At 40.7% G+C, this 57,671-nt stretch carries 15 protein-coding genes and 1 rRNA gene (1 of these 16 running past the window's edge); 14 read left to right on the top strand and 2 right to left on the bottom strand.

What is annotated here, in order from left to right; all coding sequences use genetic code 11:
* The 3 genes from HMPREF0874_RS04215 to HMPREF0874_RS04205 all read left to right on the top strand — a co-directional run.
* Window positions 1–306 carry the final stretch of an acyltransferase gene (locus HMPREF0874_RS04215; protein WP_008601793.1) on the top strand. The gene continues 771 nt to the left of window position 1, outside the view, so the window shows 306 of its 1,077 coding nt (coding positions 772–1,077); its start codon lies beyond the left edge, outside the window; its stop codon occupies window positions 304–306.
* 66 nt (window positions 307–372) lie between these two features.
* Complete coding sequence (locus tag HMPREF0874_RS04210) at window positions 373–699, top strand: hypothetical protein (RefSeq protein WP_008601791.1); 327 nt, start codon at window positions 373–375, stop codon at window positions 697–699.
* Between the two features lie 431 nt (window positions 700–1,130).
* Entirely contained in the window at window positions 1,131–3,500 is a 2,370-nt protein-coding gene (locus HMPREF0874_RS04205) for an autotransporter outer membrane beta-barrel domain-containing protein (protein WP_008601788.1), read from the top strand.
* A gap of 621 nt (window positions 3,501–4,121) precedes the next feature.
* Here the strand turns inward: HMPREF0874_RS04205 and HMPREF0874_RS04200 are convergent.
* A complete protein-coding gene (locus HMPREF0874_RS04200; protein ID WP_008601786.1) occupies window positions 4,122–5,531 on the bottom strand; it encodes a YadA-like family protein in 1,410 nt (469 codons plus the stop codon).
* Between the two features lie 391 nt (window positions 5,532–5,922).
* On the opposite strand from HMPREF0874_RS04200, the gene HMPREF0874_RS04195 reads away from it, so the two are divergent.
* From HMPREF0874_RS04195 to HMPREF0874_RS04170, 6 genes are all read left to right on the top strand, one after another.
* The gene (locus tag HMPREF0874_RS04195; protein ID WP_039965154.1) at window positions 5,923–6,966 is read left to right on the top strand and encodes an inverse autotransporter beta-barrel domain-containing protein; all 1,044 of its coding nucleotides are present in this window, start codon (window positions 5,923–5,925) and stop codon (window positions 6,964–6,966) included.
* A gap of 266 nt (window positions 6,967–7,232) precedes the next feature.
* Window positions 7,233–9,638, top strand: a complete 2,406-nt coding sequence (locus HMPREF0874_RS04190) for an S-layer homology domain-containing protein (protein ID WP_008601782.1) — start codon at window positions 7,233–7,235, stop codon at window positions 9,636–9,638.
* A 514-nt stretch (window positions 9,639–10,152) separates the two neighbouring features.
* Window positions 10,153–18,615: a YadA-like family protein gene (locus HMPREF0874_RS04185; RefSeq protein ID WP_008601780.1), complete on the top strand. Its 8,463-nt coding sequence runs from the start codon at window positions 10,153–10,155 to the stop codon at window positions 18,613–18,615.
* An 87-nt stretch (window positions 18,616–18,702) separates the two neighbouring features.
* Window positions 18,703–19,347, top strand: coding sequence for a hypothetical protein (locus HMPREF0874_RS04180; protein ID WP_008601777.1), 645 nt, complete (start codon window positions 18,703–18,705; stop codon window positions 19,345–19,347).
* Window positions 19,348–19,864: 517 nt separating this feature from the next.
* The gene (locus HMPREF0874_RS04175) at window positions 19,865–25,246 is read left to right on the top strand and encodes an ESPR-type extended signal peptide-containing protein (RefSeq protein WP_071985082.1); all 5,382 of its coding nucleotides are present in this window, start codon (window positions 19,865–19,867) and stop codon (window positions 25,244–25,246) included.
* 106 nt (window positions 25,247–25,352) lie between these two features.
* On the top strand, window positions 25,353–25,997 hold the full coding sequence (locus tag HMPREF0874_RS04170; RefSeq protein ID WP_039965153.1) for a hypothetical protein: 645 nt from the start codon (window positions 25,353–25,355) through the stop codon (window positions 25,995–25,997).
* Window positions 25,998–26,109: 112 nt separating this feature from the next.
* On the opposite strand, the gene HMPREF0874_RS04165 is transcribed toward HMPREF0874_RS04170, so the two are convergent.
* Window positions 26,110–26,376 (bottom strand): hypothetical protein, encoded by a 267-nt coding sequence (locus tag HMPREF0874_RS04165; protein ID WP_004692901.1) that lies wholly within the window; start codon window positions 26,374–26,376, stop codon window positions 26,110–26,112.
* 703 nt (window positions 26,377–27,079) lie between these two features.
* On the opposite strand from HMPREF0874_RS04165, the gene HMPREF0874_RS04160 reads away from it, so the two are divergent.
* The 5 genes from HMPREF0874_RS04160 to HMPREF0874_RS04140 all read left to right on the top strand — a co-directional run.
* Window positions 27,080–34,441 carry an ESPR-type extended signal peptide-containing protein gene (locus tag HMPREF0874_RS04160; protein WP_008601770.1) on the top strand — a complete coding sequence of 2,454 codons (7,362 nt, stop codon included), beginning with the start codon at window positions 27,080–27,082 and terminating at the stop codon, window positions 34,439–34,441.
* Between the two features lie 475 nt (window positions 34,442–34,916).
* A complete protein-coding gene (locus tag HMPREF0874_RS04155; RefSeq protein ID WP_008601768.1) occupies window positions 34,917–45,248 on the top strand; it encodes an ESPR-type extended signal peptide-containing protein in 10,332 nt (3,443 codons plus the stop codon).
* 520 nt (window positions 45,249–45,768) lie between these two features.
* Window positions 45,769–56,088 carry an ESPR-type extended signal peptide-containing protein gene (locus tag HMPREF0874_RS04150; RefSeq protein ID WP_008601764.1) on the top strand — a complete coding sequence of 3,440 codons (10,320 nt, stop codon included), beginning with the start codon at window positions 45,769–45,771 and terminating at the stop codon, window positions 56,086–56,088.
* A 90-nt stretch (window positions 56,089–56,178) separates the two neighbouring features.
* Window positions 56,179–56,928, top strand: coding sequence for a hypothetical protein (locus HMPREF0874_RS04145; RefSeq protein WP_004692888.1), 750 nt, complete (start codon window positions 56,179–56,181; stop codon window positions 56,926–56,928).
* A gap of 542 nt (window positions 56,929–57,470) precedes the next feature.
* Window positions 57,471–57,671, top strand: a 16S ribosomal RNA gene (locus HMPREF0874_RS04140); the annotation flags it as partial.

Here is a 57,671-nt window from a genome sequence, read left to right as displayed (position 1 = left end):
TTGAAAGTAAAGATCACTTATCGTCCTTGGATCAATGCGGTAGCATCTACTACCTTTGGTATATACCTATTGCATGATAATAAGCTATTCCTTCATTACATGTGGGACAATGTATTAGCAACGTATCAGTACTATGATTCAATACTATTACCTCTGTATGCAGTTCTTGTAGTGGTGCTTATTTTTGTCATCGGTATGATTGTAGACTATGTGCGGTTAGATTTCATAGAAAAACCTGTGATGAAAGCAATCACGCCGAGCCTCGAGCGAATTCAGTCAAGGGTTGAGAAAGTAGTGCCATTATAATGCGATTATCAGTGTTTTTTGGTATAATATATAAGTATTCTTACCATAAAACGGGAGGTAATTATAATGCGTAAATTTTTATATATATTAGCGGCGTTGCTTGTATTAATTGGCATTAGCACAAATGATGTAGAAGCTCGTCAAGATGTGTATGCTACGACGTATCTTGGTAATAACTGGTATGTAGATCAAGACTCTGTAAAACGGGTGGGGGATATACTCAACTTTACGGTGTACACAACAGCAGGTCTTAGCTACAAAGTGACATCTAGTGATGACAACTATTACAATGCAGACGTATTTTACGATAATAATAAACTCGTATCGGATAATGGCCAATCTGTATGGAAGTCGCCAGGCATGATGGCAGCCATGCGCGTGGCCCGTAGATAAACAAAAAAGGCAGGAATTATTGATATGTCCTCCATTACTGAACATCTAGTAATGGAGGACATGTTACATAATCTCTGCCTTTTCTTTTGCTTTGGAAAAAGAAAATAGCCCTTCGTTACCAGTGACTGGAGAACTGAAAGGCCATTCCATCATATTCTTTATTCTTTTGGGATGAGCCCGACAGAACTACTCGTCTGGCTATCTACCTATATTAAAGGGATAAAGATATATATCGTCAAATTCGAATAAATGATAATATAGCTTTCAATAGATTTTTTTATAATTATGAGCAGCACTTAGGTGCCGCCTTTTTTTGTTATTTATTATTTTTTGATGATGAAACAGTTTTCTTATGTTTACAATAATAGCCTTATAAATTATAATTAAAAATGTTTAATTATAATTTATAGTGTGAATAAGAGAGGGTTATTATGAAACGCATGTGTAAAGCGAATTTATCCTTAGCGATTGCCCTGACGATTGCTAGCTCTGTAGTGCCGTATGTAATGGCAGAATATCCTGTTGTTAGTGCTGTTAAAGGTGAAACTTTAAACTTGGGAAAGGTACAAGGGACACTGTTTGGAATTGATGCAGATAATAAGAGTACTATTAATGCAGATTATGTATCTGGTAGACTAATGGATGGACGAAAGACTATCATTACTAGTCAAAATGGAAGTACTGTGAATATTAAAAATGGCGATCTTCAAGTTGGTCGTGACAGTAATCCACTTGTTATTACTAAAGGCGGTACTGTAAATCTCGGCGTAGATGGTAATAAGGGTAATTTTACTGGCCATGATATGTCCATTGAAGGCGATGTACGTATCGATGGTAGCAATACACATCCATCTGAAATTAATATCGGTGTAGATAGTGATGAAGTACTATGGACTGGCTTTGCTCTCAACTTAGCAGATAAGAATGCAAAACAGCCAAACCATATCAATGTATTTCTTGGTGATCGTGGTTATTGGGACCATATGTATCAAGGCGGTTTGAATGGTACTAGTTATAGCACAATGACAACTCCAAGCCGTGTACATCGTTTGGTCGGTTCAAAAAATCGTAATTTTGAATCCATAGTAACTCAAAGTGAGCATAATGAAATTCACATTGATAAATTAGAAGGCCATGTAAATTTTGTGTATGATCCAAATGGTGAGTATGATGATAAAGAGGATCCAAGTTATAAAGAGCGTGAAAATATTGTAAATGGATTGACTCCAGAATCATTCTGGGGTGGTGATGTTCATATTACAAGTGCGGCACCTAATTCCGGTGCTCATATGTACACGAGTCGTAAGGGCTTAGACTTGTCTACTGAGGATAATGTAAATAAAGTTTTGGATAATTTGGCGCATAAGGTGTACTACCATAATTATGTAAATGGTGAAAGAAATCTTCAAGGCACGGTTGCTATTGCTTCTGAAGGTGCTGAATCTGCGCGTTTTAAAGTATTAACCGAAGGTTATGCTAAGGAAGGTGCTGTTACGTGGCAGGCCGATAAAAATGGTCAGGGTAAATATGAGTATGGTAAGGTGCAACCGACTCCGAAGCCTGAGGTGAAACCGGCTCCGGTACCAACGCCTAAGCCTGAGGTAAAGCCAGCACCGCAACCGACTCCGAAGCCTGAGGTAAAACCGGCTCCAGTTCCAACGCCTAAGCCGGAAGTGAAACCAACACCGCAACCAACTCCGAAGCCTGAGGTAAAACCGGCTCCGGTTCCAACACCTAAGCCGGAAGTGAAACCAGCACCGCAACCGACTCCGAAGCCTGAGGTAAAACCGGCTCCGGTTCCAACACCTAAGCCGGAAGTGAAACCAACACCGCAACCGACTCCAAAAACTGAGGAAAAACAAGTACCAGCTCTTGAGCAGAATCCTCAGATGAATGTCAATATGGGTGCCTTTGATACGCCACATATGCGTGGTACTCGTTCCGCCATCATGAGTAATATTAATGGTTGGAGAACGTTGACAGATAATATGTATCGTTCACGCGTATTACAACAAGGTGAACCAACAGGTATTTGGGCTCGCGTTGGTGGAGGTAAATACAACTTTAATGGAAGCGGAATCGATACAGATACAACATACACGCGTATCCAAGGTGGTTACGATGCTAAAACTGGTAGCGGTTGGACCGTAGGTGGTCAAGTTTCTTATCTTCGTGGTAACGATGATTACGTTTTCAACGGCTCTGGTAAGGAAAAAGCCTTTGCTGTTGGTGCGTATGGTTTGAAAAATCTTGGTAACAACCAATATATCCATATTGAGTCCCAAGTAGGTCGTGCATCTAACGATTTCACTGTTCGTAATGAGATTGGTGAAAAATTTTCTGGTGAGACTAAAGCTAATGCGTATACAATTGGTGCACGCTATGGTAAAACCGTGAAACTTTCTAATGGTACATATATCGAGCCACAAGCACAATTGAGCTATACTCACTTTGGTGGTGATAGCTTCAATGCTGGCAGTATGAAAGTAGATCAGTCTGGTGTGAGCAGTACAGTAGGCGGTCTTGGCCTTGAAATCGGTAAACATTTCGGCGCAGGTAATCTATATACTCGTCTTGGTGTTAACCATGCATTCTCTGGTACAGTAAAAACTACATATACTAGTGGTGCTACTACTAAATACACTTCCGAGGACATTAAAGGCACTTGGACAGATTTAGCCTTTGGAGGTCGCTACGGTTTTAATGCAAATAACAGCATCTTTGCTGATATTAGTACAGGTCTATCTGGTGATTATAAGGCCGGTTGGTCTGTAAATGCAGGATTTACACATAAATTTTAAGCGAATTATTAATAGATAGGAGCGATTTTAGTACATCGATAATTGCATGACAGGTAAAGTCGTCTATTGATTCATTCATATATTTCTTTAAAACGTTTCTTATTGTATCGAGCATTAGTTCGACTTATAATAGGATTAGGATAGCCAACGAGGTTGGGCCTCTCTTCGTTAATGAAGGGAGGGGTGTCTATGAGTGATTATGAGTTAATCATGCTAATTCTAGAGGTAATAACTGTAGTTATTGCCTTTGGAGCACTTGTGGCTCTTATTTGTCTTGGAAAAGACAAATAGCCCTTCGTTACCAGTAACTGGATAACTGAAAGGCCATTTCATCAATTATTTATAGTTCTGAGATGAGCCTAACGGAACCACTCGTCTGGCTATCTACTTATATTATAGGGATAAAAATATATATCGTCAAATTGAGATGAAATACATTATTATAATAACTACATATAAATAATGATAAAAGCTGTACATACATAGATTAGACTGAACGGCTTTGATGTCAAAACGAATGTAACATCAAAGGCGGTTCAAAAATCGATTATGTGTGTACAGCTTTTTGGTTTTAGTGTGTTTTTGTGAAAGTAGTCATAGGACTACCATAAAGGGATCTTATTATTTTTCAAGTTTGTCTACTAAGCGTTTTACTGTTTCTTGTAGATCTTTATTTTGAGCTTCTAATGCTTGTACGCGTTGTTCTAGTGCGTTATAAGAGGCAGGGGACATAGCAGTAGATAAAGATTTTCCTGGTCTATAGGTGATGCCTACATTGGCCATAACGTGATTGTTCATCGTAAACCCTGTGGTGAGTAAAAGATTATCTTTGTGATAATAGCCTACACCTAGAGCTACTGCATTTGCATTTTTATAATGACCGTAGCCCGCCATGTATTGAACGCGATTATCCGGATCATATGGTAATGGATGTAATGCAGCTAATGCAGCGGCACGAGCATCACCTTTATTGGATTCCGATTCAACACGTTGTACCTCTTGAGATACATGTTGTACAGATTTTTCAATAGTGCTAATAGAATTATTAAGCTGTTGACTTGTACTTTTACCAAGGGTATCAATCATTTGATGAACGCCGTAGAGTTGGGATCCGTTGACCGCATCTGTAGAGGTAGCACTCACGCGACCTGCTGCGAGATTGGTGATCGTCCGTTCCTTGCCCTTAGCCCCTACGGATACTGTTGATACAGGGGCAGTGCCGGCATAGTTGACGGTAGTACCATTTTCAAAGGTATGACTTGCTGTACCGACTACATCGCCGTCAGCGGAATCATTGCCAAGGACAACTCCGTTTTTTAGAGAGGTAGTCACATTATTGCCGAGAACAAAGGTGTTTTCTCCAGAAATATGGTTGTAATTACCTATACTGTAAGAATTGGCCGCATCAATAGCTGTTTTACCGTATTGGCCTTGACCGAATACGCCAGATGCAGTCGCTTTTTCAGATAGTGTGTTATAAGAGCCTACGGCCAAACCTTTCGCGGCATTTACATTCACATAATGCCCTACGGCAAGGTTGAACTGACCATTTACTGTCGAATTTGACCCGATGGCTACAGAATTGCTGGCTTTACTGTTAGCACCCTGGAAGTTCCCAATCCACACGTTTTTATCACCTGCGGATTTTTCCCCTGATTGAGTCCCCATGACAATGGAGTTCGTCAACTGGCTTGCATTACCTGCGGCGAAACCGACGGTTATGTTAAAATCGCCAGTACTGTCTCGAAATGACTTCGCCCCAAGGTTGATATTGCCACCGCCTGATGAGCCGGCCCCAGCAGCTGAACCTAAGGCTATGTTATTGCCTTGGGCATTGGGCCCCTTTCCTTTTCCGTTCGCCGCACCGGCATTCTCACCGAGGGTGATGTTGCCGCCTGTTCCTGCGGTGAAAGTTTGACCTTCCTTGCCGATGTTACCATTGTTATCAACGATATTAACCGGCGCCGCATAAACTGAGGCGGATAAAGCTACCATTACAACACTTGCTAATACAAAACGTTTCTTACTCATCGTATACACTCCTTTGTGTACAAACAAACTTTCACAAAACTTTCATAAAAAGACTTACATGGCTACTATAATACCAAAAAGGTATATTGTAAATAGAATATTCACATAATTTCAATAAATATACAATATATTCTATAGGTATTTATAGTTGATAAGAAATCTTTGACACATAATTATAAAGTTTAAATATTTATTTATTCTATCAATTGCAATCTATATGCATTGACAATTCTCTATATATTTATATAAAATAGAAATAATTTCATGTTTTGTTCATGATAAAATCATGAGTCATCGGCGTGTGTAATCGTGTGTAATGATGTATTAAGTACATAATTAAGTAAATAATTATGTGCGTAATGAAAAGTGTGTTTGTACGTAAGAGTGTGTAATGAAATATATAGTTGTGTTAGTAGTGGCCCTGTGTATGTCCGTTATGCCCGTGTTGGGAAAACAGGTGGACAGAACAGCGCAGCCTATGCAGGGGACTACGGTAAAACAAGTTCATAGTGAAAGTAAGACTGTATTATCTGACGACTCAGATACCTTCCATGTTAATTCGTCTCATACTCCGGATCATGTCATCGGTCAGGGCGGATTGGAGATGCCGGACTCCACAGATAAAAAGACGACTCGTTATTCCGATACGGATGCAGTCAACTCTGCGTTGCAGGCAGTGGTTATGACTGGTGTTCATTCCGCAATGCACGGATCGAAGGCGAAGCCCTGGATGCAGAGAACCGTCGTGTCATTGCGCTTTCAGAAAAATTGGAAGCCCTTGTATGGTGTGGAAACATTGCAGCCACTAGGTCATTATGATGAGACATCTCGCTATGTGTGGTTTACACAGGAGCGTTTGGCGAATGCACCGGATACAGGGACGACGGCGAATGTGGGTATCGGCTATCGCCGAATTGCTGCGAACGATGACCATTATTACGGTGGTAATCTGTTTTATGACCATCGGTTCAGAGGCAATCACGGTCGCATGAGTGTCGGGCTGGAGTATGTGTCGGGGATCGGTGCGTTTCGCATGAACTGGTATCGCGGTATGTCCAGCGAGCGTTCCCTTGATGGTGCGACACGCTTGGAAAATGTGTCTAACGGATATACTGCGGAATATGGGACTAGCTTTAAGAATGCTCGTTGGGCGCGCGTGTACATGGAAGCCTATCGTTGGCAGTTGCGGCGTAGTGAGGATAAGCATGGCTTGCGCATCGGTACGGAGTTGCAGCTCACACCAAGGATTTCCGTGGACATGGGCTATAATAAGCCGGAGCATAAGCACGGTAGCCCTTACGGTAAGGTTATGTTCCGTCTAGCCGGTGTCGATACGGCTTGGTTTGGTGGTAACCATCGATCGGATGCAAAAGCATCGGTTCGTGCAAATATGCTGGAAAATGTGCGTCGCCAACATACGGTGCACGTTGATTGATAGATTGATATATATATATATATTTATTATTTTGATAAAAGTAGCATAAGAATCTATATTTATTTTTTAGATAAAAGCAATATAGAGAACTGTTTTATCGTATCAGATGGTTGTCATCTGATATGAAAAGACAGTTCCTTTTTTTATACATTAATTCATAAAAATTTATTTTGTTTACAAAATAGAAAAAGAGTGGCACAATATTCATGAAAATATAATGAAGAATAAGTTACACGTGGGATTCATTAGGGAATGGAGAGGATAAAATGAGCAAGCGTAAACTTATATTATCTGTGTTGATTAATGGTGTGTTGTTATCGAGCCTATATGTGGCCGGAGCGGTGGATGTGGCACCGGGCAGCGGTAATGGTGTAGCTATCGGTACGGGCAGTAGTGCACCGAAGGCGGAAAACGTAGCCATTGGTAAAGGTGCCGGCATTTCTTACTCGAACGGTGCTAGTACGGCTACAGGTGATGTAGCTATCGGCAATGGAGCAGGTATTAATAACTATGCTAGCCAGGGCGGTAGTATAGCTATCGGTAAAAATGCAAAGGTTGAAAATATGGCCGGTGGTGGAGAGGCTAGTTTTGCGTTAGGGCAAACGACCTATAGCGGGGGGCTGCTTTCTCCTGCCAGAATTCCTGCGGATCCTACAAAGGTGGTAGGTAGTGTCGCTATCGGTGATAATACATTTGCTCGTACCGGTAGTACCATGATTGGGTCTCATAATTATAAAGGGGACCTTGGGGATACTACTGTGGATAGTGCATCCACAAGAAAAGATGCATTAAATGTATATGCTACAACAATTGGTGCTAATAGCTTTAGTAATGGGGCTTTCACTACAAGTACAGGTGTATATAATATTATCTCCAGTGATTATAATGGTGGACGATTTGCAAATTATACAAAGAATTTTGGTGCCACCATTAATGGTACATTGAATAGCATTGAATCGAAAACGGGTAGCTATTATTCGGGTGTTGCGAACAGTATTGTAGGTACTGCCAATCGAACCTTTAACTCCAATGGGTCTCTCGTATTTGGTGCTGGGAATGAAATAACGAATTCTGTAACCAGTATTTCAGCGCCAAGTTCGGGCGGTAATTCCGCTAAGGAATTATCTGAGAAATTACGTTCCGCTGTCAAAAATTCTAATGGTGGCGGTTCTACTATGGCATTTGGTAGCGGTAATAAGGCGGATTATACACTTCGCTCTGCACTTATGGGTGTAAATAACACATTGACTGGCTCTCAAGGCAAAGAAAGTAAGAATACCATGTTAACGGGCTTTCACAATACGGCGGATAAGGTGTCCAATACGACCGTAATAGGGTCTGAAAATACGGTGACTAATTCTAAGAACAGTCTTGTGATGGGGGATAATCGTGAGGTAAAAGACGCCAATCATGCGGTTCTTATCGGTTCTACAGACAGCAAGACTACGACATCTGTTAATAATGCGGTCGCTGTCGGACATAATACGAATGTAACCGTAGAGGGCGGCGTTGCATTGGGCAGTGAATCGAAGGCTACTGTGGCGGCTGGATCCGTTGGGTATGATCCGAGTACAAAGGCACAGTCCACGAATACGGATTCTACGTGGAAGGCGACTAAATCGGCCGTATCTGTCGGTGATGCAAATAACAATATTACGCGTCAGATTACATCCGTAGCAGCCGGCACAAAGGATACGGATGCGGTGAATGTGGCACAGCTCAAAAAGTTGCAAAATCAAGTGAATGCGAACGGCTCCACTACCGTCAGTGCAGGTAAGCATATTAATGTGACAACTACGACGAACGGAACGACTAAAGATTATAAGGTAAGCCTATCTGACGATATAACAAATCAGATTACAAATAACACGACAAACATTAACAATATACAAGGTGATGTGACCAATATTAAAAAGAATGTAACCAATATTCAGGGCGACATTACTAATATCAAGCAGGATGTAACGAATATGGGGCGGAATGTAGCTCGTCTCGATAAAAAGGTCAACAAATCTGTGGCTGGAGCGGCTGCACTTGCCGCCTTGCATCCGTTGGATTTCGATCCTGATGCAAAATGGGACTTTGCTGCTGGTTATGGCCACTATCATGATGGCAACGCCGCTGCATTGGGGGCTTTCTACAGACCGAATGAGGACTTGCAATTTAGTGTAGGATCTACTGTCGGTAATGGCGAAACCGTTGTGAATGCCGGTATGTCTGTGAAAGTTGGTGCTCACAGTAATGTATCTCGTTCTCGTGTGGCCATCGGTAAGGAAGTTTTGGAACTTAAGAAAACTGTAGCGGTACAAAATGCACAGATTCAAAAGTTGACGGCTCTTTTGAATGGATTAGCCGGAACGAATATGAAAGCAGACCGCAGCACATTATTCCCTGATGTGCCGAATAATCACTGGGCATATGCGGCGGTTAGCGATCTATCTCGACGTGGTCTTGTAGAAGGCTATCCTGATGGTACATTCGGAGGAGATCGTATGTTGACCCGCTATGAATTTGCTCAAATTGTGTACCGAGCTATTCAAAACGGTGTTGCTGTCGATGATCGACTCGTATCTGAATTTGGTCCTGAAATGGCGTTATTCCGTGTGGATACTATTGCCAAGAATCATGAAGGACAACCAACTATTGAACGTGTAAGGGTCAATAAAAAATAGAATACTTATATATATGATTTATATTGTGAAAGCCGAGGCTTTAGGGCCTCGGCTTTTTCGTGTACCTGTAGGGGATTTTTTTCTGTATATAAAATTATCTTATCTATGAAAGTACTAAACTGAAAAGTCTAAAAATATGAAATTGATTACGTAATTACAATAATCGTTATATTCCGATATGTGGATTTATCGTAAATTTTGATAGGAAAGATGATGATTTTATTTCTTAAAATTAAAAAGTATTAAAATAGAAATAAATAAATGACAAAAATGAAGAAAAGATGAAAAAGTTGTTTACAAGATAGAAATTTTTTGATATTGTATTGCCGTGGATGAGTATATGATGAAGAATCATGAATAATTATAGTATTCAGATCGTAATTTGGAATACTAATATTTGGTGTAAGAAGTGTAGATGATAATTAATCTTTATACTTCTTCTTTTTATTATCTTTGCAATATTATGCAACACAAGTGGTGTGTTTTACTGAGTTTTCGGTAAGAAAGGATAATCATGAATCGAATTTATAATGTTATTTGGAGTAAGACAAAAAAATGCTACGTTGTAGTATCTGAAATTGTAAAAACAGGTGGCGGTAAGGTAAAATCCGTACAAAGCGGTACAACCTGGGCGCGCATGAGTGCAGTTATGGCGGTGGCTGCATTATTAATGGGTGGTAATATTACTACAGTTAATGCTGCTACATATACTGCTATGACGATTAATGATGTAAATGGCGCTGGTTATGCTACTGGTAATGTAGTTTATAGTGAAGGTAGTTATTTATATAATTATCAAAACCCTGGGAACCTGACACCATTTGATAATAGTCATTTGTATAATGGTACAGATAGAGGTAACTATACAGAAAATAGTTTTGCTGGCATTGCTATCGGTAAAAATACAAATATTCAGGAAACTGGTAATCCAACTTATTATTCCGGTTTAGCTATCGGTAACTATGCTCAGGCCACAGGTGGTATTTCTTTTGCTTTAGGTCATTATGCTCAGGCTTTATCACCATCTGCTATGGCTCTTGGTACAGCTACAAAGGCGAGCGGATTTAACTCCTTGGCTATGATGCGTCAATCCGCTGCAGAAGGTGAGTTCTCCGCAGCATTAGGTACTGCATCTTGGGCAAAGGGTAATGGTAGTTTCGCCATGGGTTATTCTGCTACAGCAAAAGCGGATCAATCCATTGCAATTGGTGCAGCAGAAACTATAAAATTGCCTGGTCAACAACATGGTACTCCTAGTGCACAATATAATGCCAATGGTAATACCGTAACAGAAGGTGTTCGTTCTCTTGCATTTGGTACAAAGGCGAGAACATCTACTGCTGCAGCTGACTCTATGGCATTCGGTTCCTCATCCAGTACTGGTGGCGCTAATGCGGTAGCTATGGGTTATAGTGCTAATGCTAGTGCAGAGAATGCCTTTGCTATCGGTAATACGGCGCAATCATCCGCACAAAATGCGGTAGCGATGGGTAAAAGTGCCAATGCAAGTGGTGTAAGCAGCTTTGCCATGGGTAGTAGCTCTAATGCTGCTGGTGCTGATGCTATCGCTATGGGTAGTTCTTCCCAAGCCAAATTATCGAACTCTATCGCATTAGGTGGTAATGCAAAATCCTTGGGTGCTGATGCGCTTGCACTTGGCGGTGCGGCTAATGCATCTAAAGATGGTGCCATTGCAATCGGTAAAGAAGCGAAAGCAAACAATACTAATACGACAGCTATCGGTCTTGGTGCTACTGTTACAGGTACTAACTCCATGGCTATCGGTACAAATGCCGTTGCAGAATCCAATAATTCCTTGGCATTGGGTACTGGTACGGAAGTAAGAGGTGCCTTGGTTAATGGTTACTCTGCTTTCACTAATCAACAAAACAACAATGTTGCAAACGGTGTAGTTGCGGTAGGTAACGTAGGTTCTGAACGCCGTATCATCAATGTAGCAGGTGGTGAAAACGATACTGACGCAACAAATGTAAAACAATTAAAATTTGTAAACAGTAACTTGGCAAAATCCATCGCAGGTCCTACATATACGGGCTATGAAGCGAATGGTTCTACATATAAAGCGCCTGATTTCAATATCAAGAACAGCACGTATCATACGGTAAAAGAAGCTGTTGAAGCGGCGCAAACGAATTTCTTCAGTGCTAAAGGCACATCTGCCGATGCGAACTACGATAACACAGGTGCTACAGGCAATAATGCGACAGCAGCCGGCGTACGTACTTCCGCAGCAGGTAACTTTGCGACAGCTGTCGGTGCTGATGCAACTGCAGCGAATGCGAATAGCACTGCAATCGGTTATAAAGCTAAATCCAGTGTAGATGACGGCGTTGCATTGGGTGCAAACTCCATTGCTTCCGTTGCGGCGGGCAAAGCAGGCTATAATGTGAAAACTGCAGACAGCCGTACAAATGGATATAGCGGATTGACAGGCGCTGCGTTGACATCCACTATGGGTGCAGTGTCCGTAGGTGACGGCGGTACAAAAACTCGTCAGATCACAAATGTGGCTGCAGGTACAGCTGATACTGACGCTGTTAACGTGGCACAATTGCGCAATGTTAATTTGAAAGTAGCTGGTAACACTGGTAAAAACGACGTTTTATTAGATAACCAAACATTGACTGTAAAAGGCGATGGTTCTTATGTTACGACATCTGTTAACAACCAAACAATCGATGTGACGTTGACTGATGCAACTAAGAATAAAATCGATAATGCGGCAAATAAAGACTTGTCCAACATTACAGACGGCGGTAAATCCGTTATTCGTGATGAAGCGCAAAAAGCAGTAAAGGTTGTAGCTGGTAAAAACACAACGATTACAGAAGGTACTGACGGTACATATAAAACATATAAAGTTGACGTAGATGCTCCTGACTATCAATTAGTTGAAAATAGCAGTGCTGCTGATAAAGCTTACACTGTATCTGGCAATAAAGTTGACTTAACAGTACAAGATGCTAAAAATCCTGCGAATAAGAAAACTGTAACTATCAAGGATATTGCGTCTAAAACAGAACTTGATACTACAAAAACAGAGCTTATTAATAAAGGCTTGAAATTCGATGCTGATAATGGCGGCGAAAAAACAAATAAATTGGGCTCCAAGGTAACTGTAGCTGGTGATGGTACTAACATCGACACTACAATTACGCAAACTGGCGACGATACAACGATTAAGGTTGCATTGGGTCAAGATATCAATGTTAATACGGTAACAGCTACAAAAACTGTAAAAGCTGGTACTGCTACAATGGGTACCCAATCTGTAACAGATAACAAAAGTGCTGCTCAGAACGGTAACTTTGTATCCGGTTTGGACAATAAAAATTGGACATTAACTGATCCTGCCTATGTATCTGGCCGTGCGGCAACAGAAGATCAACTTAAGATTGTGAGCGATGCTGTGAAAGCAGCTAACGCGGCTAACGCAAGTTCTACGGACTATCGTTTAATCGCTAATCCAAACAATGCGGCAGACGGCTCTTATAAGGTTGAAAACAATCAAGTAGACTTGAAAGTAAAAGACGAAAAATCCAGTGACGTTAAAACTGTAACAATTAAGGATATTGCGTCCAAAACTGAACTTGATAAGGTAAAAGATCGTTCTGTGAAATACGATGGTGAAACTAACAAAGATACAGTAACTTTGGAAGGCCCTAACGGTACAAAAATCACTAACTTGAAGGACGGTAACGTAGCAGCTGGTTCTAAAGATGCTGTAAACGGCGGTCAATTACATCAAGTTAAACAGGATCTTGGCGATCAAATCACAAATACTAAGAATGATTTAAACAATAAGATTGATACAACTAAACAAGATCTTATCGACAAAGGCTTGAAATTCGACGCTAATACAGGCGGCGAAAAAACAAATAAGTTGGGCTCCAAAGTAGCAGTTAAAGGGGATAACTCCAATATCATTACGGAAATCTCTCAAGACGCTAACGGCGACAGCACAATTGATGTGAAACTTGGTAAAAACCTTAATGTAGAGACAATTACTGCAACCGGTGCAAACGGCAAAGACGGTAAAATCGGCATCAACGGTAAAGATGGTGTAACAACTAACATTTCCGTTACTCGTGACGGTCAACCTGGTGTAGACGGCGCTCCTGGCACGACTACAACACGTATTACGTACCAAAAACCTGATGGCTCCAACGAAGAAGTGGCAACCTTGAACGACGGCCTTAAATTCAAAGGTGACATGGGTGCTACATCCAATGTTAAGCTTAACAAACAAGTGGACATCAACGGTGGTGTAACAAGCGCTTCTGATCTTGCTACAGGCAATAATATCGGTGTTACTTCTGCGGCTGTTGGCGCTGATGGCAATGCAAAATTACAATTGCAATTGGCGAAAAACTTGACTGGCTTGCAATCCGTAACGGCATCCGACACTGTGAAAGCAGGCACTGCCACTGTAGGTAATCATACGGTAGCGGATAAAAAAGGTGGCAACCAAACTGGTAATTTTGTAACAGGCTTAGATAATAGAGCTTGGGACATTTCAGATCCTACGTATGTAGAAGGACGCGCAGCGACAGAAGACCAACTTAAGAAGGTTAGCGATGCATTGAAAGCGTCTAATGCAAGTGCTACAGATTACCGCTTAATTGCTAATCCGAACAACGCGGCAGATGGTTCCTATAAGGTTGAAAACAATCAAGTAGACTTGAAGGTAAAAGACGAAAAATCCAGTGACGTTAAAACTGTAACGATTAAGGATATTGCGTCTAAAACTGAACTAGATAATGTAAAAGATCGTTCCGTAAAATATGACGGTAACACAGGCCATGACACAGTAACATTGGAAGGCCCGGACGGCACAAAGATTACCAACTTGAAAGACGGTAATGTAGCGGCTGGTTCTAAAGATGCTGTAAACGGCGGTCAATTACATGATGCTAAAAATGAACTTATCAATACAGGTCTTAAATTTGATGCCAATGTAGGTGGCGTAAAAACTAACAAATTAGGCTCCACGGTTACAATTCAAGGTGAAGGTACTGCAGCTGACGCTGATTATAGCGGTGAAAACCTCAAAACTTTCATCAATCAAGATGCGGCAACAGGTAACACGACGATTGACGTGAAGATGAACAAAAACCTTAAAGCTGAATCTGTAAAGGTTGGCAAAAATGGTAAGGACGGCGTATCTATTACAGGTCCTGACACAGCGAACGGTACAGATGGCAAGGTAGCTGTGACTGATAAAAACGGTAAAGAAGCAGTTTCTATTTCCGGTAAGGACGGCGTAGGCCACATTGGCTTGACAGGCCCTGCTGGAACGAACGGCGTGAACGGTACTAATGGTATCGACTTGTCCGTGAAACCTGGTTACGACGATCCTGCGACAGGCGTTAAAGGTGAAAAAGGCGTTGATGGTACAAATGGTCTTACACGTATCGTTTACAAAGACGGCAATGGCGAACACCAAGTTGCGACTATGGAGGACGGTTTACAATTCACTGGTAACAATTCTGGTACCGTGAATAAACAAAAATTGAACTCCTTGGTGAAAGTACAAGGTGAAGGCGTAACTGAAGCTGAATCCGCTGCATTCAAGAGCGCATCTGGCAACATCAATGTAAAAGCTGATGGCACTGACAAATTGGAACTTCAATTGGCGAAAGACCTTAAAAATCTTGATTCCGTAACAGCCGCTAAGACTGTGAAAGCAGGCGGTGCTACTATGGGTGGTCAAACTGTTAACAACACAGCTGGCGACAGCGAAACAGGCAATTATGTAACAGGCCTTGATAATAAAGATTGGGATGCAAATAAGATTGTATCTGGTCGTGCGGCAACAGAAGATCAATTGAAAAAAGCGTTGGATGCTCAAAGTGCTAACTCCACTGATTATCGTTTGATCAGAAATCAAGCAGCAGGCTCCAATGGAGACTACACTGTGGATGCGAACGGCGATGTAGCGTTGACTGTACAAGATAAGAATCATCCAGATAAAACAGAAACCGTTACCATCAAAGACGTTGCTTCTAAATCCAAACTTGATAAATTGAATGACCGCGCTGTTAAGTATGATTTGGATCCTACTGGTAATCCTGATAAATCCAAGGTAACTTACGAAGGTCCTGCATATAACAATAAGCAAGGCGGTACTCACGTAACGAATGTGGCATATGCTACAGGCAACGATGGTAGCGAAGCGGTTAATGTAGACTACTTAAATGACAAAATCAAAGATAGTGCAGACGCATTGACTAATAAAGGTTTGAAATTCGATGCTAATCAAGGCGGAGAAAAAACTAATAAGCTTGGCTCTAAAGTGACTATTAAAGGTGAAGGCACGGCAGCTGACGAAGATTACAGCGGCGAAAACCTTAAAACTTTCATCACACAAGACCAAACATCTGGTGATACAACTATCAACGTAAAGATGAATAAAAACCTTAAAGCTGAATCCGTGAAGGTTGGCAAAGACGGTAAGAACGGCGTGTCCATTACAGGTCCTGATAACGGTACAGACGGCAAGGTAGCTGTGACTGGTAAGGACGGTAAAGAAGCTGTATCTATTTCTGGTAAAGACGGCGTAGGTCACATCGGTCTTAACGGTAAAGACGGCCATAGCGCTGACATTTCTGTTGAAAAAGGTGATCCAGACCTCAACGGTAACGAAATCACTCGTATCAAATACACTGATGAAAAGGGTAAGACACATCAAGTGGCAACCAAAGATGACGGTATGGCATATGGTGGTGACAACGGCGACGTTATCAAGAAAAAACTTAATGAACAATTGGACATTAAGGGCGGCGTAACAAACGAAGCTGATTTGACTGAAAACAATATTGGCGTTATCAGCAAAAATAATATTCTCAATGTTCGTTTGGCAAAAGACCTTAAAGACTTGAACTCCATTACTTTCAACAACGGAGCTAATGGTGCAAATGGTAAAACCGTTGTAAACGGCGAAGGCATGACTATTAATGATGCAGCAGGTAATCCATTGACAGCTGTTACAAAAGACGGCGTGAAGATTACTGATGGTCCATCCATGACGAAAGATGGCATCGATGCAGCTGGTAATAAAATTACAAACGTTCAAGACGGTAATGTTGCAAAAGATAGCAAAGACGCTGTAAACGGTGGCCAATTGCATGATGCTGTTGAAAGCCTTAAATCCAAAGGCTTCGGTCTAGAAGCAGAAGACGGCCAATCTGTGAAAAAAGCTCTTGGTGAAACTGTTAAAGTTAAAGGTGATGACACGAATATCAAAACATCCGTAGACGACGGCGCTGTTAAGGTAGAATTGAAAAAAGACATCACTGTAGACACTGTAACAGCTACCACTGTAACAACAGGCGACACTAAGATGGATACAAACGGCGTTACTATCAAGGACGGCGCTAATGAAGCAACTAAGTTGACTAAAGACGGCTTGCAAATCAATGATGGTGGTAATAAAGCTGTTACTATCAACAAAGATGGCTTAACAATCGAAAACGGTCCTAAGGTAACAAAAGAGGGTATCGATGCGGCTGATAAGAAGATCACTAATGTAGCTGATGGTACTATTGGCGCTGGTAGCAAGGACGCTGTAAACGGCGGTCAATTGCATACAGCTATTGAAGACATCAAATCCACAGGCTTCGGTCTTAAAGCAGAAGACGGTAACTCCGTGAAGAAACCTCTTGGCGAAACAATTGACCTAAAAGGTGACGGTAATATCAAAACTTCTGTTGATAACGGTGCTATCAAGATGGCCTTGAACGATAAGATCACTCTTGGTCAAGACCCAGCAAAACAAGTTAAGATTGACGGTTCCGAAGGTACTGTTACAGCCGGCAATGGCGATAAAGAAGTTAAGTTGGATGGCTCTGCAGGAACGATTACAGCCGGTAAAGGTGATAATCAAGTTAAAATCGACGGCAACAACGGTTCTGTAACGGCAAATACTGTGAAAGCCGGTGACGTAGTTGTAGGTAAGCAAACTTCCGACGGTAAAGAAGGCAACTTCGTAACAGGTTTGGATAACAAAACTTGGGATCCTGAAAACCCTGTAGCTGTTCCTGGTCGTGCGGCGACAGAAGATCAATTGAAAGCTGTTAATGATGACTTCAACAACAAGGCTAGAACAGGCCGTGTATTCCAAGGTGACCAACTTGGCGATAGCGGTAAAGTGGTTCGTGGATTGGGAGATACTATGAACCTTACTGGTGGTGCTGATGTGAACCGTTTGGCAGATAATAATATCGGTGTTGTGAAAAACGCTGCTGGTGATGGCTATAACATCAAGTTGGCTAAAGACTTGAAAGGTCTTGAGTCCGTAACGACTACGGATGCTGCTGGTAATACAACTGTTATAAACGGTGGCGGTATGACAATTACACCTGCTCAAGGTAATGCTGTAAGTCTTACTAAAGACGGCCTCAATAACGGTGGTAATAGAATTACTAATGTAGGCCCTGGTGTAGATGGTACTGATGCGGTTAACGTAAATCAATTGAGCAGTGCTATGCGTAGCGTGGATGGTAAAATCGCTGATGTAGGTGCTACTAGTGCAGCTATTTCTGGCCTCAAACCATTACAATATGATCCATTGGAACCAACTCAAGTATTGGCTGCTGTAGGTCATTATAAAGGCAGCACCGCTGCAGCTGTAGGCGTGGCGCACTATACTAATGAATCTACAATGTTCCATATGGGCGTATCTCTTGGCGGTCATGACAACATGATTAATGCGGGCGTATCCTACAAATTCGGTACTTCCGATGCGAAGAAAGCGGTTCCTGCACGTTATAAGGCCGGCCCTATCAGCTCCGCGTATGTATTGCAGGATGAAGTGACTGCATTGAAAGCTGAAAATGAACGTATGAAACAACATGATCTAGAGTTAACTGCTAAATACGATCAAGTACAACGCGATAATGAAGAAATGAAAGCTCAAATCGCATTGTTGATGCAACAAGCAGGTCTTACAAAATAATCGAATCTGAATATTCGAGTTCTTAACCACTCATGTAAGGATTGTGAAAGCCGCCCTTTCCGGGGCGGCTCATCATAAGGAGGAAGTATGAAATTCAAAACATTTATGCCTGTATTGGCACTGGCTTATGTATGCGCGGTAGGTCAAGCGGATGCGGCTCAAGATCGATTGATGATGCCGGAACAACCAGCTGAACCATTAAACGTAATTGAAGCAGAAGTGGCCATTCCTGTACCTAGCGAAGAAGTTCGTGACGTAGTGAATGCTTTTACACAATTCCAATTGGATCAAAAAGGCAAATATATCATGGACGACTCTCGCGTTATGAAGGGGCAAGAGCGGTACCACAATAATGTATTGTATTATATGAACGTTCGTCGTAGCTGGTACATCGTGAGCCATCGTTATAAAAATGACAGCTATGCGCGCATGGCGTTAGATCGTTTGTACAACGATTACAAACAGTTCTTTACAGAACATGTGACTGTATCTGAAGATGCTAAATTGGACTATGCGCAACAAATCATCGATATCTTGGATCGCAATACAGCCAATGTACATGATGATGAATTGCGTTTCTACATGAACGAAATGGTTATCTTCAGCTTGAACGAAGCTATGAAAGACGGCAATAATCGCGTGAAAACTGTGGATGAAAAAGCAGCTCCTGCAATGGACGAACTTCATACAGTGGATCTTCGTAAAGCGATTAATGCACCAACAATTCAGTAAGATCTGGTGTAAGTAATAAACCGCTAATTTAATTAAATATTGTAATTGAATCAGGGACAGTTTCATTAGATTCTGTGATAATACACTGATAACTAAATAATATTTAGAATGTATGGTGTTTATAAAAGCCGGGGCATAGATTGCCTCGGCTTTTGTTATGTATAAATTGAAATTGTTACATGCAAATATGTAAATTTAATGGCATAAATGTATCGAAAAGATGAAGATTTTATTTCCTAATTATTAATTTTGTTAAATAAACCATAAAAATGAATGAAACATGAAAAATTTGTTTACAATATAGATTTTTTTTGATATGGTATACGAGTAGATGAGTATATGATAACAATCTGTAATAAGTGTAATATTTGACTTGTTATGCTGAATATTGTTGGTTTGTATTAGAAGTATAGATAATTTTTATATCTATTACTTCTTATTTTTATTATAGTTTTATATAAGGTTAGATAGGTATTACGCAACGAAAATGTAGTACGAAAGGAACATTATGAATTGAATTTATAAAGTCATTTGGAATCGGGTGAAAAACTGTTATGTAGTTGTGTCCGAAATTGCTAATAATCGCGGGAAAATTAATGGAAGAAGCACAACATGCGTTGGTACACTTTTATGTATTTTGGCACTAGTAGGTGGTACATTATTGCCACTGAATACTGCTAATGCAGTAAATCCTGCGGGGACTGGTGCAGGGGTATCATGGGGAAATGGCACGAATAGTGGCACAGATCAAAATAATGTAGCTATTGGCGGTTATGCGCAGGCCCTTGGACCGGTTTCCTTGGCATTAGGTGCGCATAGTAATTCTTCTGCTTCATATTCAACCGCTATCGGTGGAGGAACACAATCTACTGCGGAAAATGCGACAGCTATTGGTGGTGTAGCCAAGGCACAAGGGAAAAATGCTACCTCTATTGGGGCAAAAGCCGAAGCTAATGGAGAGTATGCTACCACTATCGGTGCAGGTGCAAAAGCGGATAAAACCTATGCTATAGCCATCGGCAGCCTTTCTCACGCTACTGAGGTATCCTCGTTAGCAATGGGAAATAATTCAAAAGCTACTAATACTTATGCTTATGCAATCGGTGGGAGTGCGGAGGCTAAGGGCAGATGGAGTATCGCCATGGGGACAAATGCAGTGGCCGAAGATGATGCCAGCGTGTCTATCGGTACCTGGTCAAAAGCTACTACTGGACAGTCCGTGGCTGTCGGTTATCTAGCTAACGCGAAACAATTAGGGGCAACGGCACTTGGCAGACAGACGAATGCTAGTGCAGTAGATGCAACTGCTATAGGATCTGGATCTTCTTCTACTGCTGAAAACGGTACAGCTATAGGTAAAAGTGCTTCGGTCAGTGCGAAAGACAGCGTCGCTATCGGTACTGGGGCGAAAGCAACCAATGAAAATGCAGTGGCTCTCGGCACCGGTTCTGAAACTGCTGCAGCGGTAGCAACAGCCTCTGAGTCAGTTAATGGAGTAGTACATAACTTTGCAGGTATAAATCCTGGTTCCACAGTTAGCGTAGGTAAGACAGGTATGGAACGGACGGTTACCAATGTAGCAGCCGGCCGTATTTCCGCTACATCTACAGATGCTATTAACGGCAGTCAACTGTATGCAGTGACTACGGAAGTGAATAAGGGCACAGTTTATGCAGGAGATGTAAAAGGTACGGGGGCTACAGATAATAAGTTTATCCAAAGACTGGGGGCACAAACTAATATCGTTGGTGGCGTAGCCGATACATCCAAATTGAGTGATAACAATATTGGAGTGGTATCTAATGGCACAGATACATTGAACGTGAAATTGGCTAAAGAACTGAAAGACCTAACTAGTGTGACTGCTGGTGATACAGTGATGAACACGGATGGTGTGACGATCACTGGAGGCCCTAAAATTGTAAAAACCGGCATTGATGCAGGAAACAAACAAATCGTTAATGTGGCTAGTGGCGGAGACGTAACGACGAATGGTGCCAATATTGGCGATATTAACCGTATCATTACGGCGAAGGATAAGTATGTGACTGGCGGTGCAGCGACTTATCAAGCAAATGGTGAGGGTGCCGCAAATTTAATCGGCACAAACGGATTGACTGCGAACGTGAGTGGATTGAAAAATAACTATGTTACGAGTGGCAGTATTTCTAATGACGGCAAAGTGTTGACACTGGAACGTAACGATACGGGCAAAGTTAATGTTGATTTGAGTAATATATTTACTGAGGTAGCAAAGGGAGATTACCGTTTGGTAGAAAATCCTGAAGCGGGTAGCCAGGGTAAATATAAGGTTGATAGCAATGGAAATATGGTATTGACTGTAGCAAATGATAAAGGCGACAAAAAACAAGTTACATTGACAGATATTGCATCGAAGGCGCAACAAGATAATAATACATCAAGTATTACTACAATCAATACAACTCTTGATAAAGGCTTGAACTTTGCCGGTGATACCGGTGCTGTGAGCAACAGAAAATTAGGCGATACCGTCACCGTTAAAGGCGGTGCCACAGGCGCATTGTCCGATGGAAATATCGGTGTTGAATCCGACGGCAATGGCACATTGAACGTAAAATTGGCGAAAACATTGACCGGCTTGGACAGCGTGACAGCCGGCAATACGAGCATTAATAACGGCGGTTTGACTGTAGGTGGTAAGACCTATGTATCTTCAACAGGTCTCAATGCAAATGATCAAAAAATTACCAATGTTTCTGATGGTACTGTAGGTGCAGGTAGTAAAGACGCTGTAAACGGCGGTCAATTACACGATGCTAAAAACGAATTAAATACTAATATCAGTAATGCTAAAACTGATCTTATCAACAAGGGCCTTCGTTTTAACGCTGATAATAACGCTGAAAAAACGAATAAACTTGGTTCTAAAGTAACAGTCAATGGTGATAACAATATCACTACTGAAATTACGCAAACCGGCGATGATACTACAATCGGCGTTAAATTGAACAAAAATCTTAATGTTCAAACATTGACAGCTACAGATACCGTGAAAGCCGGTGGTGTAACAATGGGTAAACACGCTGATACTAAGAACTATGTGACTGGTCTTGATAATAAAGATTGGGATGTAAATACATCTAATCCTGTAAGCGGTCGCGCAGCTACAGAAGATCAATTGAAAAAAATCAGTGATGTTGTTAAGAGTCAAGGTGCTGCTGCTACAGATTATCGTTTGGTGAAAAATGCAGCTGCTGCAGACGGTGCTTATACAGTTGATTCTAACGGCGATGTTGACTTAACTGTAGAGGATAAAAACCATGCAGGTAGTAAAGAAACAGTTAAGATTAAGGATGTTGCCTCTAAATCTAAATTAGATAAAGTTATCAATGACGGCTTGAAATTCGATGCCAATACAGGCGGCGAAAAAACGAATAAATTGGGGTCCAAGGTATCCGTGAAAGGGGATAATTCCAACATCATTACAAGTATCTCCCAAGATGCGAACGGTGACAGCACCATTGATGTGAAACTCGGCAAAGACCTTAAGACCGAAACGATTACCGCTACCGGTAAAGACGGCAAGGACGGCAAGATCGGCATCAACGGTAAAGACGGTGTTACGACGAATATTTCCGTAACCCGTGACGGCAAGCCGGGCGTCGACGGTGCCGCCGGCACGACCACTACGCGCATTGTGTATCAAAAACCGGACGGCACGAACGAAGAAGTGGCGAACCTAAATGACGGTATGCTGTACGGTGGCGATACAGGTAATGTGATTAAAAAGAAACTTAACAATCAAGTGAATGTTAAGGGCGGTATCTCCGATGAAAGCAAATTAGCGACTGAAGACAACATCGGTGTTGTTTCCGACGGTTCCGATACATTGAAATTGCGCTTGGCGAAAGAATTGAAAGGCTTAACGTCTGCTACTTTCACAAACGGCGGCAATAATACTGTTATCAATGGTGATGGTATGACAATCAATCGTGCTGGTGGTAATGCAGTGAGTCTTACAAAAGACGGCTTAAACAACGGCGGTAACAAGATTACGAATGTAGCTGACGGCACAGATCCTAACGATGCAGTTAATAAATCTCAATTGGATAAAGCTACAGCAGCTGCATCCACAACGGTATCGGCAGGTAATAATATTACTGTAACACCTAGCACCAATGCGAATGGTTCCAAGAACTATGAAGTAAGTCTCAAAGACCAAGTGACATTGGGCTCTGATGCTACAAAACAAATCGCGATGGACGGTACTACAGGTACTATCAAAGCTGGCGATAAAGTTACAATCGACGGCAACAAAGGTACTATTAAAGCTGGTAATGTAACAATTGACGGTGAAAACGGTACCATTAAAGCTGGCGATAAGGTAACTATCGACGGTAAAGATGGTAAGATTGCGGCAGGCAAGGTATCTGTTGATGGCAAAGACGGTTATGTGACAGGTTTGGAAAACAAAGATTGGGATCCTAACAACATCACAAGCGGTCGCGCTGCTACAGAAGATCAATTGCAAAAATCTCACAAATCCTTGGATAATAAGATTACTAACCTAGGTGATGAAATCACGAAAAAAGGTATGAATTTTGCTGGTAATACAGGTGAATTCCACCGTGATTTAGGCCAAAAGGTTACTATCAAAGGTGAAGGTACAGAGTCTGACGATAAATATTCCGGCGAAAATATTAAAACAGTAGCCGACCAAGATGGTAATGTTACTATCAAGATGGCGAAAAACCTTAAGACTGACAGCTTAACTACTGATAAGGTAAAAGTTGGCAAAAACGGTCAAGACGGCGTATCCATTACTGGTCCTAACGGTGTTGATGGTACAGATGGCAAAGTAGGTATTACTGGCAAAGACGGTAAAGATGCTGTATCCATGTCCGGTAAAGACGGTGTTGGTCATATCGGTTTAACTGGTAAAGACGGTCGTAATGCGGATATTGCCGTTGATAAAGGTGATCCAGACTTAGACGGTAACAACATCACTCGTATTAAGTACCAAGACGAAAACGGTAAGACCCACCAAGTAGCAACTAAAGATGATGGTATGAAATACGGTGGCGATAGCGGTTCCGTAATCAAGAAAAAGCTTAACGAACAAGTTAATGTAGTGGGTGGCATTACTGATGCTAGCAAGTTGACTACAGAAGACAATTTAGGTGTCGTATCCGATGGTACTGGCAACCTTAAGGTTCGTATGGCGAAAGACTTGAAAGGTCTTGAAACAGTAACCACTAAGGATGCTGCAGGTAATACTACAGTTATGAACGGTGGCGGTGTAACGATTACACCTGCTAGCGGTAATGCTGTGAGCCTTACTAAAGATGGTTTGGACAACGGCGGTAACAAGATTACCAATGTTGCTGCTGGTGTAAACGGTACAGATGCAGTTAATGTAAATCAGTTAAAAGGTGCAACGGATAAGATGGCGAATGCTATCAATGCTGTAGCGGGCGAAACACAACGTGTAGGCGCACATGCAGCGGCTATGTCTGCATTGAAACCTATTCAATATGATCCATTGGAACCAACTCAAGTGATGGCCGGTATCGGTAATTACAGAGGTGAAACTGCGGCGGCGTTAGGCGTTGCACATTACACAGCAGAAGACACTATGTTCCATGTAGGCGTATCTGTTGGTAGTCACCATAACATGGTGAATGCCGGTGTAACTCACAAATTCGGTAACTCCGATGCGAAGAAAGCGATTCCAGATCGTTATAAAGGTGGCCCTATTAGCTCCGTTTATGTGTTGCAAGATGAAGTGACAGCGTTGAAAGCTGAAAATGCACGCATGCAAGAAAGCCTCAATGAATTGTCTTCCGTTAAGGCTGATAATGAACAAATGAAGGCTCAAATTGCATTACTTATGCAACAAGCAGGGCTTACAAAATAACTTGAACTTGATTAAATGGATTATTTAGTATACTCTAGTCATGTAAGAATCATGTAAGGAATATGAAAGCCGCCCTTTGGGAGGCGGCTCATCATTAGGAGGATTTATGAAATTCAAAAAATTTATGCCTGTATTGGCACTTGCTTGTGTATGCGCGGTAGGTCAAGCGGATGCGGCTCAAGATCGATTGATGATGCCGGAACAACCAGCTGAACCATTAAACGTGATTGAAGCAGAAGTGGCTGTTCCTGTACCTAGCGAAGAAGTTCGCGACGTAGTGAATGCTTTCACACAATTCCAATTGGACCAAAAGGGCAAGCGCATCATGGATGATTCCCGCGTTATGACTGGTCAAGAGCGTTACCGCAACAATGTGTTGTACTACATGAACGTTCGTCGCAGCTGGTACATCGTAAGCCACCGTTATAAAAACGACAGCTATGCGCGCATGGCGTTAGATCGTTTGTACAACGATTACAAACAGTTCTTTACAGAACATGCGACTGTATCTGAAGAGGCTAAATTGGACTATGCGCAACAAATCATCGACATCTTGGATCGCAATACGGCCAATGTACATGATGACGAATTGCGTTTCTACATGAACGAAATGGTCATCTTCAGCTTGAACGAAGCTATGAAAGACGGCAATAATCGCGTGAAACCTGTAGATGAAAAAACAGCTCCTGCGATGGACGAACTTCACACAGTGGACCTTCGCAAAGCGATTAATGCACCGACAATTCAATAATGTTAGATGATTCAATTATAAGAATTAAGTGTTGTTGTGTTGTATTTCTTATAATTGTATGACCGATAAAAAATATCGGGGTGTTGTTTGTATTAACAATACCCCGATATTTTTATGCATATAATTTTGCAATCAATGTGATTCGCTGACCTTGAATCACCTTATATGTAATTTTTTTTACGATGGCCGTAAAATTGTGATGCAGAAATTGTAACTGATCGTTAGGTTGAACGTCCGCATCATATGTGAATACGCCTTCTTCCCCATTAAAGCGACCTTTGATTGTGAAAGTTTGATTATCTCGTGTAACTACGATATCTTCTTCTGTAACCGTATTTGGTTTATCTATATTTTGTTGTAAGATATTGAGTTCTGACATAGATTTCTTCCTCCTTTCTGCTTTCAGTATAACAATAAAAATTAAAAAACACATGGAGTAATCGTATAAATTGTTTTTATACACATATGCTCTATTTCTATAAAGCCTATAAATCCCGCCGATACGCCTTTAGAGTGCCTTAGAATAAAAAAGGAATGACAGCGATTTGAATTTCACCTGTCATTCCCTTTACTATATAATAAAATGCTACCTTTATTGATTGTGCAATAGTTAATTTGCTTAAGTAGGTATGTAGTAATTGTGTACGTACATTGAGTCAAAATGGCAGAAACACTGTACGATATCTGTTTATGAAAAGATATCATTCTATTATATGATCTATCATAAATCAGAATGATGAAGAGAAAATAAATTGATTATATATGGTGTAATATTGGTACATAATTATGGAGCATATTAGTATTATTTATGAAAGTTGGTGAATAATAGTAAAAAAATACAGCATTTATGCAGAATATTCAGTATATTTAATTTTATCGAAATTATTAATAACTTAAACACAAAAGTTTTATGAAAATAAAATGAAAAAAAGTTTACTTTTCCCGTAATATGTGGTATTTTAGATATACACATTCAAGAATGTCGATGAATTCTCAATACATCATCGATACATCATTGTTATTTCATTAAATATGTAGATAGTTAGTTAGTAAGTTTTATAAGTTTTATAGGAGAAAGATTAATGAATCGAGTATTTAAAGTGATTTGGAATCGCACAAAGGGCTGCTATGTCGTTGTGGCAGAAACAGCAAAGAACATGACGAAACGTTCTTCTTTGTCGGTTGTATTCTCTAAAATGGTAGGTGCTACAGCAGTTGCCGTTATGCTGACAGGCGTTATGATGCCTACCGATGCCTTAGGGGCACCTATTACAAGAGGTAACGGTGCACAAGCTGAAAATGACGGTGGTATTGCTATCGGTGATAATACGGCATCTAAGGGTGACTATAGTATTTCAATCGGTACTAATGCATCTGTAGGTAGAGGTGATACTGATGAAGGTAAAACACAGAGCGGTATTGCTATCGGACAAGGTGCAACTGTAACTGTTGATGTTGCCAAAGGGGCAGATGTTCCAGCAGATCAAAGAACAGGTGGTATCGCCATCGGTCAAGGTGCAACGACCAAGGTTGTTAATGCAATTGCTGTTGGTTCCGGTACTAGTGCTGATGGTGCACAAGCTGTAACTATCGGTCATAACTCTCGTTCGATTACCAATAACAGTGTAGCATTAGGTAATGAAACACGCGTGGCATCTCTTAATGGTTTTGCTCTTGGTAATAATGCGCGTGCCGGCTATGATGAAACCAATAAATTGATAGGTCTTCCTAATGACCAAGCCTTCGGTTCCAATGCACGTGCTTATGGTGGTTCTTCCATGGCGTTCGGTAATGATGCGAAATCCAGTGGTGGTGGTGCGGTTTCTATAGGTAACGGTTCTCAATCTAGAGGTGATTGGGCGGTAGCTATCGGTAATGGCTCTAAAGCTTTGAAACAGGGCTCTTCTGCATTGGGGACGAATGCTACAACTAATAGCTCTCACTCTACTGCACTCGGTTGGGGTAGTACTACAAATGGCTACGCTGATATCGCGGCTGGTGATGGTTCTGTTGCATCTGGTGGTAATTCCCTAGCAATAGGTGTGCAATCTTCTACATCTACTGGTGCGGTAGGTGCTGTAGCATTAGGTTTAAGCAGTAAAGCTGAGCAAACAAACTCTATGGCATTAGGTGTATCTGCTAATGCTGCACATGAACGTTCCGTTGCACTAGGTGCTAACTCCAAGACTGATGCTACAGTAAGCACACCAAATCAATTGGTAAATGGTTTATGGTATAAAAACTATGCCGGCGGTTCTGCTGATTCCACAATCAGTGTAGGTAGTGATACGGTAAAACGTACCATTACAAATGTAGCTGCCGGTCGTGTGAATGCACAATCTACAGATGCAATCAACGGTAGCCAATTATATGGTGTTGCTAATACTTTAGGTAATTTGGCAAGTACTACAAAAGGCATTTTAGGTGGCAATGCAGCGCTTGACCCTGATACGGGTAACTTGTCGATGAGCAATATCGGTAACACAGGTAAAGGCACGATTCACGATGCTATTAAATTCAATAAAGACACAATAGATAAAGGCCTTAACTTTGATGCTAATACAGGTGGCACGAAAAATAATCTATTAGGTTCTAAAGTTACCATCAAAGGTGACGGCAACAATATTAATGCCGCAATTACACAAGCTAATGGTGATACAACTATTAATATGACTTTGGGTAACACCGTTACAATAGGTGCAGCGAACCCTGTAACGATTAATGGTACTACAGGCCATGTAACAGGCCTTCAAAATAAAGACTGGAATGTAGATAATCCTGTAGCTGTATCCGGCCGTGCTGCGACAGAAGATCAGTTGAAAAAGGTAAACGATAAAGTTAATACCAATAAAGCTGCCATCGATAAAAATGCTGGAGATATCAATACTAACAAGCAAAATATCACAAAAAATGCTGGCGACATTGCGAATAACAAAACTGATATCGCTAAAAATAAGCAAGATATTTCCACTATTAACACAAAGATTAATAAAGGCTTGAACTTTGCTGGCGACACAGGCACTGTAAGTAATCGACAATTAGGTGATACTGTAACTGTTAAAGGCGGTGCTACAGGCACATTGTCTGACGGTAATATCGGTGTTGTATCCGATGGTAATGGCACATTGAATGTGAAATTAGCTAAAACATTGACAGGCTTAGATAGCGTTACAGCTGGTAATACTAAGATTGATAATGGTGGCTTGACCGTAGGTGGTAAGAACTATGTATCTACAACAGGTCTCAATGCGAATAATCAAAAGATTACTAATGTTGCAGATGGTAGTAGCACTAATGATGCAGTTAACTATGGACAATTACAAGCTGCTATCGGCGGTACAGCCAAAGCATCCACTGTAAAAGCAAAGGATGTGAATGTAACTGTAACAGAAAGTACAAACGCAGCAGGCGGTAAGGAATATACTGTTGGTTTAGGTAATAAAATTACTGTAGGTACAGCACATCCTGTAACTGTAGACGGTGATGCTGGTCATGTAACAGGCCTTACAAATACAGATTGGAATGTAGATAATCCTGTGGCTGTATCCGGTCGCGGTGCTACTGAAGATCAGTTAAAAGCGGTAAACGAAAAAGTTAATACTAATAAGACTCAAATCGACAAGAATAAACAAGATATCGCTGATAATAAGCAAAATATCACAAATAATGCTGGCAATATTGCTCAAAACAAGCAAGACATCTCCAATATTAATACAAAAATTAATAAAGGATTGAACTTTGCTGGCGATACTGGTAATGTAAGCAACAGACAATTAGGCGACACTGTAACTGTTAAAGGCGGTGCTACAGGCACACTGTCCGATGGTAATATCGGTGTTGTATCTGACGGCAATGGCACATTAAATGTGAAATTAGCTAAAACATTGACAGGTTTGGACAGCGTGACAGCAGGTAATACTAAGATTGATAGCAACGGTTTGACTGTAGGCGGTAAAACATATGTATCTCCAACAGGTCTCAATGCGAATAATCAAAAGATTACCAATGTTGCTGATGGAACTGTAGGCGCAGGCAGTAAGGACGCTGTAAACGGCGGTCAATTGCACGATGCCAAAAACGAATTAACTACTAATATCAATAATGCCAAAACTGAACTTATCAACAAAGGTCTTCGTTTTAACGCTGATAATAACGATGAAAAAACAAACAAACTTGGTTCTAAAGTAACAGTCAATGGTGATGGTAATATCACTACTGAAATTACGCAAACTGGTGATGATACTACAATCGGCGTTAAATTGAAAAAAGATCTTAATGTTACTACTGTTACTGCTACAGATACTGTAAAAGCAGGCGGCGTAACAATGGGTAAACACGCTGATACTAAAAATTATGTGACAGGCCTTGAAAATAAGGACTGGGATGTTAATAAGTCTAACCCTGTAAGCGGTCGTGCTGCTACAGAAGATCAATTGAAGAAAATCAGCGATGTAATTAAAAGCCAAGGTGCTGCGTCTACGGACTATCGTTTAGTTGCAAATCCGGCAGTTGCAGACGGCGCCTATACAGTTGACTCTAACGGTGATGTTGACTTAACTGTTGAGGATAAAAACCATGCAGGTAGTAAAGAAACAGTTAAGATTAAGGATGTCGCATCTAAATCTAGCCTTGATAAATTAAACGATCGCGCTGTTAAGTATAATTTGGACAATAATGGTGACGTTGATAAGACAAAAGTAACTTATGAAGGTCCTACTTATGCTAATAAAACTGGTGGTACTCATGTAACAAATGTGGCGTATGCGACAGGTAACGATGGTAGCGAAGCGGTTAATGTGGATTACTTGAAAGATAAAATCAAAGATAGCGAAGATGCATTAACTAATAAAGGCTTGAAATTTGATGCTAACAATGGCGGCGTAAAAACAAATAAATTGGGCTCCAAAGTAACCGTTAAAGGGGATAACTCTAATATCATTACGGAAATCTCTCAAGACGGTAACGGTGACAGTACAATTGATGTGAAACTTGGTAAAAACCTCAATGTAGAAACGATTACTGCTACTGGTGCAAACGGTAAAGACGGTAAAATCGGTATTAATGGTAAAGACGGTGTAACAACTAACATTTCTGTTACTCGTGACGGTCAACCTGGTGTAGACGGTGCTCCTGGTACGACTACAACTCGTATTAGATACCAAAAACCTGATGGTACGAACGAAGAAGTGGCTACTTTGAACGACGGCCTTAAATTTAAAGGCGACATGGGTGCTATATCTAATGTTAAGCTTAACAAGCTAGTAAATATAACAGGTGGTGTGACAAATGCATCTGATTTGGCAACCGGAAATAATATCGGTGTTACATCTGCGACGGTTGATGCTGACGGTAATGCAAAATTACAATTGCAATTGGCTAAAAATTTAACAGGCTTGCAATCTGTAACGGCATCCGACACTGTGAAAGCTGGCACTGTAACCATGGGTAAACAAGAAGATGGTGCGAACCCTGGCAATACTGGCAACTATGTATCTGGCTTAGATAATAAAGATTGGGATATTCAAAATCCTAATATGGTATCCGGTCGCGCCGCAACAGAAGATCAGTTGAAAACAGTTAGCGACGAAGTTAAGAAACAAGGCGCTAATGCTACGGACTTCCGTTTGGCGAAAAATGCGGCTGAAGCTGACGGTGCTTACAAGGTGGATGATAATGGCAACATTGATTTGACTGTAGAGGATAAAAATCATCCGGATAAAAAGGAAACCGTAAAATTGAAAGACATTGCCTCCAAATCCAAATTGGACGATGTTATCAATAAAGGCTTGCAGTTTGATGCTAATAGTGGCGGTGTACAGACTAATAAACTTGGTTCCAAGATCACTATTAAGGGTGAAGGTACTGATGCTGATAATAACTACAGCGGTGAAAACCTTAAAACTTTCATCAAACAGGATCAAAATGGCAATACAATTGTCGATGTGAAGATGAATAAGAACCTTAAAGCTGAAACTGTGAAGGTCGGTAAAGGTGATAAAGATGGTGTAACTATCACTGGCCCTGAAGGCCCGAACGGCTTAGACGGTAAGGTAGGTGTTACTGGTAAAGACGGGAAACCTGCTGTATCTATGTTCGGTAAAGATGGCGTAGGCCATATCGGCTTGACAGGCCCTGCAGGTACAAATGGGGTGAACGGTACAAACGGTATCGACATGTCCGTGAAGAATGGCTACGATGATGATACTAAAGGCGTTAAAGGTGCAAAAGGCGTAGACGGTGTTGATGGTATCACTCGTATTGTTTACCAGGACAAAAACGGCGAACATCAAGTGGCAACCATGGATGATGGTATGCTCTACGGCGGCGATACAGGCAAGGTGATTGAAAAGAAACTTAACAACCAAGTGAATGTTAAGGGCGGTATCTCTGATGAAAGCAAATTAGCGACTGAAGACAACATCGGTGTTGTTTCCGACGGTTCCGATACATTGAAATTGCGCTTGGCGAAAGAATTGAAAGGCTTGACGTCTGCTACTTTCACAAACGGCGGCAATAATACTGTTATCAATGGCGATGGCATGACCATCAATCGTGCTGGTGGCGATGCAGTAAGTCTTACAAAAGACGGCTTAAATAACGGCGGTAACAAGATTACGAATGTTGCTGATGGCACGGACCCTAACGATGCAGTTAATAAATCTCAATTGGATAAAGCTACAGCAGCTGCATCCACAACGGTATCTGCAGGTAATAATATTACTGTGACACCTAGCACCAATGCGAATGGTTCCAAGAACTATGAAGTAAGTCTTAAAGATCAAGTGACATTGGGCTCTGATGCTACGAAACAAATCGCAATGGATGGTACTACAGGTACTATCAAGGCTGGTGATAAAGTTACAATCGATGGCAATAAAGGTACTATTAAAGCTGGCAATGTAACAATTGACGGTGAAAACGGTACCATTAAAGCTGGCGACAAGGTAACTATCGATGGTAAAGATGGTAAGATTGCAGCAGGCAAGGTATCTGTTGATGGCAAAGACGGTTATGTGACAGGTCTAGAAAACAAAGATTGGGATCCTGACAACATCACAAGCGGTCGTGCTGCTACAGAAGATCAATTGCAAAAATCTCACAAATCCTTGGATAACAAGATTAATAACCTAGGTGATGAAATTACGAAAAAAGGTATGAATTTTGCTGGTAATACAGGTGAATTCCACCGTGATTTAGGCCAAAAGGTTACTATCAAAGGTGAAGGTACAGAGTCTGACGATAAATACTCCGGCGAAAATATTAAAACAGTAGCCGACCAAGATGGTAATGTTACTATCAAGATGGCGAAAAACCTTAAGACTGACAGCTTAACTACTGATAAGGTAAAAGTTGGTAAAAACGGTCAAGACGGCGTATCTATTACTGGTCCTAATGGTGCTGACGGTACAGACGGCAAAGTAGGTATCACAGGCAAAGACGGTAAAGATGCTGTATCCATGTCCGGCAAAGACGGCGTTGGTCATATTGGTTTAACTGGTAAAGACGGCCGTAATGCGGATATTACCGTAGATAAAGGTGATCCAGACTTAGACGGTAACAACATCACTCGTATTAAGTACCAAGACGAAAACGGTAAGACCCACCAAGTGGCAACTAAAGACGATGGTATGAAATACGGTGGCGATAGCGGTTCCGTAATCAAGAAAAAGCTTAACGAACAAGTTAATGTAGTGGGTGGCATTACCGATGCTAGCAAGTTGACTACAGAGGACAATTTAGGTGTCGTATCCGATGGTACTGGCAACCTTAAGGTTCGTATGGCGAAAGACTTGAAAGGTCTTGAAACAGTAACCACTAAGGATGCTGCAGGTAATACTACAGTTATGAATGGTGGCGGTGTAACAATTACACCTGCTAGCGGTAATGCTGTAAGCCTCACTAAAGACGGCCTCAACAACGGAGGTAATACAATTACCAATGTAGGTCCTGGTGTAAACGGCACTGATGCAGTTAACGTAAATCAATTGAAAGGTGCTACAGACGGTTTAGCTAATGCTATTAACTCCGTAGCAGGCGAAACACAACGTGTAGGCGCACATGCAGCGGCTATGTCTGCATTGAAACCGATTCAATATGATCCATTGGAACCAACTCAAGTAATGGCTGGTATCGGTAATTACAGAGGTGAAACTGCGGCAGCTCTTGGCGTTGCACATTACACAGCAGAAGATACAATGTTCCATGTAGGCGTATCTGTTGGTAGCCACCATAACATGGTAAATGCTGGTGTAACTCGTAAATTCGGTACTTCCGATGCGAAGAAAGCAGTTCCTGAACGTTACAAAGGTGGCCCTATCAGCTCCATGTACGTAATGCAAGATGAAATGACTGCTTTGAAAGCTAAGTACGAAAAAGTACAACGCGACAATGAAGAAATGAGAGCACAAATTGCATTATTGATGCAACAAGCGGGCTTGAAATAATATGAAATAACATATTGATATGGCAGTGCTTATAAAAGGCGCCAAAAGCGAAATGCTTTTGGCGCCTTTTTGCATGCAAAAAATAGATTTAATGGCTATTTGAGCATATATATCATGGTATTTTGTAATGTAATTAAAATAGGTGAGTGATATAGGTGAATAATAATTGGATCATAATAGTTTACTAAGGTGAAATACATTTTTTTCATGAAGTTAATTTTATGCGAAAAAATTAGTACATTTAGCATATTCATAAGGTATATGACGGCCTTTTTGTATATTCATAAATATTTATGATTTAGAAGTGAGTGTAGAGTGAAAAATTTTTTACTTTTAGTATAGAATATGATATGTTTAATATGATATGCATCGATAAATAGCCATATATTAACTGTATTTTTACTTTTTAAAATAGTTATAAAATATTTTATTATATTCGTATAATTTGATAGTTTTATGCAAGGAGTAAGATGAGATGAACCGAATTTTTAAAGTAATCTGGAGTCGTACAAAAGGATGTTATGTCGTTGTGGCTGAAACAGCGAAGAATATGTCGAAACGCTCGACAATGACATCTGTGTTTGCCAAGATGCTCGGAATTTCTATCTGTACTGTTATGTTAGCAGGAGGGATTATACCAACTGAAGCGCAGGCATCTACATTAAAATGGGGTGATAATGCTCAGGCTAAAAATGGTACTGTAGCGATAGGTGACAATAGTACAGCAATGGCAGATAATAGTGTGGCCTTGGGTACAGGTGCTACTGTTACAAAAACTAATAGGGCTAATGTTGGTAATGTGCAAGGTGTTGCAATCGGAAGAAATGCAACAGTTGAAGTAAATAATGGTGTTGCTATCGGTAATTTGACAAAAGTAGCTTCTTTAAATGGCTTTGCCCTTGGTAATACATCCTGGGCTGGATATGATGAGGCCGGTAACTATGTGGGTGCCGATAATGATCAGGCATTTGGTACCAATGCCAGAGCTTGGGGTGGATCATCCATGGCATTTGGTAATAATGCGAAGGCATCTAAAGGCGGTGCCGTTGCTATGGGTAACGGCTCTCAATCCAGAGGCGAGTGGGGCGTAGCCATCGGTAACGGTGCAAGAGCATTGGCAGCGGGTGCTCGCGCAATCGGTGCGAACTCTACAGCTGACGCTACTAATGCTGCTGCTATGGGTTGGGATAGCGTGGCTAGCGGTGAGGCTTCTATTGCTATCGGTGAGACGGCAAAAGCGACGAAAAATAATTCTATTGCTATGAGTAAAGCTGCAATCGCAGCTTCAGATGATTCCATTGCCATCGGTAAAAATGCATTAGTTGATGTGAATCAACAACGATCAATTGCATTAGGTGCCAACTCCAAGACGGCTAATGTGGTAAGTACGCCAAATCAGCATGTAAATGGTTTATGGTATAAGAATTTAGCTGGCGGCAGTGCTGACTCCACGCTTAGTGTGGGTAGTGATACGGTAAAACGTACGATTACCAATGTGGCGGCGGGACGCATGAATGCTTCGTCTACAGATGCTATTAACGGTAGTCAGTTATATGCCGTAGCAAATAGCCTGGGCAATTTAGCCACTACTACTAAAAATATCCTTGGCGGTAATGCGGCGCTCGATCCTGATACCGGTAAATTAACGATGAGCGATATCGGTTTTACAGGTAAAAGCACGATCCACGATGCTATTAGATATAATAAAGACAATATTGATAAGGGATTGTTCTTTTATGGTGATAACTTTGTTCAGAACCAAGTAAAATTAGGTGACACAGTAAGAATAAAAGGTGGCGCTAGCGGTGCTCTGGCTGACAACAATATTGGGGTTCAAGCAGACGGAAATGGCACACTAAATGTGAAATTGGCTAAAAAATTAACTGGTTTGGATAGCGTAACAGCAGGAACTGCTACGATTGATAATAAAGGGGTGTCTGTAGGCAATAAACTCTATGTGTCAACCGGTGGCCTTAATGCCAATAATCAACAGCTTAGAGGTGTTGCAGACGGTACAGGTAGTCAGGACGCAGTTAACTACGGTCAGTTGCAACGAGCAATTAACGGTACAGCTAAAGAAGCCATTGTAAAAGCAAATGATGATGGTAATATTACGATAAGGGAAAACTCAACGGCGAAAGGTGGTAAAGAATATACTGTCGGCTTAAACTATAAGATTACTGTAGGGAAAGGGGCGGCCTCGCATCCTGTAACCATAGATAGTGGTACAGGAACGGTCACAGGTCTTACCAATACATCATGGAATGTAAATAATCCAGCACCTGTTACAGGGCGTGCTGCTACGGAAGATCAGTTAAAGCGGGTTAATGAGAGAGTTAATTCCAATCAGTATTTTATTAATCAAAATACGCAGAATATCTCAGATAACTCAAGCCGTATTGGTGCCAATGCACGAAATATCACAAAAATACAAGGTGATATTACTACTAATAAGAATGATATTAACACTATCAATAATACTCTTGAAAAAGGGCTCTATTTTAGCAGCGATACAGGTGCTTCGATTAAGAGAAAATTAGGTGATACTCTAGTCATTAAAGGCGGTGCTACAGGGGCATTATCCGATAATAATATTGGTGTTGTATCCGATGGTACCGGTAGATTGACTGTAAAGTTGGCAAAATATTTAACAGGATTAGAGAGCGTTAATGCAGGAAATACTACTATTAGTAAAAATGGTTTGAGTGTAGGTGCTAGAACCTATGTAACACCTGATGGCATCAATGCTAATAATCAAAAGATTACTGGTGTTGCTAATGGTACAGCGCCTAACGATGCGGTTAATTTCAGTCAATTACAAAGTGCTATCGGTGGTACTGCAAAGGCGACTACAGTAAAATCAAAGGATGCAAATGTAACCGTAACAGAAGGTGCCAATGTGAATGGTGGTAAGGAATACACTGTTGGATTGGGCAATAAACTTGCGGTAGGTACGGCACATCCTGTAACTGTGGACGGAACCGCAGGAACTGTAACAGGACTTACTAATGCTGCTTGGAATGTAAATAATCCACAAGCCGTAACTGGTCGTGCTGCAACGGAAGATCAGTTAAAAACTGTTAATACGCAAGTCAATACAAATAAGGATAAAATAGCTCAGAACACAACTGACATTGCTCAAAATGCGACTGATATCGGTAAGAATAAACAAGATATAACTAAGAACAAGACTGATATAGCTCAAAATACTACTGATATCGGTAAAAATAAGACTGATATTGCACAAAACAAGCAAAATATTACTCAGAACACACAAGATATTGCGACCAATAAAAATGCTATCTCTACAATCAATACAACTATCGCTAAAGGCCTTAATTTTGATGGAGATAGTGGCGCTGTAATTAACAAACAGTTGGGTGATAAGCTCAGCATTAAAGGTGGTGCAGCGGCTGCGAACTTGACGGATAATAATATCGGTGTCGTATCTGATGGCAGTGCGTTAAATGTGAAACTGGCGAAAACATTAACTGGTTTGGACAGTGTGACAGCTGGTGGTACAACTATCAATAATGGGGGCTTAACCGTAGGCGGCAAGACCTATGTAACACCGAACGGCATCAATGCAAATGACAAGAAAATAACTAATGTTGCTGATGGCGAAGTGGCGGCTAATTCCAAAGAGGCGGTTAACGGCGGTCAACTTCATGCGGCTAAAACCGAATTAAATAGCAACATTAATGATGCTAAAACTGAATTAAACAAGAATATCGGTGATGCCAAAACTGAACTTAATAAAAATATTAATGACGCTAAAACTGAACTGAACGGCAATATAGATAATGCTAAAACAGAGCTAAACAATAATATATCGACTGCGAAGAATGATGTGATTAATACAGGCCTCAAGTTTGATGCGGACACAGGCGGTGTTAAGACCAATAAACTGGGTTCCAAGGTAACGGTAAATGGCGATGATAATATCACGACAGAAATCAGTCAAACTGGTGATGATACTAAGATCGGTCTTAAATTAAAGAAAGATCTTAATGTTACTACTATTACTGCTGCTGATACTGTGAAAGCTGGCACTGTGACTATGGGCAAACAAGCTGGTGGTGCAGGCGGTGCAAACGGTAACTTTGTAACAGGACTCGATAATAAGTCTTGGAACGCAGATAATCCTCAAGCTGTAAGTGGTCGTGCTGCAACGGAAGATCAGTTGAAATCTGTTAATGATAAGGTCAATACAAATGTAACTAATATCAATAAAGGATTAAACTTTAACGGCGATAGCGGTGCTGCGATTAATAAAAAATTAGGCGACACTGTTACCATTAAAGGTGGTGCTACGGCAGATCTTACGGATAATAATATCGGTGTCGTGTCTGATGGTAGCACATTAAATGTGAAACTAGCTAAAACATTAACTGGTTTGGATAGCGTAATAGCTAGCGGAACAACCATCAATAGTAGCGGTTTGACCGTAGGCGGTAAGACCTATGTAACGCCGAACGGTATCAATGCAAATAATCAAAAGATTACCGGTCTAGCAAAAGGCACAGACCCTACTGATGCGGTTAATTTTAGCCAGTTACAGGATGCTATCGGTGGAACTGCTAAGGCAAGTACTGTGAAAGCTAAGAACAGCAATATCACTGTAGATGAAGGTACAAACGCAGCCGGCGGTAAGGAATTTACAATCGGACTAGGCGATAAAATCACCTTAGGAACTGCTAATGCTGTATCTGTGGATGGTACTACAGGTACAGTAACTGGCCTTACCAATACTGCTTGGGATGTAGATAATCCTCAAGCCGTAACCGGTCGTGCTGCAACAGAAGATCAGTTGAAATCTGTTAATACACAGGTTAATACAAACAAGGATAAAATAGCTCAAAACACAACTGACATTGCTCAGAATACGACTGATATTGGTAAGAATAAACAAGATATAACTAAGAACAAGGCTGATATTGCTCAAAATACGACTGACATCGGTAAAAATAAGACTGATGTTGCACAAAATAAACAAAATATTGCTCAAAATACGCAAGATATTACGACTAATAGAAATGCTATTTCTGCCATCAATACGACTATTGCTAAAGGTCTTAACTTTGATGGAGATAGCGGCGCTGTAATTAACAAACAGTTGGGTGATAAGCTTAGCATCAAGGGCGGTGCAGCGGCTGCTAACTTGACGGACAATAATATTGGTGTCGTATCTGATGGCAGTACGTTAAACGTGAAGTTAGCTAAAACATTAACTGGTTTGGACAGCGTAACAGCTGGTGGCACAATCATCAATAGTGGTGGTTTGACCGTAGGCGGTAAGAATTATGTATCTCCAAATGGCATCAATGCGAATGATCAAAAGATTACCAATGTTGCTAATGGCGACGTGGCGGCTAACTCCAAAGATGCGGTGAACGGCGGTCAATTGCATGACACTAAAACTGAGTTAAATAAAAATATTAGCGATGCTAAGACCGAGTTGAATAAAAACATTGGTGATACTAAGGCTGAATTAAATAAAAACATTAGTGACACTAAAACCGAACTCAACAACAATATTAATGATGCTAAGACCGAGCTTACCAATAAAGGCCTTCGTTTCAATGCGGATAATGACGACGAAATAACGAATAAACTAGGCTCTAAGGTAACAGTAAACGGCGATGATAACATCACCACAGAAATCACGCAAACTAGTGATGATACGAAGATTGGTCTTAAATTGAAGAAAAATCTTAATGTTACATCTGTTACTGCAGCGGAAACTGTGAAAGCCGGCACGATAACCATGGGGAAACAATCCGATGGTGCAAGCCCTGCTAATATGGGCAACTACGTAACAGGTCTTGATAATAAGGCTTGGAGTATTGATAACCCTACGTTTGTATCTGGCCGTGCAGCAACAGAAGACCAATTGAAGACAGTTACTGAAGCTATCAAAACTCAAGGCGCTAATGCAACGGACTTCAGTCTCGTAGCTAATCCTGCGGCAGGCTCCAATGGTGACTACACTGTAGATGCTAACGGTGACGTAGCATTGACAGTTCAAGATAAGAACCATCCGGATCAAACAAAAACCGTAACGATTAAAGATGTGGCGTCTAAATCCGAAGTAGATAAAGGTCTAAACATTGACGGTGATTTTGGTACGACTATCAATAAAAAGTTGGGTGGTACTGTTGCCATTAAAGGCGGAGCGGCGGCTGCCGATTTAACAGATAATAATATTGGCGTTGTATCTGATGGCACAACATTGAACGTGAAGTTGGCAAAAACATTAACTGGGTTAGACAGCGTGACAGCTGGCGGTACAACCATCAATAGTGGTGGGTTAACCGTAGGTGGTAAGACCTATGTATCTCCGAACGGCATCAATGCGAACGACCAAAAGATTACCAATGTTGCTGATGGTAATATTGCTGCTAATTCCAAAGACGCGGTGAACGGCGGTCAATTACATGAAGCCAAAACTGAGTTAAACAAAAATATCACTGATACAAAGACTGAATTAAATAAAACCATTGGCGATACTAAGACCGAGTTGAATAAAAATATCGCTGACACTAAAACCGAACTCAACAATAATATTAATGATGCTAAGACTGAACTGACCAATAAAGGCCTTCGTTTTGACGCGGATAATAACGATGAAAAAACGAATAAACTAGGCTCCAAGGTAACGGTAAACGGCGATGACAACATTACGACGGAAATCACTCAAACCGGTGATGACACTAAGATCGGTCTTAAATTGAAGAAAGATCTCAATGTTAAATCTATTGTTGCTACGGATACTGTGAAAGCCGGCACCGTAACCATGGGTAAACAAGCTGATGGGGCAAATCCGGCGAATAACGGCAACTATGTAACCGGTCTTGATAATAAGGCGTGGAGCATTGAAAACCCTACGATTTCATCCGGTCGTGCAGCAACGGAAGACCAGTTGAAAACAGTTAGTGACGAAGTTAAGAAGCAAGGTGCTAATGCAACTGATTTCAGTCTCGTAGCTAATCCTACGGCAGGCTCCAATGGTGACTACACTGTAGATGCTAACGGTGATGTAGCATTGACCGTACAGGATAAGAACCATCCGGCTGCTCAAACAAAAACCGTAACGATTAAGGATGTGGCGTCTAAATCCGAAGTGGATAAAGGCTTGAACTTTGACGGTGACTCTGGCACGACGATTAATAAGAAGCTAGGTGGTACTGTTGCTATTAAAGGCGGAGCTGCGGCTACAGATTTAACAGATAATAATATTGGCGTTGTATCTGATGGCACAGGCACATTAAACGTGAAGTTGGCTAAGACATTGGCTGGTTTGGACAGCGTAACAGCTGGAGGTACAACCATCAATAGTGGTGGTTTGACCGTAGGTGGTAAGACCTATGTATCTCCAAACGGCATCAATGCGAACGACCAAAAGATTACCAATGTTGCTAATGGTGATATTGCTGCTAATTCCAAAGACGCGGTGAACGGCGGTCAATTACATGAAGCCAAAACTGAGTTAAACAAAAATATCGTTGATACAAAGACTGAATTAAATAAAAACATTAGCGATACTAAGACCGAGTTGAATAAAAATATCAGTGATACCAAAACTGAGCTTAATAAAAACATCGCTGACACTAAAACCGAACTCAACAATAATATTAATGACGCTAAAACTGAACTTACCAATAAAGGCCTTCGTTTTGATGCGGATAATAACGATGAAAAAACGAATAAATTAGGCTCCAAGGTAACGGTAAACGGCGACGACAATATTACGACGGAAATCACGCAAACCGGTGACGACACTAAGATCGGTCTAAAATTGAAAAAAGATCTTAATGTTACATCTGTTACGGCTACGGAAACTGTGAAAGCTGGCACTGTAACCATGGGTAAACAATCCGATGGTGCAACCCCTGCTAATACAGGTAACTACGTGACAGGTCTTGATAATAAGACTTGGGATGCAGGTAAAGTCGTATCCGGTCGTGCTGCAACAGAGGATCAATTGAAACAAGCTTTGGCAGGTCAAACTGATACAGGGCTTAAATTTAATGCCAATGTAGGCGGTGTAAAAACCAATAAATTAGGCTCTACTATCACTGTTCAAGGTGAAGGCAAAGCTGACGATGCTGATTACAGCGGTGAAAACATTAAAACTTTCATCAACCAAGATAATGATGGTAACACGACTATCAATGTGAAGATGAATAAAAATCTTAAGGCTGAATCCGTGAAAGTCGGCAAAGACGGTAAAGATGGCGTATCCATTACAGGTCCAGATGCGGCGAATGGCGCTGATGGTAAGGTAGCTGTTACAGATAAAAACGGCAAGGATGCGGTGTCCATGTCCGGCAAAGACGGTATTGGCCACATCGGTTTAACCGGAAAAGATGGGCGCAATGCCGATATTATTGCTGATAAGGGCGATTCCGATCTCGACGGCAATGTAATCACTCGTATTAAGTACCAAGATGAAAACGGTAAGACTCATCAAGTGGCAACCAAAGACGATGGTATGAAATACGGTGGTGATTCCGGTACTACCATCAAGAAAAAACTTAATGAACAATTGGACATTAAGGGTGGTGTTACAAGTGAAGATGAGTTGACCAAAAACAATATCGGTGTTATCAGTAAAGATAATGTGCTCAATGTTCGTTTGGCAAAAAATCTTAAAGGGCTGGATTCCATAACTTTCAATAATGGCACTAATGGTGCAAACGGTAAAACCGTTGTAAATGGTGAAGGTATGACCGTTCAAGATAAGGATGGCAATCCGTTGACTGCTGTTACAAAAGACGGTGTGAAGATTACCAACGGTCCATCCATGACGAAGGACGGTATCGATGCGTCCAATAAGAAGATTACGAATGTAGTCGATGGTACTGATTCTAAGGATGCGGTTAATAAATCCCAATTGGATAAAGCCGCAGCAGCTGCTACTACAACAGTAACGGCAGGTAATAATGTCCAAGTAGATAAGACTACTAATGCGGACGGTTCTACAAATTACAAAGTGGGCCTCAAAGACCAAGTAACGATGGGAACTGATCCTACGAAACAAATTGCGATGGATGGTACAACAGGTACGATTAAAGCCGGTGACAAGGTTACAATCGACGGCAACAAAGGCACCATTAAAGCAGGCGATAAAGTTGAAATCGATGGTAATAAAGGTACCATTAAATCCGGTAATGTTGCGATTGACGGTGAAAATGGTACAATCAAGGCCGGTGACAACGTAACAATCAACGGTAAAGACGGCAAGATTGCTGCCGGAAAAGTATCTGTTGATGGCAAGGACGGACATGTGACAGGCCTGGAAAATAAAGACTGGGATCCTGATAATATCACAAGCGGTCGTGCTGCTACAGAAGATCAATTGCAGAAGTCCCATAAAACCCTGGATAATAAGATTAATAACTTAGGTGATGAAATCACAAAGAAAGGTATGGATTTTGCCGGTAATACAGGTGAATTCCACCGTGATTTAGGTCAAAAGGTTACTATCAAAGGTGAAGGTCAAGGGGCTGATAGCGATTATTCCGGCGAAAATATCAAAACTGTAGCCGATCAAGATGGTAATATCAACATCAAGATGGCGAAAGACCTTAAGGCCGATAGCATCACTACCAAGACGATCAATACTGATACGGTCAATGCAGATAAGGTGAAAGTCGGCAAAAATGGTCAGGATGGCGTTTCCATTACAGGTCCAGATGCAGCAAATGGTACAGATGGCAAAGTAGCTGTTACTGGTAAAGACGGTAAAGATGCTGTATCTATGTCCGGCAAAGACGGTATTGGCCACATCGGTTTAACCGGAAAAGATGGGCGCAATGCGGATATTACTGCTGATAAGGGCGATTCCGATCTCGACGGCAATGCAATCACTCGTATTAAGTACCAAGATGAAAACGGTAAGACTCATCAAGTGGCAACCAAAGACGATGGTATGAAATACGGTGGTGATTCCGGAACTCCAATTAACAAAAAACTTAATGAACAAGTGAATGTAGTTGGGGGTATTACGGATGCTGGTAAGTTGACGTCCGAAGATAATTTAGGCGTCGTATCTGATGGAACTAATCTCAAGGTTCGTATGGCAAAAGATTTGAAAGGTCTTGAGTCTGTGACGACTAAGGATGCCAGAGGTAATTCTACGGTTGTGAATGGTAGCGGTGTAACTATTACCCCTGCTAGCGGTAATGCTGTAAGCCTTACTAAAGACGGCTTGAATAATGGCGGTAAAACAATCAGTAATGTAGGCCCTGGCGTAAACGGTACTGATGCGGTTAACTTGAATCAATTGAAGGGTGCTACAGAAGGTATGGCCAATGCCATTAATTCCGTGGCGGGTGAAACGCAACGTGTAGGTGCTCATGCGGCGGCAATGTCTGCGTTGAAACCTATTCAATACGATCCGTTAGAACCAACTCAAGTGATGGCTGGTATCGGCAATTACAGAGGAGAAACAGCAGCGGCTTTAGGTGTTGCACATTACACATCGGAAGACACTATGTTCCATGCAGGCGTATCTGTTGGTAGCCGTCATAATATGGTGAATGCCGGTGTAACTCGTAAATTTGGTACTTCTGATGAGAAGAAGGCTATTCCTGAACGTTACAAGGGTGGTCCTATCAGCTCTATGTACGTAATGCAGGATGAAATGACTGCTTTGAAAGCTGAAAATGCACGCATGAAAGCGCAGGATGAAAAATTAACTGCAGACTATGCGGCATTGAAAGAAGACAACCTTCGTCTACAGAAAGATAACGAAGAAACTAAACGACAATTAGCTCTTATTATGAGTCGTTTAGGCATGTAATTCACATCTGTTTCATCTTATATTCATGTGGTAAAAAGCGAGCTGATGTACCAGAAAATACCCATGAAGATTAGATGATTTTAACTCTATATGGTACATAAAATGAAAGAACGAAAGTCTACTGTGAAAGGACTTTCGTTCTTTTTTTGTATTTGACTTCACAAAATTTTCATAATAGTGTATAATACAGAACATATAATTTTAATCGAAAATTATAAATGTGATTAATTTACTATAAAATCATTAGTTTTAGATTATAAGTGTTGTTTGGCCCATTGTTGTAAGGGTTTTTATGATTGAAAATATATTTAAATGAGTAAGAAAATCAATTTTTAAAAGAAGTTTAAAGTTCTGAAAATAAATGAGCGAAATGTGAAAAAAATATATTTACATTCATAAACTAATCTGATATTTTATATGTATAGTAATTAAATTTTTGATGAAAATTTTATTATTTTTAGTGTTTTAGTGTTGGTTTTAGAATCCCTTATAAAACTGTGTGAAAGGTAGGTACTACTAAATGAATCGTATTTATAGGGTAATTTGGAGTCAGGTACGAGGCGCATATGTCGTTGTATCTGAAATCGCAAAAAGCCATACTCGTGGCTCCAAAAGCTTTGTTAGTAATTCCGCTAAAGCTACGGTAAAAGTTGGCTTGGCGGCTATGGTTTTGACCTGCGGTAGCGGATTAATTTCGGGTGTTGATGCAGCACCTATTAGAGGTCTTTCTTTATCTCCTGGTGAAGGTGAACGTGATGGCGGGTTTACGTATTTATACCCTAGCGAAAAAGCACCTTACATTCAAATGTATGATTACAAAACACCAGGAAATCCAGGACAAGGACACTTATATACTGATAATAAGGTGTTCGGTATTCAAATTGGTAATCGTGCGAATGCACGTTCTAATGATGGCTCCGTATCCGGTATTTCTATCGGTGATTATTCCCAATCTCGTGCGTTGGGTATCGGTTTAGGCCATTATGCTCAATCTGAACAAATCGGTGCTATTGCTGTCGGTTCAGCTGCAAAGGCAAAGGGTTTTAACTCCTTGGCGATGATGCGTCAAGCTTACGCAGGAGAACAATATGCGGCAGCTATCGGTACGGCAGCATCCGCACAAGGGTCTGCTAGCTTGGCCATGGGTCACTCCGCATTGGCAAAAGGTGCTCAATCCATTGCTATCGGTTCTGCAAATCCTGATCCATTGACAGACGCAAAAGGTACACCGTATACAGCATATGACGGAAGTACTAATACCCAAGCTAACGCTGCTCGTGCTATTGCTATCGGTCAAGGTGCTAAATCAAATACTGTAGATAGTGTTGCTATGGGGACAGGTGCTAATGTAGCAGCAGGTACAAATTATAAAGGCGAGAATTTTACTCATGGCATAGCTATCGGTAGTAATGCCCTTTCTCAGGGAATACAAGGCGTAGCTATCGGTAACAGTGCTGCTCATTATCGTGATAATGGGGTTGCTCTTGGTAACAATGCCAAAACTCGTGCAATGGACGGCATAGCTATCGGTAATAATGCTGAATCCGGTATTCAAAATGACCCTCAATATAAAGTAAATAACTCCGTTGCTGTAGGTAACTCTGCGCGTGCTCATGGTGGTTCCGGCGTGGCATTAGGTAATGATACATATGCATTGGGCGGATCTTCTGTAGCAGCAGGTAATGCTGCATGGGCATTAGGTGAACGTTCTACAGCTATCGGTAATAACGCTCATTCCGAAGGTTACGGCTCTATTGCTATGGGTCGTGAAGCTAGTGCTTTGAGCACTCAAGATGGGGACAAGAAAAATGTTGTGGCTATCGGTGATGATGCACAAGCAACTGGTTCTCGGTCCATCGCATTGGGCGTAAGCGCTCAAGCAGGTACATTAGAACGTGTACGTGATCGTAGTGTTTATAAAGATAATCCTGAATTAATCACTAAACTTAAAGCTCAAAAAGAAGTAACTGATGCTGTAGCAATCGGTAGTGAAGCAAGTGTACAAGCAAACGAAGGCTTAGCTCTTGGTAGCAATGCGACAGTAAATAACGTTCGTGGCGTTGCGTTAGGTGCTAAATCTGAAACAGCGGCCCCTGTGAGCACTGCTAGTGAAACTATTAACGGCTTGAAATATAACTATGCCGGTGGCACTGCTGATTCCACAGTTAGCGTTGGTAACAATTCTACAAAACGTACAATCACTAACGTAGCTGCTGGTCGTGTGAATGCACAATCTACAGATGCTATTAATGGCAGCCAATTATATGGCGTTGCTAATGCAGTGGGTAATGTAGCTAACAGCACTAAGAATATCTTAGGCGGTAATGCTCAGGTTGACCAAAACGGTACTATCACCATGACTAACATTGGTGATACAGGTAAAAATACCGTTCATGAAGCTATTAAATCTGCAAACCAAGGTTGGGAACTTCAAGTTGACGGTAGAAAGCTAAAAGATGTAAAAGCGCCTAATCGTACAGTTAACTTTAAAGCTGGTAAAAATATTGCATTAGAAGGCTCCGGAGATAATGTTACGGTTGCAACTGTTGAAGATGCAAGCTTCAACTCCGTTACAACAGGTAATGTATCCATGAGCACAAGAGGTATCAATGCTGGTGGTAATCAAATCACTAATGTAAAATCCGGTGGCGATACATTAACAAATGCGGCTAATATCGGTGATATCTCTCGTATTGCAGCTAAATACGATAAATACTTACAACGTGGTGCTGCTACTTATGAAGCAAACGGTAATGGCAAGATTAACATGACCGGTACAAACGGTTTAACCGCTGAAGTAACAGGTTTGAAAAATACTTATGTTACATCCGGTACAGTATCCAATGACGGTAAGAGATTGACATTGACACGTAATGATAATCAAACATTCGATGTTGATATCTCTAAAATCTCTAATGGTCTTTCCAAAACTGACTACCGCTTGATTGCAAACCCTGCAGCAGGCAGCAACGGTGAATATAAAGTAGCTGCTGACGGTAGCATGACATTGACTGTTGCGGATGCTGATGGTTCCAATCCTAAACAAGTTAAGTTGACGAACCTTGCTTCTAAAGAGCAACAAGATATTAATACTACTAATATCACAAATAACACTAATAAAATCGCTAAAGGCTTGAGCTTCCAAGGCGATAACAATGTTAAAATCAACAAACAACTTGGCGATACTTTAGGTATTACAGGTGGTGCTACAGGTGCTTTGTCTGACAACAACATCGGTGTTGTAGCTAAAGACGGCAACCTTAATGTTAAGTTGGCAAAAGACCTAACAGGTTTGAACAGCGTAACTGCAGGTTCTGTTCGCGTAGGTACGCATAGCGACAATAAAAACTATGTAACTGGTTTGGACAATAAAGAATGGAATGTTCAAAACCCTACCATCACATCTGGTCGTGCAGCAACTGAAGATCAGTTGAAAAAAGTGTCTGATGAAATCAAGACTACTAATGCAGCTAAAACAGATTACCGTTTGATCAACAATGCAAACTCTGCGGACGGTTCTTACTCTGTAGAAAACAACAAGGTTGACTTAAAAGTTAAAGATGAAGCTCATCCTAACAGCCCTGCTAATACAGTAACGATCAACAATATTGCATCCAAAACTGAATTGGATAAATTAACAGAACGTGCTGTTAAATATGATCTTAACGGTACTACTGTTAATAAAAATAAGGTTACTTTGGAAGGTCAAGGCGGTACAACAATTACTAACTTGAAAGCTGGTGAAGTATCCTCTACTTCTACAGATGCTGTAAATGGTAGCCAATTACATGATGTAAAAATCGAAGCAGGTAAACATTCTAAAGTAACTGTTTCCGATGATAACCTCAAATTGACAACTACTCCTGCTACAAGCACTGAAGGTGCTAAATATGATCTTCGTTTGAACAACAAAGTGACATTGGGTAGTGGTAACAATCAAGTAGTTCTTGATGGCACAGCAGGTAGAGTAACTGCTAGTGGCGTTGTAATGGGCGCTCAAACTGTTCAAAATACGAAACATGCAAGCGAAACTGGTAATTATGTAACTAACTTGGACAATAAAAACTGGGATTCCACATCTATCGTATCCGGTCGTGCAGCGACTGAAGATCAGTTGAAAAAAGTTAGCGAGCAAATTACTCAACAAGGTAGCAGTGCAACTGACTATCGTCTTGTAAGAAACTCCAGCGCTGATGGTTCCTACAAGGTAAACGACAATGGTGAAGTATCCTTGACTGTAGAGGATAAAAACCATGCAGGCGTTAAAGAGCAAGTTACAATCAATAATATTGCATCTAAGACTTCTGTAGATAAATTGACAGATCGTGCTGTTAAATACGACATCAATAATGGTGTTGTTGATAAAACTAAGGTAACATTGGAAGGCGCTAATGGCACTACTATTACAAATGTAAAAGACGGTGCTGTAACAGCTACATCCACAGATGCTATCAATGGCAGCCAATTGTTCAAGACTAAAGAAGAATTGATCAATAAAGGCATGAAATTCGGTGCTGACTCCGGTAACGTAATTAACAAAAAACTTGGTGAACAAGTAAACGTTAAAGGTGGCATCACAGAAGCATCCAAATTGACTGCTGAAGACAATATCGGTGTTGTATCCGATGGCTCTAACGACTTGAAAGTTCGTTTGGCAAAAGACCTTAAAGGTTTGAACAGCGTAACTGTAGGTGATACAAAAGTTACTTCCAACGGTGTAACTATCAGCAACGGTGCTACAAACAATGCAGCTGTATCCCTTACTAAAACTGGTTTGGATAACGGTGGTAACAAGATTACTAACGTTGCTCGTGGTACAATCGACAGCGATGCAGTAAACTTGGCACAATTGAAAGAAGTATCCAACAGTGCATCTGCAGCAAATACAAAGGTAGCTGAAGGTAAAAACATTAAAGTTGATGAAAGCATCGACAATGTAACTAAAGCTAAAACATATACTGTAGGCTTGAAAGATGAAGTAACATTAGGCACAGGTAACACAGCTATCAATATCAACGGTACAACAGGTATTGTAAAAGCTGGCGACGGTGCTAATGCTGTAACTATCAATGGCACAAATGGTACTATCAACTCCGGTAAAGTAACAATCAATGGTACTACAGGTACTGTTAACGAATTGACTAACAGAATTTGGAATCCTAATGCTATTACTAATGGTCAAGCTGCGACAGAAGATCAATTGAAAGTAGTAGACAATAAAATTGATACTACAAAAACTGAAATCGTAGAAAAAGGCTTGAACTTCCAAGGCGATGCAGGTACTGCAATTCATAAAGACCTTGGTCAAACATTGAAAATCTCTGGTGGTCAAGCTGACGCATCTAAACTTTCAGAAAATAACATCGGCGTTGTTAATAACAACGGCGTATTGAATGTTAAACTTGCTAAAGATTTAACAGGTTTGAACAGTGTAACAACTGGTGCTACAACTATTAACAACAATGGTTTGACAATCGGTGGTAACACATTTGTTACAAGCAACGGCTTCAATGCTAACGATACTCAAATCACAAACGTGAAAGCTGGTACAGAGGATAACCATGCAGTTAACCTTAAACAGTTGAAAGAAGTATCCAACAACGCAGCGGCAGCTAAAACTGTTGTAAAAGCAGGCAAAAACATCAATGTAACTGATTCTGAAGATCCACTTACTAAAGCTAAGACTTATACAGTTGGCTTACAAGACACAGTAACATTGGGTTCCGGCAATACTGCTGTTAATATCGACGGCACAAAAGGTATTGTGAAAGCTGGTGAAGGCAATAATGCTGTAACTATCAACGGTACAAACAGCACAATTACTGCTGGTAACGTAGCGATTGACGGTGTAACAGGCAATATCAATTCCGGTAAAGTTCTTGTTAACGGTGCTAAAGGTACTGTAAACAACTTAACAAATATCACTTGGGATGCTGACCATATCACAAGCGGTCAAGCTGCAACAGAAGATCAATTGAAAGTTGTTGATAAGAAAATTACTGACAATGGTAGCAACTTGACTAAGAAGGGCTTGAACTTCAAAGGCGATGACGCTACAAGCATTCATAAAGATCTTGGCGAAACATTGGAAATCAACGGTGGCATTTCTGATGCATCTAAATTATCCAACAATAACATCGGTGTGGTATCTGAAAACGGCAAGTTGAACGTTAAACTCGCTAAAGAGTTGACTGGCTTAACAAGCGTAACAACTGGTGCTACAACAATTAATAACGAAGGTTTAACAATTGGTGGTAAGAAATTCGTTACAGCTAACGGTTTTGATGCTAACAATACACAAATCAAAAACGTAAAAGCTGGTACTGATGGCAATGATGCAGTTAACTTGAATCAATTGAACGAAGTTAAAAATGCGTCTAACACTACAGTTGAAGGTAGCGAAAACATCAATGTTAACTCCACAGTAGACCCTAATACAAAAGCTAAAACTTACAAAGTAGCATTGAAAGACAATGTAACTTTAGGTTCTGGCAATAATGCAATCAACATCAACGGTACTACAGGTATTGTAAAAGCTGGTGACGGTGCTAATGCTGTGACTATCAATGGTACAAACGGCACTATCAACTCCGGTAAAGTGACTGTTAACGGTGCTGCTGGTACTGTAAACAACTTGACAAACATTACTTGGGATGGCAAAAACTTCACAAGTGGTCAAGCTGCAACAGAAGACCAATTGAAAATTGTTGATAAGAAAATCACTGACAACAGCACTGACTTGACTAAGAAAGGCTTGAACTTCCAAGCTGATTCTGGCGAAGTAATTCATAAAGATCTTGGTCAAACATTAGATGTTGTAGGTGGCATTACTGAAAAATCTAAATTGTCCGACAACAACATCGGTGTAGTATCCGAAAATGGTAAGTTGAATGTTAAACTTGCAAAAGATTTAACAGGCTTGAACAGCGTAACAACTGGTCAAACAACTATCGACAACGATGGCTTGACAATCAACAACAAACAATTCGTTACAGCTAATGGCTTCAATGCTAACAATACACAAATCAAAAACGTAACTGCTGGCGTAGAAGACAACGATGCTGTTAACGTTAAACAATTGAACGATGTAAAAGCTGCATCTAATACAAAAGTAGAAGGTAGCAAAAACATCAATGTTGATGAAACTGTAGATACTGTAACAAAAGCTAAAACTTACACAGTTGCATTGAAAGACACTGTAACATTAGGTTCCGGTAACACAGCTGTTAACATTGACGGTACAAAAGGTATCGTAAAAGCTGGTGACGGCACTAACGCAGTAACTATTAACGGCGTAAACAGCACAATCAATGCTGGCAAAGTAGCAATCGATGGTGTAACAGGTAACATTAATGCTGGTAAAGTTCTAGTTAACGGTGCAAACGGTACTGTAAACAACTTGACTAACAGAACTTGGGATCCTGCAAACATCACAAGTGGTCAAGCCGCAACAGAAGATCAATTGAAATCTGTAGATAAAAAAGTTACAGACAACACTAATAAAGGCTTGAATTTCCAAGGTGATGATGCAACAAGCATTCATAAAAACCTTGGTGAAACATTAGGTGTTGTGGGTGGCACTTCTGATAAAGCTAAATTGTCCGACAACAACATCGGTGTTGTATCCGAAAACGGTAAGTTGAATGTTAAACTTGCAAAAGACTTAACAGGCTTGAACAGCGTAACAACTGGTCAAACAACTATCAACAACGATGGCTTGACAATCAACAATAAACAATTTGTTACAGCTAATGGCTTCAACGCTAACAATACGCAAATCAAAAACGTAACTGCTGGTGTAGAAGATAATGATGCTGTAAATGTTAAACAATTGAACGATGTAAAAGCTGCATCTAATACAAAAGTAGAAGGTAGCAAAAACATCAATGTTGATGAAGCTGTAGATCCAACTACAAAAGCTAAAACTTACACAGTTGCGTTGAAAGATACTGTAACATTAGGTTCTGGTAACACAGCTGTTAATATCGACGGTACAAAAGGTATCGTAAAAGCTGGTGACGGCACTAACGCAGTAACTATCAATGGCGTAAACAGCACAATTAATGCTGGCAAAGTAGCAATCGATGGTGTAACAGGTAACATCAATGCTGGTAAAGTTCTAGTTAACGGTGCAAATGGTACTGTAAACAACTTGACTAACAGAACTTGGGATCCAAATAACATCACTAACGGTCAAGCTGCAACAGAAGATCAATTGAAATCTGTAGATAAAAAAGTTACAGACAACGGTAAGAAAGGCTTGAACTTCCAAGCTGACTCTGGCGAATTAATTCATAAAGACCTTGGTCAAACATTGGATGTTGTAGGTGGCATTACTGATAAAACTAAATTGTCTGACAACAATATCGGTGTTGTATCCGAAAACGGTAAGTTGAATGTTAAACTTGCAAAAGACTTAACAGGCTTGAACAGCGTAACAACTGGTCAAACAACTATCAACAACGATGGCTTGACAATTGGTGGTAAGAAATTCGTTACAGCTAATGGCTTTGATGCTAACGATACTCAAATCAAGAATGTAAAAGCTGGTACTGATGGTACTGATGCAGTTAACTTAAATCAATTGAACGAAGTAAGAGCTGCGTCCGATACTAAGGTAAAAGCTGGTAAAAACGTTGATGTTGAGGAAGAAATCAATGCTATTACTAAAGCTAAGACTTACACTGTAGGTTTGAAAGATACTGTAACATTAGGTTCTGGCAACACAGCAGTTCACATTGATGGTACTAAAGGTATCGTGAAAGCTGGTGAAGGTACTAATGCTGTAACTATCAATGGTACAGAGGGCTCAATTAATGCTGGTAAAGTTCTAGTTAACGGTGCAAACGGTACTGTAAACAACTTGACTAACAGAACTTGGGATCCTAATAAGATCACTAATGGTCAAGCTGCAACAGAAGATCAATTGAAAGTTGTAGACAACAAAATTGATAAAAACACTGAAGACTTGACTAAGAAAGGCTTGAACTTCAAAGGCGACTCCGGTGAAGCTATCCATAAAGACCTCGGTCAAACATTGGAACTCAAAGGTGGCGAAGCTGATGCTTCTAAACTTTCAAATGGTAACATTGGCGTAGTTAATGAAAACGGCAACTTGAACGTTAAACTCGCTAAGAACCTTAAAGGTCTTGATTCCGTAACTGTTGGTTCCGATCCAAGCAAACAAGTTGTTCTTGATGATAAGGGCGTATCTGTAGGCGGTAAAACTTACATTTCTAACGAAGGCTTAAACGCAAATAATCAAAAGATTACTAACGTGGCAGCTGGTGTAAATGATACAGATGCAGTTAACGTTCAACAGTTGAAGAGCAGCATGGCGGCAGCAACTACAACAGTGAAAGCTGGCGATAGCGGCAATACAACTGTAACAGCTACAACAAATGCAGATAAGTCGAAAACATACACTGTAGATATCAAAAAAGACTTGAACTTACGCAGTGTGATTACCACTACTGACGATAAGAAATTCTCTACTGTAACAAACGGTGTAGGTGTTACAAGCACTGATACATTAGGTAATACGACTGCTCTTACTGCAGGTAATGTGAAAGTATCCGATAATCAAAATAATACAACTCAAACAACAGCTAAAGGTGTACTTGTAGATAATCCAACTAAGGCCACTGAATTGACTGCTGATGGTGTTGTAACTACTGATAAACGGACTAAGAGCACAAGAACAACTGCAGATGGCATGGTAGTTACATCCGGCATGGGTGGTACTAAAGTAACTACTACTGTTAGCAGCAACGGTGTTGCAATTACTACTCCTCCAGCAGGTCAAGGTTCCCCTAAAGATGGTACTGGTGCAGTAACATTGACTAAGGACGGCTTGAACAATGGCGGTAATAAAGTAGTTAACATGGCAAGTGGTTATGGCGAAGGCGAAGATATCAACAATATTGCTGATAATAGCAGCAGCTTAACAAATGGTGCTAACATCGGTGACTTGAAGAAAGGTATCGACGGCCTTAAGAAAGCTGGCTTAGACTTTGCAGGTGATAAAGGTGAATTCCATCGTGACCTAGGTCAAAAAGTGACTGTTAAAGGTGGCGTTACTGATGAAAGCAAACTTTCCACTGCAAACAATATCGGTGTTATCTCCGATAATAACGGCAGCTTGAATGTTCGTTTGGCAAAAGATATTACTGGTATCAATTCCATTACAACTATGGATAACTCCGGTCATACAACTGTGACAAACGGTAACGGTATCACAATCAAAAATAATGGTGGTGGCAGCGTATCCTTAACAAGCTCTGGTTTGAACAACGGTGGTAATAAGATTACTAACGTAGCACCAGGCGAAATTAGCTCCACTTCTACTGATGCTGTTAATGGTTCCCAACTTAATCGTGTTGCAAACAGCATGAATAATGTTGTAAACGAAGTTCGTCAAGTTGGTGCTATGTCCTCCGCGTTGTCCGCATTGAAACCTATGGCTTATGACCCTTACGAACCTACTCAAATCATGGCAGGTTACGGTAACTACCGTGGTGACTCCGCACTGGCATTAGGTGTGGCTCATTATAAGAATGAATCCATGATGTTACATGCTGGTGTTGCTTGGGCAGGCAGCAATAGCCATATGATGGCAAATGCTGGTGTAACTTGGAAAGTAGGTAACAGAGACGGCGAAGCAGAAACTGCAGATCGTTATCGTAAAGGACCTATCAGTTCTACATATGCAATGCAACGTGAACTTGCTGCAATGAAAGCTGAAAATCAAGGATTAAAAGGTGAAGTAGCTGATTTGAAAGCTGAAAATGAACAAATGAAAGCTAATATTGCTGCAATGATGGCAAGACTAGGTTTATAATACGTTCATACTGAACATTACGGGTTGAGGATTCCCTTTTGGGGGTCCTCCCACCCGATTTAATTCGTTGATAGAAAAGAGGAATATATAATGAAAAAATCCACTTTGCTTGCTTTCACAGCGGCAGTATTATTCGGCAGTGGCGTATTCCATGTTAATGCGGCATCTGCTACATATGATGATCCATTGCTTTTACCAAATCCGGCTAAAGCGCCTACAACAGGTTCTGTTGTATTGGTTCCTGTGGCCAGCCCTCAGGCGGTGCAAAGTATCCATGAATTTGTGAAAGCATGGGAAAATGCGGAAAAACACATTGCTTTAGCTGAAAGCAAAAAGAATAATCATCAAGCGTTAACTAAAGAAGAAGCTAAATGGTTACATTCTAAAGATAAGCATAACTATGCTGATTATTTCCGTAAACATTCTTTAGGTTATGTACATGGCCAAGAAACTGCATTGAACTGGAATGGTGAAAATCGTAATAAAAACGAGTATAGCTATTACACATTCCCTAAATATGATAAGGACCAAGGTTACACAAATAGCTATGGTTACAATGTATTGCGCAGCATGGTTGATCGCATGAATGAATTGCTTCAAAAACAAAAGGCCGTTGGCGGTCCTTTGACTGATGAAGAAGCACAAGCATTGGAAGATGCTATGCTTGATATTATGGCTCAAGATCAAGAACATGTATCTAATGAAGAATTGCGTTATTACATGAACGAAGCAGTTTGGTTTGCTACAAAACAAACTGTAAAAAATATGTCTGCAGAAGAACCTTCTGTTGGCGACATGCACGAAATTAACCTTCGTGAAGCGATTCAGACAGATAACTAATCATCTAATACATATATAATCACATTATATGTATAGCTTTTGTTATAAGGAATGTGCAGTTACAATAACCTTATATATAAAAGTTTTTAATATACAGTGTTGAGACACAAATAAGGGATTCTATTAACACACTGTCATATAGACAAGAAGTCGCAACAGAATGCAATAGATGTATTCTTGTTGCGGCTTCTTTTTATTTTAAATTCTCCCTATATGATATGTCTAAAAAAGTAATATAACTCAAGTTTCGAATCTGTAAAATTAGGCCGTGAAATTGTGCAAAAATAATGGTAAAAATTTTCTGAAATTTGTAGTAAAATTTATCCAAATTTTGTTGACATGAGTATATGGAAATGTTATTATATTCAAGTACCCCATATGAAGGGGCACAGATCTTTGAAAACTGAACAATGATAGGTAATCAATCATATGATTGAACATATGCCAGAGTGCGGGTTTTGACAATGTCAAAACCAATCATAATTCAAAGTTACTTCAATGTAACGACAACAAATAATGAGCTATTCAAATAGCTTCAAGATATCTTGGAGAGTTTGATCCTGGCTCAGGACGAACGCTGGCGGCGTGCTTAACACATGCAAGTCGAACGAAGAGCGATGGAAGCTTGCTTCTATCAATCTTAGTGGCGAACGGGTGAGTAACGCGTAATCAACCTGCCCTTCAGAGGGGGACAACAGTTGGAAACGACTGCTAATACCGCATACGATCTAATCTCGGCATCG

Origin of the sequence: Veillonella sp. 6_1_27, from assembly GCF_000163735.1 — a bacterium.
GTDB classification, from domain to species: domain Bacteria; phylum Bacillota; class Negativicutes; order Veillonellales; family Veillonellaceae; genus Veillonella; species Veillonella parvula_A.
The sequence above is the reverse complement of the archived record's forward strand: the minus strand, read 5'-3'. Positions and strand labels throughout refer to the sequence as shown.

What these genes read in the sequence shown, in the direction of transcription:
- HMPREF0874_RS04185 (WP_008601780.1), top strand. Translation starts at nt 10,153, where the DNA reads ATGAATCGAATTTATAATGTTATTTGGAGTAAGACAAAAAAATGCTAC.
- HMPREF0874_RS04160 (WP_008601770.1), top strand. Translation starts at nt 27,080, where the DNA reads ATGAATCGAGTATTTAAAGTGATTTGGAATCGCACAAAGGGCTGCTAT.
- HMPREF0874_RS04200 (WP_008601786.1), bottom strand. Translation starts at nt 5,531, where the DNA reads ATGAGTAAGAAACGTTTTGTATTAGCAAGTGTTGTAATGGTAGCTTTA.
- HMPREF0874_RS04150 (WP_008601764.1), top strand. Translation starts at nt 45,769, where the DNA reads ATGAATCGTATTTATAGGGTAATTTGGAGTCAGGTACGAGGCGCATAT.
- HMPREF0874_RS04190 (WP_008601782.1), top strand. Translation starts at nt 7,233, where the DNA reads ATGAGCAAGCGTAAACTTATATTATCTGTGTTGATTAATGGTGTGTTG.
- HMPREF0874_RS04155 (WP_008601768.1), top strand. Translation starts at nt 34,917, where the DNA reads ATGAACCGAATTTTTAAAGTAATCTGGAGTCGTACAAAAGGATGTTAT.
- HMPREF0874_RS04210 (WP_008601791.1), top strand. Translation starts at nt 373, where the DNA reads ATGCGTAAATTTTTATATATATTAGCGGCGTTGCTTGTATTAATTGGC.
- HMPREF0874_RS04195 (WP_039965154.1), top strand. Translation starts at nt 5,923, where the DNA reads ATGAAATATATAGTTGTGTTAGTAGTGGCCCTGTGTATGTCCGTTATG.
- HMPREF0874_RS04165 (WP_004692901.1), bottom strand. Translation starts at nt 26,376, where the DNA reads ATGTCAGAACTCAATATCTTACAACAAAATATAGATAAACCAAATACG.
- HMPREF0874_RS04145 (WP_004692888.1), top strand. Translation starts at nt 56,179, where the DNA reads ATGAAAAAATCCACTTTGCTTGCTTTCACAGCGGCAGTATTATTCGGC.
- HMPREF0874_RS04205 (WP_008601788.1), top strand. Translation starts at nt 1,131, where the DNA reads ATGAAACGCATGTGTAAAGCGAATTTATCCTTAGCGATTGCCCTGACG.
- HMPREF0874_RS04180 (WP_008601777.1), top strand. Translation starts at nt 18,703, where the DNA reads ATGAAATTCAAAACATTTATGCCTGTATTGGCACTGGCTTATGTATGC.
- HMPREF0874_RS04170 (WP_039965153.1), top strand. Translation starts at nt 25,353, where the DNA reads ATGAAATTCAAAAAATTTATGCCTGTATTGGCACTTGCTTGTGTATGC.